Source organism: Streptomyces sp. FXJ1.172, from assembly GCF_001636945.3.
Classification (GTDB): domain Bacteria; phylum Actinomycetota; class Actinomycetes; order Streptomycetales; family Streptomycetaceae; genus Streptomyces.
In genome coordinates, this window is the sequence record NZ_CP119133.2 from 9,107,311 (window position 1) to 9,163,078 (window position 55,768).

55 protein-coding genes and 7 pseudogenes (1 of these 62 cut by a window edge) are annotated in these 55,768 nt (G+C 68.4%); 31 read left to right on the top strand and 31 right to left on the bottom strand.

Annotated features, from left to right (window positions below; translation table 11 throughout):
* The first annotated feature begins 502 nt into the window (after positions 1-502).
* Positions 503-739, top strand: a complete 237-nt coding sequence (locus A6P39_RS41045; RefSeq protein ID WP_234378894.1) for a response regulator transcription factor — start codon at positions 503-505, stop codon at positions 737-739.
* 51 nt (positions 740-790) lie between these two features.
* Here the strand turns inward: A6P39_RS41045 and A6P39_RS41050 are convergent, their stop codons facing one another.
* The 5 genes from A6P39_RS41050 to A6P39_RS41070 form a co-directional block, all read right to left on the bottom strand.
* Positions 791-1,366, bottom strand: a complete 576-nt coding sequence (locus A6P39_RS41050) for a YdeI/OmpD-associated family protein (protein WP_443053034.1) — start codon at positions 1,364-1,366, stop codon at positions 791-793.
* Positions 1,367-1,433: 67 nt separating this feature from the next.
* A complete protein-coding gene (locus A6P39_RS41055; RefSeq protein ID WP_067045691.1) occupies positions 1,434-2,003 on the bottom strand; it encodes a DinB family protein in 570 nt (189 codons plus the stop codon).
* Positions 2,004-2,124: 121 nt separating this feature from the next.
* On the bottom strand, positions 2,125-3,018 hold the full coding sequence (locus A6P39_RS41060; protein ID WP_067045689.1) for a dihydrodipicolinate synthase family protein: 894 nt from the start codon (positions 3,016-3,018) through the stop codon (positions 2,125-2,127).
* Positions 3,019-3,053: 35 nt separating this feature from the next.
* The gene (locus tag A6P39_RS41065) at positions 3,054-4,370 is read right to left on the bottom strand and encodes an aminotransferase class I/II-fold pyridoxal phosphate-dependent enzyme (RefSeq protein ID WP_067045687.1); all 1,317 of its coding nucleotides are present in this window, start codon (positions 4,368-4,370) and stop codon (positions 3,054-3,056) included.
* Positions 4,371-4,463: 93 nt separating this feature from the next.
* A complete protein-coding gene (locus A6P39_RS41070; protein ID WP_159396045.1) occupies positions 4,464-4,613 on the bottom strand; it encodes a hypothetical protein in 150 nt (49 codons plus the stop codon).
* A gap of 626 nt (positions 4,614-5,239) precedes the next feature.
* Here A6P39_RS41070 and A6P39_RS41075 point away from each other — a divergent pair.
* From A6P39_RS41075 to A6P39_RS41085, 3 genes and pseudogenes are all read left to right on the top strand, one after another.
* Entirely contained in the window at positions 5,240-6,433 is a 1,194-nt protein-coding gene (locus tag A6P39_RS41075) for a S53 family peptidase (protein ID WP_079133371.1), read from the top strand.
* Between the two features lie 60 nt (positions 6,434-6,493).
* A pseudogene (locus A6P39_RS41080) lies at positions 6,494-6,688 on the top strand (galactose oxidase); the annotation flags it as partial.
* A gap of 41 nt (positions 6,689-6,729) precedes the next feature.
* Positions 6,730-7,023, top strand: coding sequence for a hypothetical protein (locus tag A6P39_RS41085; protein ID WP_067045683.1), 294 nt, complete (start codon positions 6,730-6,732; stop codon positions 7,021-7,023).
* Between the two features lie 306 nt (positions 7,024-7,329).
* Here A6P39_RS41085 and A6P39_RS41090 read toward each other — a convergent pair whose 3' ends face one another.
* Positions 7,330-7,971 carry a CGNR zinc finger domain-containing protein gene (locus tag A6P39_RS41090; protein ID WP_234378893.1) on the bottom strand — a complete coding sequence of 214 codons (642 nt, stop codon included), beginning with the start codon at positions 7,969-7,971 and terminating at the stop codon, positions 7,330-7,332.
* A gap of 42 nt (positions 7,972-8,013) precedes the next feature.
* Between A6P39_RS41090 and A6P39_RS41095 the strand changes: the two genes are divergently transcribed.
* Entirely contained in the window at positions 8,014-9,207 is a 1,194-nt protein-coding gene (locus tag A6P39_RS41095; RefSeq protein ID WP_079133370.1) for an MFS transporter, read from the top strand.
* A 109-nt stretch (positions 9,208-9,316) separates the two neighbouring features.
* Here A6P39_RS41095 and A6P39_RS41100 read toward each other — a convergent pair whose 3' ends face one another.
* Complete coding sequence (locus tag A6P39_RS41100; protein ID WP_067045752.1) at positions 9,317-11,263, bottom strand: AfsR/SARP family transcriptional regulator; 1,947 nt, start codon at positions 11,261-11,263, stop codon at positions 9,317-9,319.
* A 133-nt stretch (positions 11,264-11,396) separates the two neighbouring features.
* Here A6P39_RS41100 and A6P39_RS41105 point away from each other — a divergent pair, with 133 nt between their 5' ends.
* Together A6P39_RS41105 and A6P39_RS41110 are read left to right on the top strand one after the other, a co-directional pair.
* On the top strand, positions 11,397-12,275 hold the full coding sequence (locus tag A6P39_RS41105; protein ID WP_067045679.1) for an alpha/beta fold hydrolase: 879 nt from the start codon (positions 11,397-11,399) through the stop codon (positions 12,273-12,275).
* A 124-nt stretch (positions 12,276-12,399) separates the two neighbouring features.
* Entirely contained in the window at positions 12,400-12,594 is a 195-nt protein-coding gene (locus A6P39_RS41110; protein WP_067045676.1) for a hypothetical protein, read from the top strand.
* Here the strand turns inward: A6P39_RS41110 and A6P39_RS41115 are convergent.
* Positions 12,576-12,716 (bottom strand): annotated as a pseudogene (locus A6P39_RS41115) (GntR family transcriptional regulator); the annotation flags it as partial. The gene A6P39_RS41110 and the pseudogene A6P39_RS41115 sit on opposite strands and share 19 nt — an antisense overlap.
* Here A6P39_RS41115 and A6P39_RS41120 point away from each other — a divergent pair.
* A pseudogene (locus A6P39_RS41120) lies at positions 12,710-12,883 on the top strand (DUF6624 domain-containing protein); the annotation flags it as partial. The pseudogenes A6P39_RS41115 and A6P39_RS41120 sit on opposite strands and share 7 nt — an antisense overlap.
* 258 nt (positions 12,884-13,141) lie before the next feature.
* Here the strand turns inward: A6P39_RS41120 and A6P39_RS41125 are convergent.
* A pseudogene (locus A6P39_RS41125) lies at positions 13,142-13,246 on the bottom strand (IS5/IS1182 family transposase); the annotation flags it as partial.
* Between the two features lie 185 nt (positions 13,247-13,431).
* Entirely contained in the window at positions 13,432-14,250 is an 819-nt protein-coding gene (locus A6P39_RS41130) for an FkbM family methyltransferase (protein ID WP_067045673.1), read from the bottom strand.
* A gap of 301 nt (positions 14,251-14,551) precedes the next feature.
* Here A6P39_RS41130 and A6P39_RS41135 point away from each other — a divergent pair, with 301 nt between their 5' ends.
* Positions 14,552-14,824, top strand: coding sequence for a hypothetical protein (locus A6P39_RS41135; protein ID WP_159396044.1), 273 nt, complete (start codon positions 14,552-14,554; stop codon positions 14,822-14,824).
* Between the two features lie 81 nt (positions 14,825-14,905).
* Here the strand turns inward: A6P39_RS41135 and A6P39_RS41140 are convergent, their stop codons facing one another.
* Positions 14,906-15,328 (bottom strand): hypothetical protein, encoded by a 423-nt coding sequence (locus A6P39_RS41140; protein ID WP_067045671.1) that lies wholly within the window; start codon positions 15,326-15,328, stop codon positions 14,906-14,908.
* Positions 15,329-15,530: 202 nt separating this feature from the next.
* On the opposite strand from A6P39_RS41140, the gene A6P39_RS41145 reads away from it, so the two are divergent.
* Positions 15,531-16,019 carry a GNAT family N-acetyltransferase gene (locus A6P39_RS41145; RefSeq protein WP_067045669.1) on the top strand — a complete coding sequence of 163 codons (489 nt, stop codon included), beginning with the start codon at positions 15,531-15,533 and terminating at the stop codon, positions 16,017-16,019.
* A 733-nt stretch (positions 16,020-16,752) separates the two neighbouring features.
* On the opposite strand, the gene A6P39_RS41150 is transcribed toward A6P39_RS41145, so the two are convergent.
* Entirely contained in the window at positions 16,753-17,319 is a 567-nt protein-coding gene (locus A6P39_RS41150; RefSeq protein ID WP_067045667.1) for a TetR/AcrR family transcriptional regulator, read from the bottom strand.
* A 148-nt stretch (positions 17,320-17,467) separates the two neighbouring features.
* On the opposite strand from A6P39_RS41150, the gene A6P39_RS41155 reads away from it, so the two are divergent.
* On the top strand, positions 17,468-18,937 hold the full coding sequence (locus tag A6P39_RS41155) for an MFS transporter (RefSeq protein ID WP_067045665.1): 1,470 nt from the start codon (positions 17,468-17,470) through the stop codon (positions 18,935-18,937).
* A 527-nt stretch (positions 18,938-19,464) separates the two neighbouring features.
* Positions 19,465-19,956, top strand: a complete 492-nt coding sequence (locus A6P39_RS41160) for a hypothetical protein (protein ID WP_067045750.1) — start codon at positions 19,465-19,467, stop codon at positions 19,954-19,956.
* On the opposite strand, the gene A6P39_RS41165 is transcribed toward A6P39_RS41160, so the two are convergent.
* The 4 genes from A6P39_RS41165 to A6P39_RS41180 form a co-directional block, all read right to left on the bottom strand.
* Positions 19,923-20,402: an ISL3 family transposase gene (locus tag A6P39_RS41165; protein ID WP_067045663.1), complete on the bottom strand. Its 480-nt coding sequence runs from the start codon at positions 20,400-20,402 to the stop codon at positions 19,923-19,925. The two genes, A6P39_RS41160 and A6P39_RS41165, sit on opposite strands and share 34 nt — an antisense overlap.
* Before the next feature lie 516 nt (positions 20,403-20,918).
* On the bottom strand, positions 20,919-21,470 hold the full coding sequence (locus A6P39_RS41170) for an RICIN domain-containing protein (protein ID WP_107304343.1): 552 nt from the start codon (positions 21,468-21,470) through the stop codon (positions 20,919-20,921).
* Positions 21,471-21,539: 69 nt separating this feature from the next.
* On the bottom strand, positions 21,540-22,085 hold the full coding sequence (locus tag A6P39_RS41175; protein ID WP_159396043.1) for an RICIN domain-containing protein: 546 nt from the start codon (positions 22,083-22,085) through the stop codon (positions 21,540-21,542).
* A gap of 652 nt (positions 22,086-22,737) precedes the next feature.
* Entirely contained in the window at positions 22,738-23,277 is a 540-nt protein-coding gene (locus A6P39_RS41180; RefSeq protein WP_159396042.1) for a hypothetical protein, read from the bottom strand.
* Between the two features lie 189 nt (positions 23,278-23,466).
* Between A6P39_RS41180 and A6P39_RS41185 the strand changes: the two genes are divergently transcribed.
* Entirely contained in the window at positions 23,467-23,781 is a 315-nt protein-coding gene (locus A6P39_RS41185) for a hypothetical protein (protein ID WP_275883962.1), read from the top strand.
* Positions 23,778-24,575, top strand: coding sequence for a transposase family protein (locus A6P39_RS45695; protein ID WP_067045656.1), 798 nt, complete (start codon positions 23,778-23,780; stop codon positions 24,573-24,575). The genes A6P39_RS41185 and A6P39_RS45695 overlap by 4 nt, the downstream gene beginning before the upstream one ends.
* Positions 24,576-24,622: 47 nt before the next feature.
* On the opposite strand, the gene A6P39_RS41200 is transcribed toward A6P39_RS45695, so the two are convergent.
* Entirely contained in the window at positions 24,623-24,991 is a 369-nt protein-coding gene (locus tag A6P39_RS41200) for a VOC family protein (RefSeq protein WP_067045654.1), read from the bottom strand.
* 219 nt (positions 24,992-25,210) lie between these two features.
* A pseudogene (locus A6P39_RS41205) lies at positions 25,211-25,303 on the bottom strand (diadenosine tetraphosphate hydrolase); the annotation flags it as partial.
* Positions 25,304-25,685: 382 nt separating this feature from the next.
* On the opposite strand from A6P39_RS41205, the gene A6P39_RS41210 reads away from it, so the two are divergent.
* Both A6P39_RS41210 and A6P39_RS41215 read left to right on the top strand, forming a co-directional pair.
* Positions 25,686-26,765, top strand: coding sequence for a tyrosine-type recombinase/integrase (locus A6P39_RS41210; RefSeq protein ID WP_067045652.1), 1,080 nt, complete (start codon positions 25,686-25,688; stop codon positions 26,763-26,765).
* The gene (locus A6P39_RS41215) at positions 26,762-27,091 is read left to right on the top strand and encodes a helix-turn-helix domain-containing protein (RefSeq protein WP_067045650.1); all 330 of its coding nucleotides are present in this window, start codon (positions 26,762-26,764) and stop codon (positions 27,089-27,091) included. The genes A6P39_RS41210 and A6P39_RS41215 overlap by 4 nt, the downstream gene beginning before the upstream one ends.
* A gap of 387 nt (positions 27,092-27,478) precedes the next feature.
* On the opposite strand, the gene A6P39_RS41220 is transcribed toward A6P39_RS41215, so the two are convergent.
* Positions 27,479-27,940 carry a hypothetical protein gene (locus tag A6P39_RS41220; RefSeq protein ID WP_234378892.1) on the bottom strand — a complete coding sequence of 154 codons (462 nt, stop codon included), beginning with the start codon at positions 27,938-27,940 and terminating at the stop codon, positions 27,479-27,481.
* A 73-nt stretch (positions 27,941-28,013) separates the two neighbouring features.
* On the opposite strand from A6P39_RS41220, the gene A6P39_RS41225 reads away from it, so the two are divergent.
* Positions 28,014-28,691 carry a hypothetical protein gene (locus A6P39_RS41225; protein ID WP_234378891.1) on the top strand — a complete coding sequence of 226 codons (678 nt, stop codon included), beginning with the start codon at positions 28,014-28,016 and terminating at the stop codon, positions 28,689-28,691.
* Between the two features lie 113 nt (positions 28,692-28,804).
* Here A6P39_RS41225 and A6P39_RS41230 read toward each other — a convergent pair whose 3' ends face one another.
* Complete coding sequence (locus A6P39_RS41230; protein WP_234378890.1) at positions 28,805-29,383, bottom strand: winged helix-turn-helix transcriptional regulator; 579 nt, start codon at positions 29,381-29,383, stop codon at positions 28,805-28,807.
* Between the two features lie 98 nt (positions 29,384-29,481).
* On the opposite strand from A6P39_RS41230, the gene A6P39_RS41235 reads away from it, so the two are divergent.
* On the top strand, positions 29,482-30,267 hold the full coding sequence (locus A6P39_RS41235) for an SDR family oxidoreductase (protein ID WP_067045648.1): 786 nt from the start codon (positions 29,482-29,484) through the stop codon (positions 30,265-30,267).
* Between the two features lie 25 nt (positions 30,268-30,292).
* A complete protein-coding gene (locus A6P39_RS41240) occupies positions 30,293-30,652 on the top strand; it encodes a nuclear transport factor 2 family protein (RefSeq protein ID WP_067045646.1) in 360 nt (119 codons plus the stop codon).
* 405 nt (positions 30,653-31,057) lie between these two features.
* Here A6P39_RS41240 and A6P39_RS41245 read toward each other — a convergent pair whose 3' ends face one another.
* Positions 31,058-31,918, bottom strand: a complete 861-nt coding sequence (locus tag A6P39_RS41245; RefSeq protein ID WP_234378889.1) for a recombinase family protein — start codon at positions 31,916-31,918, stop codon at positions 31,058-31,060.
* A 202-nt stretch (positions 31,919-32,120) separates the two neighbouring features.
* Complete coding sequence (locus A6P39_RS41250; RefSeq protein WP_067045644.1) at positions 32,121-32,837, bottom strand: TetR/AcrR family transcriptional regulator; 717 nt, start codon at positions 32,835-32,837, stop codon at positions 32,121-32,123.
* Between the two features lie 177 nt (positions 32,838-33,014).
* Between A6P39_RS41250 and A6P39_RS41255 the strand changes: the two genes are divergently transcribed.
* Positions 33,015-34,643: a CocE/NonD family hydrolase gene (locus tag A6P39_RS41255; RefSeq protein ID WP_067045642.1), complete on the top strand. Its 1,629-nt coding sequence runs from the start codon at positions 33,015-33,017 to the stop codon at positions 34,641-34,643.
* 19 nt (positions 34,644-34,662) lie between these two features.
* Here the strand turns inward: A6P39_RS41255 and A6P39_RS45700 are convergent.
* Positions 34,663-36,329 (bottom strand): annotated as a pseudogene (locus A6P39_RS45700) (DUF4158 domain-containing protein).
* A gap of 370 nt (positions 36,330-36,699) precedes the next feature.
* Here A6P39_RS45700 and A6P39_RS41270 point away from each other — a divergent pair.
* The 3 genes from A6P39_RS41270 (at position 36,700) to A6P39_RS41280 (ending at position 39,614) form a co-directional block, all read left to right on the top strand.
* Positions 36,700-37,818 (top strand): tyrosine-type recombinase/integrase, encoded by a 1,119-nt coding sequence (locus A6P39_RS41270; protein WP_067045638.1) that lies wholly within the window; start codon positions 36,700-36,702, stop codon positions 37,816-37,818.
* Positions 37,818-38,144, top strand: a complete 327-nt coding sequence (locus A6P39_RS41275) for a helix-turn-helix domain-containing protein (RefSeq protein WP_067045636.1) — start codon at positions 37,818-37,820, stop codon at positions 38,142-38,144. Before A6P39_RS41270 ends, A6P39_RS41275 begins: the two co-directional genes overlap by 1 nt.
* Positions 38,145-38,267: 123 nt before the next feature.
* Positions 38,268-39,614: a hypothetical protein gene (locus tag A6P39_RS41280; RefSeq protein ID WP_275883963.1), complete on the top strand. Its 1,347-nt coding sequence runs from the start codon at positions 38,268-38,270 to the stop codon at positions 39,612-39,614.
* A gap of 60 nt (positions 39,615-39,674) precedes the next feature.
* On the opposite strand, the gene A6P39_RS41285 is transcribed toward A6P39_RS41280, so the two are convergent.
* The 4 genes and pseudogenes from A6P39_RS41285 to A6P39_RS41300 all read right to left on the bottom strand — a co-directional run bounded on the left by A6P39_RS41285 (position 39,675) and on the right by A6P39_RS41300 (position 44,077).
* Entirely contained in the window at positions 39,675-40,631 is a 957-nt protein-coding gene (locus tag A6P39_RS41285) for a S66 peptidase family protein (protein ID WP_067045631.1), read from the bottom strand.
* 128 nt (positions 40,632-40,759) lie between these two features.
* Positions 40,760-41,112 (bottom strand): annotated as a pseudogene (locus tag A6P39_RS41290) (helix-turn-helix domain-containing protein); the annotation flags it as partial.
* 76 nt (positions 41,113-41,188) lie between these two features.
* Entirely contained in the window at positions 41,189-41,920 is a 732-nt protein-coding gene (locus tag A6P39_RS41295) for a dienelactone hydrolase family protein (protein ID WP_067045629.1), read from the bottom strand.
* 432 nt (positions 41,921-42,352) lie between these two features.
* On the bottom strand, positions 42,353-44,077 hold the full coding sequence (locus A6P39_RS41300; protein WP_067045627.1) for a hydrogenase maturation protein: 1,725 nt from the start codon (positions 44,075-44,077) through the stop codon (positions 42,353-42,355).
* 1,368 nt (positions 44,078-45,445) lie between these two features.
* On the opposite strand from A6P39_RS41300, the gene A6P39_RS41305 reads away from it, so the two are divergent.
* The 6 genes from A6P39_RS41305 to A6P39_RS41330 all read left to right on the top strand — a co-directional run bounded on the left by A6P39_RS41305 (position 45,446) and on the right by A6P39_RS41330 (position 51,118).
* Positions 45,446-46,192: a polysaccharide deacetylase family protein gene (locus A6P39_RS41305; RefSeq protein WP_067045623.1), complete on the top strand. Its 747-nt coding sequence runs from the start codon at positions 45,446-45,448 to the stop codon at positions 46,190-46,192.
* An 853-nt stretch (positions 46,193-47,045) separates the two neighbouring features.
* A complete protein-coding gene (locus tag A6P39_RS41310) occupies positions 47,046-48,197 on the top strand; it encodes an LPXTG cell wall anchor domain-containing protein (RefSeq protein WP_107304341.1) in 1,152 nt (383 codons plus the stop codon).
* Positions 48,198-48,454: 257 nt separating this feature from the next.
* On the top strand, positions 48,455-48,661 hold the full coding sequence (locus tag A6P39_RS41315) for a hypothetical protein (protein ID WP_234378887.1): 207 nt from the start codon (positions 48,455-48,457) through the stop codon (positions 48,659-48,661).
* Between the two features lie 25 nt (positions 48,662-48,686).
* Positions 48,687-49,196: a GNAT family N-acetyltransferase gene (locus A6P39_RS41320; protein ID WP_067045619.1), complete on the top strand. Its 510-nt coding sequence runs from the start codon at positions 48,687-48,689 to the stop codon at positions 49,194-49,196.
* Positions 49,197-49,789: 593 nt separating this feature from the next.
* Complete coding sequence (locus tag A6P39_RS41325; RefSeq protein WP_067045617.1) at positions 49,790-50,158, top strand: hypothetical protein; 369 nt, start codon at positions 49,790-49,792, stop codon at positions 50,156-50,158.
* A 477-nt stretch (positions 50,159-50,635) separates the two neighbouring features.
* Positions 50,636-51,118: a hypothetical protein gene (locus tag A6P39_RS41330; protein ID WP_159396040.1), complete on the top strand. Its 483-nt coding sequence runs from the start codon at positions 50,636-50,638 to the stop codon at positions 51,116-51,118.
* 196 nt (positions 51,119-51,314) lie between these two features.
* Here A6P39_RS41330 and A6P39_RS41335 read toward each other — a convergent pair whose 3' ends face one another.
* A complete protein-coding gene (locus tag A6P39_RS41335) occupies positions 51,315-51,539 on the bottom strand; it encodes a helicase associated domain-containing protein (protein WP_079133376.1) in 225 nt (74 codons plus the stop codon).
* A gap of 93 nt (positions 51,540-51,632) precedes the next feature.
* Here A6P39_RS41335 and A6P39_RS41340 point away from each other — a divergent pair, with 93 nt between their 5' ends.
* Positions 51,633-51,860, top strand: coding sequence for a hypothetical protein (locus A6P39_RS41340; protein WP_234378886.1), 228 nt, complete (start codon positions 51,633-51,635; stop codon positions 51,858-51,860).
* 927 nt (positions 51,861-52,787) lie between these two features.
* On the opposite strand, the gene A6P39_RS41345 is transcribed toward A6P39_RS41340, so the two are convergent.
* Entirely contained in the window at positions 52,788-54,005 is a 1,218-nt protein-coding gene (locus tag A6P39_RS41345; RefSeq protein WP_234378885.1) for a glycosyltransferase 87 family protein, read from the bottom strand.
* A 262-nt stretch (positions 54,006-54,267) separates the two neighbouring features.
* On the opposite strand from A6P39_RS41345, the gene A6P39_RS41350 reads away from it, so the two are divergent.
* Complete coding sequence (locus A6P39_RS41350) at positions 54,268-54,495, top strand: DUF5133 domain-containing protein (protein ID WP_067045612.1); 228 nt, start codon at positions 54,268-54,270, stop codon at positions 54,493-54,495.
* Between the two features lie 522 nt (positions 54,496-55,017).
* On the opposite strand, the gene A6P39_RS41355 is transcribed toward A6P39_RS41350, so the two are convergent.
* Both A6P39_RS41355 and A6P39_RS41360 read right to left on the bottom strand, forming a co-directional pair.
* Positions 55,018-55,227, bottom strand: coding sequence for a hypothetical protein (locus tag A6P39_RS41355; RefSeq protein WP_159396039.1), 210 nt, complete (start codon positions 55,225-55,227; stop codon positions 55,018-55,020).
* 85 nt (positions 55,228-55,312) lie between these two features.
* On the bottom strand, positions 55,313-55,768 hold the end of the coding sequence (locus A6P39_RS41360) for a glycoside hydrolase family 15 protein (RefSeq protein WP_067045607.1). The gene runs 1,308 nt beyond the window's last position; the window shows 456 of its 1,764 coding nt (coding positions 1,309-1,764); its start codon lies off the right edge, out of view; the stop codon is at positions 55,313-55,315.

Sequence of the window (55,768 nt, forward strand, 5' to 3'; positions counted from 1 at the left end):
TTCCGCGCGCAGGGCTGCCTCGACGCGGCTCTCGAATGCCGGGTCAAGTTCGCCATCGCGCACGCCTACGGAGGTGAGGTCGCCGAGGCCGACGAGGCGTGCGGCGAGGTCGAGGCGGCCGCCCGCGCGCACGACGAGTCATGGCTGCACGGCATGGCCCTGCTCGCCCGCGCCCTGCTTGCCCGGCGCGCGGACGCGCCCGCCGACGCGATCGCGCACGCCAGGGCGGCCATCGACCGGCTGCGCCCGTTCCAGGACTGGTGGGACGTGGCCATGTGTGTGGAGGTCATCGCATGGAGCACCCAGGACGCCCCGCGGCGCGCGGCCCGGCTGCTGGGCGTTCTGCACCTGTTGTGGGAGTCTTTGGGCGGGCGGCTCGGCTCGGCACCGTTCATGCGCGCGCAGCATCTGCGCTTCGAGGCCGCGGTACGGGAGGCGCTGCCCGCCGCCGCCTTTCGACCGGGAGTTTCGCCGCGGGGCGCGCGCCACCGTGGACGAGGCGATGGCCTACGTACTGGACGACGGGGCCGGGGTGCCAGGGCTGACGCGGCGCGAGAGCCAGGTCGCGCAGCTGGTCGCCGAGGGCCTCACCAACAAGGACATCGCGGCGCGCCTGACGATCGCCCAGCGCACCGCAGAGAACCACGTCGAGCGCATCCTGGACAAGCTGGGGTTCACCTCACGCACGCAGCTGGCGGTGTGGACGTACGAGCAGCGCGACCAGCCTGCAGGGAGCTGACGGCGGTCAGGGCCCACAGCACGACTTCCGAGCGGTGGGCCCTCTCCACGGCTACGGGTGCAGCTTCTCGCCCTTCGCCAGCATCGCTACATACTTTTCGATCCGGCGCGCCCGGGTCTCGGCCTTCTTGGCGTCCTGGATCCGGTACAGGATCGCGAAGCGGTTCTGCCGGTCCAGCGTCTCGAAGAACGCCGCAGCGGCCGGGTCGGCGGCCAGGGCCGCCGCGAGGTCGTCCGGCACCGTGGCGGTCTTCGCGCCGTCGTAGGCCGCCTCCCAGCGGCCGTCCGCCTTGGCGCGGTCGACCTCGGCCTGCCCCGGTGGACGCATCCGGCCCTGCTCGATCAGGGCGGCCACCTTGTCCCGGTTGACCTTGGACCACTTGCTGCGCGGCCCCCGCCGGGTGAACCGCTGGAGCCACCACTGGTCGTCGAACTTGGCCTTCTGGCCATCGATCCAGCCGTAGCAGAGTGCCACGTCGAGCGCCTGGGCGTAGTCCAGCGCGACGATTCCGGAGCCCTTCTTACGAAGCTTGAGCCAGATGCCGGGGGAGTCGGCGTGGTTCTCGCCGAGCCATGCCTCGAATGCTTCGGCGGATTCGAATGCGACGATCTCTAAGTCCTGAGTCACTCCAGCAGCGAACCACACCCGGCCGATTGTCACGAGGCATTCGGACTTGGCCCCGGATGCAGGAAAGTCACATTCGGCGCGGTACGGCTCCGTCCTGCCAGCGGTAGAGGTCGCGCAGCAGGGAAATCTCGGCGCCGTGATGGATCAGCTCCCTGTTGACGTGCAGGACCCTGTTCTCCATGGGAAACCGCTCGGGACCCACCGTGGGCGGATTCTCCAGGTCAGCGTCCGAGAGTTCGCGGACCCCCGCGTTCCATCTCCCATACATCTCATCGAGCTGTTTCAGCGCCTCGTCAGCGGTCCCCGCGTAGGCGAATGTCTGGGAGTCGACGTCCTGGCCGCCGAAGTACCATCCGACCCGATAGCCCAGGCAGGAGACGATGATGTGCGCCAGCCGCCAGGCAATCGTGGTCACCGGCGCCGGCGCCGGCACCGGGTCAGGGGACGCGAAGTCCATCGTCCACTCCCGCGAACCTGCCGAAATCGGTGCGGCCGACGTGCCACGTGGCCGGATGCTCCAGCAGCCGCGCACCGGCTCCCAGAAGTACTCCTCATCGGTAAGACCGTCCAGCCGCGGCCGCAGATTCTTGTGCCAGTACCAGTCCAGCTGCTCTGCGAGCCGTTCGCTTCTTGTCATGTCCGCACGCTACATAACAACGGAGATCTGGCTGCGACCCTCGCGGTCGCCGTTGCCGGCCGCGGGCCGCGTCAGCGTGCCGCACCGAGAGATGGACGCCGCTGGTTCACGGCGGCTGTGCTCAGCGGGTGAGGCCGAGGCTGTCCAGCGCTTCGGTGACGTCCTGACCTGCGGCCTCGTCCAGCCCGCGCAGCGGGCGCGGCAGGTTCGGCTCGCCCGTCAGCCCGAGGTGAGAGGCGGCGGCGGACATGACCCGCAGGCTGCCGTGGCGGCGGAACAGTGCCCACAGCGGCTCAAGGGCGTCGGACAGCTCCGTGGCGGAGGCGGCGTCACCGGCCTGAGCGGCGCGGGTCAGGGCGAGCGCGGTCAGGGGGAAGGTGCCGCCGATCACCGAGTACCAGACATCGCACCCGGCGTTGAGGCCACGGGCGGCCGTCCAGTCGCCGCTGACACCGATGGTGACCGTGTCGGGGATCAGCGCTCGCAGCGCGTCGATCCGGGCCTTGGACTGTGCCGGATCGTCGGGCACACCCGGGATCTTGATCGAGGCGACGTTCGGCAACTGAGCGATCCGGCCGTGCAGTTCGTCGCTGAACTGCACACCTGTCGTGCCCGGGTTGTCGTACACGCACAACGGCACCGACAGCTCGCGGGTGACGTCCTCGTAAAGGCCGAACACCTCGTCCTCGGTGAGCGGCTGGTACGTCATCGGGGCGAGCAGCACCGCGGAGGCTCCGGCCTTCTGGGCGTCCTCGGCCAGGGCGAGGACGTGCGAGGTGCGAAGCGCGCCGATGCCCGCCATGACGGGAGTCCCCTCGGCGGCCTCGACCGCGATCTTCAGGGCGTGGGCCCGCTCCTCGCGGGTGAGGTAGGCGTAGCCGCCGGTGGAGCCGAGAGCGCCGACGGAGTCGACGCCGGCGGCGGCGAGGCGGGCGACGAGCGCGCCGTACGCCGTGGTGTCGATGCCGTCCTCGTCGGTGGGTGTGAGCGGGAAGGCGCTGAGGCCGTGGAACATGGTGACTCCGTGAAGGTGGGGTGCGCGTCGGGCTGTCAGGGCGCTGTGCGCAAGTCGGCGATGACCGCGGCGAGTTCGGTGGCGAATGCCTCGGCCTGCGGCTCGGTGATGGTGGAGCTGGTGATCCGGATCGCGCCTTGGCGGGCGGACGGGTCGCGGACGAAGAGGTGGCCGGGGCGTACGGCCCAGCCCCGCTCGGCCAGGGCTTGGACCACTGATCGGCTGTCGACGTCGAGTTCGGCCCATACGTTCAGTCCGTCGGGCCGGTGGGGCACCTCGATGCCGTGGGCGTGCAGCCGCTGGATGAGAAGGCTGCTGCGGTGCGCGTAGGCTGCGCGGGCTTTTTCGTGGAGTTCCTGCACGCCGGGATCGACGAGCAGTTCGTGGGCGGTGTGTTGCAGGAGGCGGCTGACCCATGTGGTGCCGGCGCTCAGCCGCGCCTCCAGGCGCACGGTGGTCTCCGGGTCGGCGGCGACAAGGGCGAGACGCAGGTCCGGGCCGAGGAACTTGGAGACGGACCGCACGAGCGCCCAGCGCGCCGTGGTCGCAGGGGTGATCCGGTGGTACGGCCGTGCGGAGACGGCCGAGAAGTGGTCGTCCTCGATCACCAGGACCTGGGGGTGGTCGGAGAGGATCGCGCGCAGATCGGCGGCCCGCTCCTCGGTCAGACTCGCACCTGTCGGGTTGTGGGCGCGCGGCGTGCAGACGACCGCTCGGGCGCCGTCTTCGAGTGCGGCCCGCAGGGCGTCCGGACGCATGCCGGCGCCGTCGACCTGGACCGGTGCGGACTGGTAGCCATTCAGCCGCAGCGTGCCGATGCTCGCCAGGAAGCAGGGGTCCTCGACCGCCACCATGTCGCCGCGGGCGAGGTGGGCGTTCAGGAGCCGTTCGGTGGCGTCGACCGCTCCGTGCGCTACCAGCGTCCGGAACGGCTGCTCGATGTCCTCGGCGAAATCACCGACGGCCCATTCGGCCAGTGACTCGTCGACGGCGGGCGTGCCGTACAGGGGCTGGGAGTAGTGCCCGCTGCGGGCCGCGGCCAGGATGTCCGGCAGTAGCACCGGGTCGGGGTTTCCGCTGGCCAGGTCGACGCAATCGCCGCTGACGCCGACGCCCTCGCGGGCGAGCTGCGGCACCGCGGAGATCACCGTGCCACCGCGGCCGCGCGTCTCGGCCACCCCGGCCTCGACGAGCCGCCGGTACGCCAAGGCGACCGTGTTCCGGTTCACTCCCAGCTCGGCGGCGAGCGCCCGCACCGGCGGCAGCATCGCCCGTGGCGTGAGCGCGCCCGACGCGACCTGGTCTCGCACACTGCCGGCGATCTCCGCCGCGGTCGTACCTGTGATCGGCACGTGAACACCTCCGCAACCGACTCTAGCACTTTGTCCTATGTCAAACCCGAGATCGCTGCGAAGGCGAGTCCGGCACCTTCCCCGGTGCCGGACTCACCGGTGGGTTCGGGTGACGACGGGGGCGACTCCGGTCAACGGCGTCATCTCGGCAGGCTGGAAGCCTTGGCCGGTCAGGCCGGGATGGATCAGGTCGGGGGCATCGATGTCCTCGGTGGCCGGGCGCGTGACGACCTGCACGATCACGTTCGCACCGGTGCACCACTTGGGCGAGCAGGCGCGGCGCCCATCCGACGAACTGACGGGGCAGCGGGCGAGTGGTATTCGGGCCGTTCCTGGTGGCGGACGCGCTGCTGCCGTGAGGCGGAACACTCCCGAAAGCCTTTGATCCCAAGACCGTTGTAGGGGCAACCACAGGACCGTACACTCTGCCCGTCCGCACAGCTGTTTCACATACCCCCCTCCTGCCTGGGCGGACGTACCAACGGACCGCTGCGTGCTGACCCACGCGCGGTCCGGGTCAGGGCATGTCCCCTTCGGTACCCCCAGGAGGACTCTCGATGGCTCCACCCGCAAGAACATGGCTGCTCATCGCAGCGAGCAGCCTCGCGCTCGCGGTGACAGGCACCTTGTCCGCTCCTAGCAGCGCTTCGTCGGCCACCTACCCTCGTATGCATCCGACCGTTGCCGACTATCTTCAGTTGACGTCCGATCAGATACCGCCGACGCAGGCGCAGTGCGCCTCTGCGGGGCGGCGGTGTTTCAGCCCCCAGGCAATACGCGCGGCTTACAACGTCACTCCGCTCCATGCGGCCGGTTATGACGGCCGAGGTCAGACGATCGCGATCGTCGACTCGTACGGCAGTGACACCATGGCCCACGACCTGCACGTCTTCGACCAGGCCTTCGGGGTGGCCGCGATGTGCGGCGAGGAGGGCGTGCCCTGCCAGGCCGGCATGCCGAAGTTCGACGAACTGCACCTTCAGGGTGCTCCGGCCACCGTGGCACCGCCACCGACCAGCAAGGGCACAGGCCAGGAGGACAAGAGTGCCTGGGCGCTCGAAGTCGCCCTCGATGTCGAGACCGCGCACGCGATGGCGCCGGGCGCCAACATCCTGCTCGTCACCACACCGACCGCCGAGACCCTCGGCGTCCAGGGTTTCCCGCAGATGATGGCCGCCGAGCAGTACGTGATCAACCACCACATGGCCACGGTCATATCGCAGTCCTTCGCCTCCGCCGAGGGAGCCTTCGGCAGCAGCCAGTCGCTGGAGAGCCTGCGGTACGCCTTCAAGTCGGCTGCACAGAACGGCGTCACGGTCCTGGGGTCCTCGGGTGACAACGGGACAGCGGATTCCACCAAGACCCCGGTCAAGTCGGGCGGCACCCTGATCCCGTACCCGTCTGTCGAGTGGCCCGCTTCCGACCCGCTGGTCACCGGTGTCGGCGGCACGTACCTGTGCACCGACCCCGGCGCGACCGGCGCACGGGTCACCGACAGCGCCGACAAACCAGCTGTATGCGGTACCGACACCGGTCAGTCGGAGGTGGGCTGGACCTTCTCCGGAGGCGGTTACAGTCGGATATTCGACCGGCCGGACTACCAGGCGGGCGCCCTTCCCGATGGCAGCACCGCAATCGGGGCCGAACGCGGTGTTCCGGACGTGAGTCTGCAGGCCGCCCCCAGCACCGGCGCACTGGTCTACGTATCGCTGCCGCCCGACGGCAACAGCGGTCTCAAGTGCGGAAGTTCACCGTGCAGCACCGGCTGGTACGACATCGGGGGCACCTCGCTGTCGTGCCCGCAGTGGGCGGGCCTGGTATCCATCGCCGATCAGATCAACGGCGGCGGCCTCGGCCTGATCAACCCCGCGCTGTACCGGATCGGAGCCAACCCGGCCCAGTACGCCGTCGACTTCAACGATACGACGAGCGGCAACAACACCGCCGACCCCACCGTTCCCGGCTACCCGGCGACCAAGGGCTGGGACCCGGTCACCGGCCTCGGCACCCCGAACGCGGCAAAGCTCCTGCCTGACCTGGTGAGCGCCGCACACCGCGGCTGACCCACGCACGGGTCCAGGGGCCCGCGCAGCAGCATGGCAAAGCTGCGCGGGCCCCGGCCGTCTACGGTCCACCAGGCGCGCATCCATGACGCCGGAACCGGGACGACGCGCCGGGTCGCCGACCCCGAGGTCGGCCGCAACTGCCGCTCCGGCTCGATCCTCCTGCCGGACGGCCGCGTCCTCACCTTCGGCGGCGACTCGCTCTTCGCGGACAAGGCCAAGACCAGGCCCGGCGTGTTCGAGCAGCGCCTTGAGGGCGGCGGGCATCCAGGTCACGGTCCCCGACAACCGCAACCATGGGCGACCTGGACGTGGGTGAACACGTGTGGGTCAGCCTGGTGGTTCCGACGACGTCGTACGCCTATTCACCGGCAGTTGAGCCGGGTCTGTCCGCGCCGTCGATGCCGGACTGCTACGTGTGCCGGGTCGACTGGCTGGTCGCAGCAACCATCACGCTCGCTCATACCGCGAGTGCGGAACGGGATGCCGACCGCATGTCTGACGCGGCTGCCGAGGATGCGCTCCGGGTGAGTCTGCTTCGCCTGTTCGGTGCGACCGGAACGGTGGATTTCTCAGCGGAGACGAGGTGAGCACGCAGCACACCTCGACGAGCCGCTCGCACGGTGACGCCGTTACCTCGAGTGTGTACGGTTCCGCGTCCTGAGGCGGAAGACGGCCGGCCCGGCAGTGCCGAACGCCCCTGCCCAGGCCGGGCCGAGCGCGAGGTGGCTCCACAGGACGGTGTGGCTGAAGCCGTACAAGGGCCGGAGCCGTAGTGTGCCAGGTGCTGACATGATGCTCCTCGAGCAGCACAATTCGTTCGTCTGACGACAGAAGCGGCAGGTGGCAGCCGGAACGAGGAATGCCGACAGCCCGGCACCGGAGCCGAAAGGCACTCAGCTCCGCGCCGCTTTACGGGCCCTGAAGGCCGCTGCCTTGACTCGGCTTCGGCAGGCCGTGGAGCAGAAGTGGCGGACCGTGTTACGGGAAGCGTCCACGTACACGCGGTCGCAGTGCGGGGCTGTGCAGACGCCGAGGCGTCCGGCGAGGTTGCTGCCGATCGCCAGGGCGAGAGCGGTGGCGCATCCGGCACTCCAGCCCACGGAGAGACTGTCGTCGGAGCCATGGAAGTGAACTTGCCAGGGCTCGCCGGCAACGCAGTCGAGTTGCGGGCGGGCGCCGGTGGTGCGCAGCAGGGCGTTTACCAGCTGGGCCGCCTGATCAATGTGTCCCCTGTCGACGGCCTCGAACACTGCCCGCATCTGCTGGGCGGTGCGCGCGAGATAGGCGGCGTGGTCCGGGACGATCGTGGAGCGATCCGACGAGAGCGGCAGCGCCTCGTGAATTGCTTGCGGGAGCCGGTCCCCGTGGGGAGCGGTGTAGGGGCGGCCCTGCCGGGTGCCGTCGGTCAGCGTATTCACGAGGGAGACGGTCGCATCGAGCAACGTCGTCACGTGACCATCGAACATCACTTGACCGGTCACTCCTAAGGTCTCTAGCGTGCATGTGTAACCGACGATAGTGATTTCGCCGGTCACGCGCGAGGGGGATTCGTGAGGTCTGCGCAGAGCCGGAGACACTTGCCGCGCACGGTGCGGTTGCTGATTGCGGCGCGGGCGGTGAACCGGCTGGGGGCGTTCTCGCTGTCGTTCCTCACCGTGCTGATCACGACAAGCTTCGGTGCCAGTACCGCTGTCGCCGGATACATCAGCGCCGCTTTCGGGCTCGCCACGATCCCCTCGCGCCTGGTCGGCGGTCGCCTGGCCGACCGTATCGGTCGGCGCCGCACGATCGTGGTCGGGCTGACCGGGTGCGCGGTGGCGCAACTGGGCGTCGCCTCGGCCAGTGGCCTGGTGCCGGCGGCCTGCTTCGCGGTGCTGATGGGGTTGGCCTTCGAGATCTACGAACCGCCCAGCCAGGCGATGATCGCGGATGTCGTGGCGCCAGACGAACAGGTCCGCGCCTATGGCCTGTTGAACATGGCCCTGGCAGTGGCCGGCATGGGCGCGGGTCTTTTGGCGGCCGGGCTGGGGCGCTGGGACCTGCGATGGCTGTTCGTGGCCGATGCCCTCACCTGCCTGCTGTGTGCGCTGACCGTGCACCTGGTGCTGCCCGCGGACCACCGCGCCCCGACAGCGGCAACCCGGCAAGCGGCCACGGTCGCCCCCTGGCGAGATCGTTCGTTGCTCGTGATGCTCGCGGCAGGGACGCTGTTCGCGGTGGTCTATCTCCAGATCATGATTGCGCTGCCGCTGTCCCTGGAACTCCGCGGACTGCAACCCGCCGACGCAGGACTCCTGTTCACCACGTCCGCCCTCGTCATCACCGCCGGGCAGCCGCTACTGAGGCTCAAGCGAATCGCCACACTCCCGACACCCGCCGCCTTCGCCAGTGGCTACCTCATGATGGCCCTCGGCCTTGCCGGATACGCGCTTGCTCACAGCCTGCTCGTCTACATCGCGGCAACCGTCACGTGGAGCCTGGGCGACCTGCTCCTCGTGGGCCGCGCGTACGCACTCGTCGCAAGCTTGGCCCCCGCCGCCGGAAGGGCGCGATACCTGGCGGTGTACGGCACAAGCTGGGGCATCGGCGGGATCGCCGCCCCGCTCGTCGGCACACAGTTGCTCGAGCATGCCGGAACTGTCAGCTTGTGGTGCTCCATGTCCTTCGCGTGTCTGATCCTCGCGGCCCTGCACCCTGTCTGGATCTGCACCGCCGACGACGGCCGCGAACGGAACACGACTCTCGCTCGGGATCAAGCTGCCTGTCCGTAGCCGTCGGCCCAGGGTGAGTTGTCGCCGCGCAGCGGGCTGAAGCCGACGTCCAGGTGCAGGTCGTACGGTCCGGGCTGGACTGCAGAGGTGCCGGTTCGAGGAGTGGGCGTTATCGCCGACCGAGATGCTGATCGAGGGTGGCGAGGATGTCGTTGACAGGGCCGAAAGTGATCATGGCGGTTGTTCCGCCCGCGATCTCGCCACGCAGAGGGGACAGGGCGTCGTGCGCTTGTGTGGCGAGTGATTCGTCGTGGAGCAGGATCGCTGTATGTGCGTTGACGGCCCAGAGTGAGTCATAAAGATGGTCAGCAGGGGGTGTGGGCAGGATGGCGGCGGCCTGGCGGGCCGCTGCGAGGTTGCCGTGAGCGAGGTCGAGGAGGGGTTGGACCCAGGGCCGGTAGGGGCCCCAGTCGAGCGCGGGGTCCGTCGGCGCGGGACGTTGGTGGCGCATGCGGAGTGAGAGGAGCGCGAGCGGGAACATACCGGCTTCTACCCCGGGCATGCCAGCGCCGGCGAGACCGGTGGCCATGGTGCGATAGGCGTGAACGACCTCGGCGGGGTCGTTCGATCGTTCTGCCAGCTGCATTGTCCGGAAAGCGGTGGTGAGAACGTGAACGAGTGGGGTCTCGTGGACGGTGGCGAGCCGCTCGGCCGCCACGACGTGCCGTTGTGCGGTCTCGGTGTCGCCGCGGGCCGCGCAGACCTGGGTCTTGATCAGATGGCCAAGGATCTCGAACATCGGGAGATCATGCCGTCTGGAGAGATCGATGAGTTCCCTGGCGATCACGTCGCGCTCGCCGGTGCGCCCGGGGCGCTGGAAGGACTGCACGAATCGGGCGTTGAGCGCGAGTACCAGCACGTTGGGGTCGTGCAGCTCTCGGGCGAGTTGTTCGGCTTCGGTCGCCGCCTCGGCGGCCCAGCGGTCGCGGGTTCCGCGATGCTCGAGCCCGATGGTGGCGAGGAGACGTGCTCGAAGCGCGGGTGGAGCCTCTGGCCCAAGTCGGTGCAGAGTGCGGCGAGTGGTCGCGACCAGGGCCTTGGACCGTGCGGGATCGTCGGCACGCGTCCAGATGGTGGGGACGTCGTACGCCGCGATCACGCGGGCAGTGAGGCTGGGGTCTTCGGTCCGTTCTGCTTCCGCGGCTGCCGCGGCGCGTTGCTCTTGGGCAAGTACCAGATTGCTGCCGCCCGTGACCGCGGCGGCCCTGGCCACGGTGCTCATCGAGCGCAGCCGGGTGTAGGTCCCCGTCGCTTCCGTGCGCGTGAGCAGGCGCAGCCGGTCCTCGTCCCGGGGCGCGGGCGTGAGGTGCGGAGCATGCCGGAGAATGTCACGTTCGAGACAGTCGAGACTGTCCACCGATTCCAGTCCGAACCGATCCAGCAGCCTGGCTCGCGCGTCACGCAGCGAGGCCAGCGCCTCGACCTGGCGGCCGGCTTGGTAGTAGGCATGGGCAAGCAGAACCCAGGCATGCTCCCGCCACGGGTGTGCGGTGGCGAACGCCTCCAGCTCCGGGACGAGAGGCGCACCACGCCCGAGGTCGAGCACCGCCCGGGCACGCAGCTCGACGGCTTGACGGTGAAGTTCTGTCAGGCGGACGCGCTCTGCCGTCAGCCAGGGCGAGGCGCCGAGGTCTGCGTACGGCTCACCCCGCCACCACGAGAGCGCTTCGCTCAGCGCACCGGCAGCCTGGCCGCTGAGTGCGTCGCGCATGGCCCGAAGGGTGTCCTCGAATCGGTGGGCGTCGACGTCTGCCCGTGGAACCCGCAAGGCGTATCCGGTACCGACGGTCTCGATGGTGTGCGACCGGGTTCGCGGAAGGCGATCGGGTTCGAGGGCGCGGCGCAGCTCGGCGACGAAGGTGCGCACCGTCCCGGCCGCTGTGGGCGGGGGGTCCTCCCAGAGATCATCGACCAGCACTGGCAGCGGGACGGCCCAGCCGCCGGCCGCGACCAGCCGTCCCAGAAGCTCCCGGCGACGCTGGCTGCCCACCAGTACAGGACGGCCCTCGGCATCCGTGACCTCGATCGGTCCGAGCACCTTGACGAGGATCTCCATGTCCTCATTGTCGTCGGTACAGGTCTGCTGCTGATCCACTGCTAACCCGGCTCTCCGATCTTCCTCTCGTTCATTCATTCACGTGTGAGCAGCAGTGACTCACCAGTCTGGGCGAAGGAGACGAACGACAACGATGGGCATCAGCATTCCGGGGTTCGAGACCAGGTCGATCGGTGTGGCTGACGGTGTGGAGCTGAACGCGGCGGTCGGCGGCGAAGGACCGGCCATCGTGCTGCTCCACGGCTTTCCCGAGACCCACCTGATGTGGCGGCACGTCGCTCCTACCCTGGCCGAGCACCACACCGTGGTCTGCCCCGATCTCCGCGGTTATGGCGCCAGCAGCAAGCCGGAAGCGGTCGCCGAGGACACCTACTCGAAGCGGACGATGGCCGCGGACATCGTCGGCCTGGCCGACGTATTCGAGTTCGACCGGTTCGCGCTGGTCGGGCACGACCGCGGCGCGCATGTTGCTTTCCGGGCCGGCCTGGATCACCCGAATCGGATCAGCCACCTGGGCATCCTGGACATCGTTCCCACCCTTGACACCTGGAACGTCCTCCACGGGGTCACCGCGGCGGTGGCCTTCCACCTGTACCTGATGGCCCAGCCGCCCGGTCTGCCCGAGCAGATGATCGCCAGAAGCGCCGACGCGTTCTTCGGTCACTTCCTCGAGGTCTGGTCCACGAGTTCCCGGACGATCCCCGCGGAAGTGCGCGCCGAGTACCTTCGAGCATGCCGGGACGCCGTTGCGTCGATCGTCGCCGACTACCGCGCCACCGCGACCGTCGACATCGAACATGACCAGGCCGACCTCGACGCCGGCAACCGGCTCACCATGCCGGTGACGGTCGTGCAGCAGGACTGGGGGCGGCAGTTGGGGTTCGACGCCGCCGCGACCTGGCGGCCGTGGACCACCGACCTTCAGCACTTCACCACCCAGGCGGGCCACTTCATGGCCGAGGAGGCTCCGGAGGACATCACCACGCTGATACTGAGCCTGGTGAAGCGGTGATCGCCCCTGACGGGCCGATACCGGCCGCACTCACGGAAGGCTCTGCCGCTCCGCGCGATGGGGCCGCACCGGCGATCCTCACTCGGGCGAAAGTCTGGTCTGCCGCCCACGGCACCACTGTGTCGTGACCGACAACGGCGCCTGCTACCGGTCCGGTGACTTCGCCCGCATCGTCGGCAACCGGACTCGTCACCAGAAGACCAAGCACTACAACTCTCACCGACCCGACCGCACAGCGGAGGAGGGCGGCCAGCCACCCGCACGACGGCTTCGGAGCGGCGTCATCAACGTGCAGCTCTCCTACACCCAGGTGGCCTGACCCGAATCGTCGGTCAGAGCAGCCGCGGTCAGGGTGAGGTGCTGAATCAGGACCGCGGCTGCGGTGTCGGCGTCGCGGTCCAGCGCTGCCTCCTCCAGCCTGCGGTGTTCCTTGGCGCCGTCTGGTCAGTGAGGGCCGCAAGCAGGTCTACGGCACTCAGATCGCCGGCGTGAAGGGCGGGTCACCGGTTCCGTGGCCCTGTGAGGAGCCCGAGCGTATGGACGAACTCCGTGCGGAAGTCGGTATCGAGCCCTTCGACGAGTACGTCGCCAAGTTCTCCATGGCGTAACGCCCCCGTCCCCGTCGCGTCCGGTGGATCACCGCCCGGGCTCTTCTGCCGCGGGCGATGATCCGCCGGACAGACCCTGCTCCACTGCTGGCGACACCCTTCGCCGAACCGGCGCCCGAGCAGCGCCTGGAGCGGGCCGCCACGGCGCTGACCGCACAAGGCTTCATCGTGGAAATCCTCGATGACGCCGCCGCCGCGCGTACTCGCGTCAAAGATCTGCGCTCGGGCAGGTCAGAGCCCGTGAATGGGATTGTGTGCTCACGCCACGAGGGCGAGGTTGTGCATGTGTGCGACGGCCTTGACCGCGTGATCAGGGCCGTCGCCGCGCCGGCGGCAATCGCGGAGGATCTTGTAGTTCTTCTTCGCCCTGGCTGCGTGGACTTCGTCGAACACGCCGGGATCCGTACAGCACGAACGACCTCAGCGGCAGCCCAGAGCCTGAGCCCCGACGACGGGAAATCGCGGCATCTGGCCCTGCGGGACGGCGCCTCACCCGACGACGACCGGCCCGAGACCACCTGGCTGGAACACGTCACCGATGAGCAGTACTACAGCCCCCGCAGCCTTGGGGGCCTGACCGCGAACACCATGCCGATGTCGCCGGCCTGCTGCACCGGGTCCTGCTCGATGCTGACCGTGAAGCCGTGCGTGAGGAGGACCTCGCAGACTGTGTCGCGGTTCTGCTGCCAGCGCTCCACCTCGACGACGGCCTGGCGGACCAGCGGCCAGTGCCGTTCCTCGATGCCTCTGAGTACATCGAGTTCGGCGCCTTCCACGTCGACCTTGAGCAGGTCGATGCAGTCGATGCCGTGCTCGTCAAGCGCTGATGACAGGGGCTTGACCTTCACCCGGTGAGTCTCAAGCCGCCGCATCACCCGCAGCTTGTGGCTGACGAGAAGAGTGAGGATGGGCGTGGGTACGCGGCGCAGGGCCGGTCCCAGGCCGCCCTGGCGGATCATTTCGACAACGCTGGCGGTGACCCGACGCCGCTCAGCCTCGATGTTCCCCTGGTCCCGCGAGGAGGACGAGAAGATCGTGGCGGCCGGAACGTAGCTGAAATCGAACTCGTCGTCACGGGACGCCAGGCCGTAGGGGAGCGCGGTCAGACGTCCGTTGAAGAACTCACGAGCGTTGCGTTCGAGTGTCGCGTGGAGTGGCGGCACCGGCTCGAAGGCGTAGATCTGCACGTCCCCGTCGAGCCGCTCGTAGACGGCCGCCGAGAACACTCCGATGTTGGCGCCCACGTCGAGCACCGTCGCGCCCGGCGTGCACTCGATGCCGTGGGTGAAGTAGCCGCCCACCTCCTCGCGCAGGAAGGACGCCTCCCAACGATTGATACTGTGCAGTTCAATCGCTTTCATGACCATGACAAGAGTGTCTATCAAGGTTGGAGTCAACAATCCAGCCCGCAGGCTTCACTTCGGCCGCGTCCCTGATTCGCACGGTGTGCCATCGACCCATTCTCCGGCAGTCAGGCCCAGCCCTACCTGGATGCTGCACGCCAACTGGTCCAAGGACGAGCTGCACGCCAACTGGTCCAAGCCGGAAGGGTCGTCGGCTCGAGCGTCACGCTGACTTGCTGCATTGCGCAATAATGAAACCAGCGCGGGGCGGCCCCGGTATCGGGGGGAAGGAAGGACGTGTATGCCGGGCGGGGATATTCGGCGAGTGCGTGCTGCGAACCTGCGGCTGGGGGCTGCCCTGGCCGAGGTCGAGGGACTCTATTCGGCGCTGTTGACCGCCGGGGGTTCCGAACGGCGTCGGCGTCTGCAGGCGGAACTGGCGCGCTCCGCCGGTCGCCTCGCCGCCCTGGCGGCCCTCCCTCCGGAAACCCGCTCCCTCCCCGTCGCCCCGCGAAGATCACGGCGGGGCCGTAGACGGGCCATGGCCGAGCGCGGCGCCGCGTGGATCACGGCGAAGTTCGGGCGGGACGTGCGCTGATCTTCTCAATCGCCCTGTGTCGGCGGTTCCATGAGATGCCTCACCCAGGCATTGCGACGGGGCCCGTGACGTCAAAATATTTCAACTGGCAGACGAGCGCCTGAGCTGGAAGGTCTGAGTGTGTGCGCTGGCGGGGCGGCTGGTGCCCGCACGCTGGCGGCGGACGATGTGAATGACCGCGCCGACCGCGACGGCCAACACTGAGAAGATCACCAGGGTGATCTCTGGCACGACGGCAAGCACGGCATCGGCCCGGGCGGCACTGACCTGCCAGGCGAATTCCGGATCGATCAGCCCCCCGGGGTCCCGCACCACCAGGACGTGTTCGCCGACCCGGTCTTCTGCGCCGCATGAGACGGTACCGGTGGCTGGCGTGGCAGAACCGTTGTAGCGGACCGTGCAGTCGTTCGTGGTCGACTTCCCGTGGTGGACCCCGATCCAGGTGATGACGGCCGACCGGGATGCGCCCCGTGCCTGCAGGACCAGAGCCTGGGACGCCTGCATGGCGCACAGCGGCGGCGTCGGGCGTGTTCGGCCACGATGATCCGCGCGTAGGTGGGCGTGTACCGGGGGGCACGCGCTGACGAGTTCGTGAAGGTGGGTGGCGGTCAGTCTTCGTGCGCCTGCTCACGGGCGGCGGTGAGCACCTCGCCGAGTCGGCGGACCCGCCGCACGAAGGCACTCCCCGGTGCGAAATACTTCCCTGATGGGTTCACGCACTTCTCCGATCAGCCAGCCGATCACGATACGGAGGGCCGTCGCGCGGGATGCCAAACGGCTCACGCGGCTCGTGCGTGGCTCAAGCGCCTACGAGGGCAAGTACGCATCCGCAGTCGCGGGCTACCGGGTCGGTCCTGATTACATCGAGGCCCACCGCGCCTTTGTCGCCGTCGGCGCCGACGAGCACGGAGGCCGGGTCCTCGGGTTCTACTCGCTCGTTCTCTCTCCACCGGAACTCGACCTGCTGTTCGTCGCCGACGAAGTGCAGGGACGGGGTATTGGACGGCTCCTCGTCGCGCACATGCAGTCCGAGGCCCGTGCTGCCGGGATCGACCGCCTCAAGGTTGTGTCGCACCTTCCCGCCGAGGACTTCTACCACCGCGTCGGTGCGGTGCGGACCGGGACCGCGTTCGCGAACCCGCCCGCCGTGCCGTGGGACCGTCCCGAGTTCGAGTTTCGCATTCCTTCGGGATGACGCGGTGTGCCGGTTGGCGGGGCACCGGCTTCGCCTGCATGGTGGCCGGCTTGCAGGAGCCGCTGGACGCCGCGCGCTCCGTGTGTGGCGTCGCCTCTGCCTCGGCGTGGTGATCGCCTGCGCCAGCAGCCTGCCCGCCGGGCGAATTCCTCACCTCCGGCACTCTCAGAGCCATCGCAATCGGCACGCATGCGCTGCCCACCTGTCGGGCCATGGCGCTGGTGAGCCGCCTTCTGATCGACGAGGGGGCCCGTTACTCGGGAGCGAAGCCCCGGACGCTCCGGCAACAGGACGCCCTGCGCGGCTGTTCCAGGACCCGGTCTCCACACCATCCGCCCTGGTCAGCGAGCGGAGCGGAAGCTGCTCGAGCGGCTCGGCGCTGTCGTTGCGTCGGTGCCCACCGGCTGGCAGGACGCCCTGCGCATCGTCGCCTCACGCAGCGGCTCGATTCGACCGCCCCTCGCGCGGCGTCATCGGCCAGGCCACGGGGTGCGTCATGCAACAGCAGCACTGAGACAGGAGGCATTCAATCGGCTGTGGCAACTGTCCCAGCTGCCGAAAGGCAGTCGTGCGGTGAGGCTCATGAAGAGTCCTTGACGGTGTGTGGATGACGAGCCAGGCAGCGTGAGCCGGTCAAGGGTCGGACGCCTGGGCCGGCCGGGCGCGTGTCGGTGGGCACCTCACGGCGTCCTGGCGCCGCGTCCGAGGGCTGATCCCGGGGTCCGGGTTGAGGTCACAGCAATCGGTCGACCAGATCGTCGATGTAGTCCGGGGTGAGCGGGACCATGCCGAACAGGACGCGGATGTACATCGGGGCCAGGATGTGGTCCAGTACGTCGAACGCGTTGAGTGCGTGCTCGCCGCGGTCGCGGGCGCGATCGAGCATGGCCTGCAGTTGCCGGGCGCGTTCGGCGCGGAGGTCGGCGCCGGCCTGCAGGCCCTGCTGACCGCTGCTCGACAGGGCGACGGCAAGGTGCAGCACCGCCGGTCCGTCGGGTCCGGTGATCTCACGGGCCACTTGGGCCGCGTACGTGCGCAGGTCGCCGGCCAGGCTCCCGGTGTCGGGCATCGGCGACTGCGCGTTGAGGCGGGTGAGTACCACGTCGGTGAGCAGGGTTTCCAGGTTGCCCCACCGGCGGTAGATGCTGCTGTCGGCTACGCCTGCGCGGGCTGCGACCTCGCCGACGGTGAAGTTGCCGTAGCCGCGCTCGCTGATCAGGTCGGTGACGGCCTGGTGTACTTGCGCGCCGACGCGGGCGCTGCGCCCGCCGGGCCGCCGGGCTCGCTGTTTCTCGTTCACACCCCCACATTAACGCAGTCAGGACTTGCGTTTACGACGCAAGCCCTCTTACAGTCACCTAACGCAGTCGCTGACTGCTTTAGCGCGCCTGGTGTATCGCCACCTGCGTCGGCCGTGACCGGGCGCAACCAACGATTGAGGGGGACCCATGGCTGCATCGCATGCGACCGTAGGCAGTCGATCAAGCCGGACCGTGCTGCTCACGGTGACCTGCCTGGGCCAGTTCATGGTCCTGCTCGACAACACGATTGTTGGCGCGGCGCTGCCCGATATGCAGCACCGGCTGCACACTCAGTTGACCGGTCTGCAGTGGATCGTCGACGCGTACGTACTGCTGGTTGCCATGCTGCTGCTGTCCGGCGGTGTCTTCGCCGACCGGTTCGGCCGCAAGCGGGTGTACCTGACCGGCGTGGCGGTGTTCACCGCCGCGTCGCTGCTGTGCAGCCTCGCGCCCTCGCTCGGCTGGCTGGTCGCCGGCCGGGTGCTGCAGGGCATAGGGGCCGCGGCGCTGAGCCCTGCCTCGCTCGCCCTGCTCGCCGCCGCCTGTCCCGTGCCGCAAGAACGAATCAAGGCGATCGGGATGTGGGCCGGATTCAGCGGAATCGGTCTGGCCGCAGGCCCCGTGGCCGGCGGCGTGCTGACAGAAGCCTTCGGCTGGCCCGCCATCTTCCTGGTCAATCTGCCCATCGGCGTGGTCCTGCTGCTGGTCGGCCTGCGCCACCTCGGCGAGTCCCGTAATCCGGGCGCCCCCGCGATCGACATCCCGGGCACGGTGCTGTCCGTTCTGGCGGTGGGGGCACTGACCTACGGGCTGATCGAGGGCGGTGCCCGCGGCTGGACCTCACCGGTCATCCTGGGCAGCTTCGCCGCCGCAGCGCTGTTCCTCGCCGCCTTCGTCACCGTCGAAGCGCGTCGCTCCGCACCGATGCTGCCGTTGCGGCTGTTTGGGCAGCGCCTGTTCACCGTGTCCAACACCGCCATGGTCGTGGTGGGGTTCGCGCTCATGGGTTCGTCGTTCTTCTTCTCCCAGTTCTTCGTGTACGTCCAGGGCAGCTCGATCCTGCGCGCCGGCCTGCAGACCCTGCCGGTATCCCTCGCCATGGTGATCGTCAGCCCGTACGCGGGCCGGCTCGCCGCCCGCTACGGCTTCCGCATCGTGGTCACCACCGGCCTGGTCCTGGCCGGTCTGGGACTGCTGGCACTTGGCATGGTGCACGCCGACACCGGCTACGGGAACGTATGGTGGCGGCTGGGACTCGCCGGCATCGGCTTCGCCCTGGCCATGTCCCCACTGACGGGCGCCGCCATCCAAGCAGTCAGTCCGCACGAAGGCGGCCTCGCATCAGGCATCAGCAGCACCACCCGGCAGATCGGCGCGGTGCTCGGCGTGGCGGTACTCGGAGCCATCGTCCGCTCCCGGCAATCCGGCGGCGCCTCCTTCGAGACCGGTCTCAACAGCGCCTTCCTCGCCGCCGGCACCGTCACTTTGGCCACCGCCGTGTTCACCGGCCTGTGGCTGGCGAGGTCCAAGCCCGCGGAAGGCCCCGCGGCGCCGCATCGTTCCACCGATCCAGATGCGGCCACCACCTCGAACGAGGCGTCCGCGAACAGCCGTTGACAACAACAACCCCCTTGGCCGGGAGGCGTCCCGCACCTCTCCCGCCCGGCCCCGAGAACACCTGAAGCCCCACCGGGCCAGGGTGATACGGCCCTGGCAGGCGACGCCCCGCCAGGGCCGTGTGCTACGCCATGCCCAGCCGCGGCGGCCTTGGCCGCCAGCGGGGCGGGCAGCAGCGCGGGCTGGTGCCGCGGCTGACGAAGCTGCCGTGGATCCCAGCGAACAGCAGTGGCTGGGAATCCTGCAGGTCGCGCGGGTGGAGCCGGTCCGCAACCGGGTGATGCCGGCTCTGGCCTACGATTCCGCGCTGCGGCGAGAGGAGCTGTGCAGGCCAGGCAGCCCTGGACCGGCTACTCGACCGCCGCGCCGACACACCCACTCCGGCCGGCCCGACACCACGCGAACTGGACATGCCAGCGACAGCCCGCCTTCTGCCGCTCGTCGACGTCCAACAAGGGCGCGACAGGCTCCGCACCGCGCTGATATCGGAGTGCGCACAGGCCCGAGAGGGTGTCACAGTCACTGCCGTGACCTTGATGAACGTGCTCGTCGACTTCGCCCGAACCGGCCGGATCGGGCCCCTGAACTGCGGAATGTCCCTGGCCGAGGCTGAGGACCTTCTCGGCCCGGGGCGCCCGCATCCTGCCCACATCATGAAGGGGCCCGATATCGACGGCTACCCCTACTCCTGGAACGGGCTGCAGCTTGTGGTCACGCAGCGCGCCGTCAGCGGAATCTGGATCAACCTCTGGCCCGGTTCGACGGCCAAACTCCCGCCACTCGTCCTGCCTGATTCCGAGTCATTCGAGGCCACCGTGCTCCGCGAGGAACTGATCACTGCCCTCGACAGAGCAGGCTGCCACCACGAGGTCAACCCTGTCCTGACCTTCGGCGAGCAGTCGAGCATCATCACCCAGCCGGCCGAGGTCTGCGCTGTCTTCAGCCTGCCTGGCCGGGACCACCACGTTCCGCACCGCGATCGGCACTACCTCGACGTGATGCACAAGCACACGGCTTGACATCGCTGATTCCACATAATGATGCGCTTGACGTGGCCCTCGACGACGCCGGAGTTCCACAGCAGCGTGAGGCCGGCGGTGACAGTGGCGAGATCCCGCTCGAGGCCGTTGACGAAGGTGTGGAGGCTGGGCAGCTCGTCGGCGCAGACCGCCTTGATCCACTGCGGGAGTTGGTCGCCCTGGAGCTGAGTGAGCATCTTTCCGAACGCGGGGACGTGCCCGGTGAGGGCCTCCAGTTCGGGGCAGCCGGCGAGGACGGTTTTGAGCTTCAGGCGCTCGCTCTCCGGCAGGGTGCCGGGGTGAGTCAGGATCCAGCCGGTGACCGTGCGCGGGGACGGCGGACGGGCTGTTGGCGCAGTCGAGGCTGTGCGATACGGCTGGAGGTAGGCGGGGACGGTTCCGTAGCCGCCGGTGTAGCCGCGTGTCTTGATCTCTTCCCAACCCATTGCTCATTCAGGTACGCCTTGAAGTCGTCGAGCTTGGTCCTGCGGTTCGGCCACTGCCCCTGGAACAGCTCTTCCGGCCCCGCAGCGTCCGCCAGCTGCTGGACGGTTCGGTAAGTCATGCCGAGTTGACGCTGGATTGAGCGTCGGCTGTGGCCGGCGGCCAGCAGTGCGTGTACGGCGGCGTGCTTGGCGCGGGTCCAGTTGGCGGACCGGTGTCCGGTGGCCCATGGCGAATCAAGCCACGGGGAAGGCGCTGGCTCTCGAACCGGCGGCTCGGCGGAGATCGCGCGAAGGCGGGCGCGGTGGCGGGAGACGCACCGCTCGGCCGCTTCACCGAGGTTGCGTCACAGTGGGAAGCGGTCGGCGACCTGCACAGCCCCTCGATCGTCCGAATGTTCGGCTGACGCCTCACACGCGCCGGAATCGAAATACCTGAGGTTGAAGATCCTGCGGCTCCTTCTTGGGGAGCCGCAGGATGCGTAAAAGTTACCGCCTCATCTGCGGCCCGCTGTAGTGCTAGGGCACGCTGATGACAGACCAATACTGGTCCGCGTAGGGGCCGTAGGGATATATGTTGATGGGTTCGACGTCGGTTCGGGCTCCGGGTACGGACATGGACCAGCCTTGCACGGTAGCCAGTTCTCCGCTGTTGTAGTCGTAGTGCCAGAGCTGTGTGTTCGTATTTCCGTTTGCCGCGTTCACGCCGCAGTACTGGAGCGTAATCTCAGCGGTGCTCCCGGGCACGTAGGTCGCGCACAGGGTGTTGTTCTGCTGAGGCTGAAAGTAGAACCAGCCGGAGTGGCTGCTAGAGGGTTCCTCATACCAATACTGGTCCGGGAAGAGACTGTCGTATTCGCACGTGTACTGGTTGATCGGCGCTCCAGCGTAGATCTTGTCACCAGGCACGGACATGCAGAAGTTGGAGTTGTTGTTCTCGACTATGAAGCGCCCACCGGTGGACGCGGAAGCGGTGGCCGTACTTATGCAGGGCGCAATGAACGTCAGGAGAACGACCACAAGGGCGTACCGCTTGCGGCTTCTCAGCCATGCAGCGAGTGTTGATGACATACGAATCCCTTAAGAGAGAGGACCGTCGGATAGATCGACGTCAGACTGTTGGCCCTGTCGGCGACTGGCTCACCCCTGAAGGAGTACGACATACCAACTCTGATCCGGGTAGTCGCCATACGGGTATATATTGATCGGCGCGACCCCCTTGTTGGCTCCCGGGACAGACATGGACCAGCCCTGGAAGGTAGACATTTCAAGGGTGGTTCGGTTGAAATTCCAGAGTTGCGTGTTCGTGTTTCCGTCCGCCGCGTTCAGGCCGCACCACTGAAGTGAAAGCTGAGCAGTGCTATTGGGCGTGTACGTCACACACAGGGTGCTGTCCTGGCGAGGCAGAGTGTAGTACCAGCCAGGATGACTGTCCGACTGCACCGTAAACCAATACTGGTCCGGGTACCATCCGCATGTGTATTGGTTGACCAGCGCCCCTTCATAGATGTTGTCGCCAGGCACTGACATGCAGAGGCGGGAGTTGGCGTTCTCAAGCGCGAAATAGGACCCGGGGGTGGCGGAAGCGGTGGCCGTGGCTGCGCAGAGCGCAACAGAAGCCAGGAAGCTCACCACAAGGGCGTACCACCTGCGGTTTCTCGCCCGCGGAGCAAGTGCCATCGACATACTCATTCCTTCAGAGAGAGGGGATTGTTGTAGCCGGGCCGCCTTTCACGACGACCGTCGCACCCCAGGCGGCCAGTCGCTTCTTCGTGATCCGCACCGGCCGCCCCCGGCCACAGATCATCAGCGCTGTGACCTGGGCGTACATCCCATCATGGGCGTGGTCCTCGCCGCGCCCGGCTTGTGGAGCGCTACCGCACGGCCGTCGCCGCCTATCAGGACCAGCTCGCCGGGAAGCGCCGGCGCCGCGGGGACACCAAGCGCCGCCAGAACCTCAAAGCCGTGTCCTGACCCGGCCATCTGCTCGACATGACGGCGCTGCGCCCACGGTGCGGCGCCGTTCGCGTGTGAAACAGGACGTACACCGTTCCCCTCCAGGGGAAAGCCGCATTTCAGCGGCGCACGGCACTGACGGGCGGTAGCACCCGGCAAACCGGCCCCTTCGGCGGCACCGCCACCACCGCGGCCTCAGCCAAGGCACTCGGACGCGTCGACATCAGCGCCGACATGTCACCGGCGTATACCCGACTGGCAGCCTGTCGCGGCGAAACCCTCCCGGAGACCGCCCGACGCCGCGCCACCACCCGCCCGCTGAGCGACACCAACCTCATGCGACAGCACGACCAGAGCCTGAGTGGAACACGATCACCGGATATTACGGAGTGTTGCTGCACTGCCGCGCTTGGCCACTGTCGAGCGTCCAGATGTTGCCGCCGTTGGAGAAGTCGTGGCTCCATCCAATGCCCTCGCACCAGTGGGACTGGTCGTAGACGATGTCCACCACCGGGGCCGCGGCGTAGTAGATGTCCTGCTTGTTGTTCTGGTCGATCGGGACGAAGGCGCTGTCCGCCCATCCGCCGTTTGTGGATACGTCGAAGGTGGTGTTGTAACCGACCGTCTTCCCGGTGACGGTGTTCTCGATGTACACCTCTGCGTGGGCGACCGCCCTGGCGTTGGCGCCGCTGGTGAGGTGCAGCTCAGCGTAGGCCGAGCGGCAGGAGGAGAAGTAGCCCAGATACAGGTACCCTATGCCGCTGCCGTCCGGGGCCTTGAGGTCCAGGGCTGGTGTCACGCCCACCGGATTCACGCAGCTCGCGGCCTGCGCAGTGCCCGAGAGCCCGACGTTGAGCGTCGCCGATCCCACGATCAACGCCGACGCGACGGCGACTCGTTGGATGATGCTTTTCCTCTTCACGTGCGTCCCCCTCAGCTCAATGGCTTGACGGCGTGTCAGGGCCACTCGCGCCAAACTTGCGCCGCAGGCCAGGGGTTGAGCCCCCGTCACCACAGTCAGCAGGAATGGCTCGACCAGCTCTCCCACCCACCGCCCGTCGGATCGCAACGTACCAACGACTGACGGTATTGCAGGGTGCATTTCTGCACTGTGAAGCGATCGTTCCGGTGCCGGATCGCACAGCGAGCGACAGCGAGGCGGGTGCTGCGCCGCTGGGACCGGCACGGAAACGGTGTCGGGCTCTTCACCGGCGAGGCGTGCGCTCTGGCCGAAGTCGCCCGGCACGTGCCAGGAAGCTGGGCGAACCTCCTGGGCGACGACGACGTCCCCCACGAGCCGCCCGCCGACGACCGCACGGCCGTGGACGTCTACCACGGCCCCGATCGCGGCAACCGCCCGGACGAGGGCGGACCGCACCCATGGCCGGCACCACCCCCACGCCCACGGAGGAATCTCGCCCCGTGACTCCGGCACCCACCGGTGAGCCCGCCACACCCGCCGTCCCCACGGACGCCCGGCAGGGTTCTCATCTGCGCCCGCTGTGGCCCGAGTGGCAGGGCGCCGGCGCGGACGTGGTCGCCGAACTCGCCCCTGAGTTCCCGCTCGACGTCGCCCGCCGCGCTTACACCGTCGGCACGGCGTCCTGCAAGCCGTACTACCACCACACGACGGCCCCGTCGCCACCGTCCCGGTCCCGCTGGACGACCCCGCGGAGCCGGTCCGCGACGGCATCGAATCCAAGACGGTGCTCACCCGGCAGCTCGCCGATGAAGATCATCGGCGAGCACGATCCGTCCCGCATCACCACCCTCGGCGGCACCTGCACCGTCAGCGTCGCCCCCTTCACCTCCCTCGCCGCCCGCTACGAAGACGACCTCGCCGTCGTATGGATCGACTCCCATCCCGACAGCGACACCGGCGGCACCAGCTACAACGGCTACCGCGCCATGGCCGTCTCCATGATCACAGGCCATGGCGACCCCGAGATGTCGCAGCTCCTCCCCGCCACCGTCCCGCCCTCCCGCACCGCCCTCGTGGTCGTCACCGGCTTCAGGGCCACCCGCGCCCGCAAGCTCACCCCCGCCGAGAAGGACGCCAACCGCACCTTCGCCGCCGGACGCGCTCCGGTCGAGCACGGATTCGCCCACCTGAAGAACTGGCGGATCCTCACCAAGCTCCGCACCGAACCCACCCGCGCCACCCATCTCCTGTGCGCCCTACTGGTGCTGACGACCCTCGAAGCCACTACCGACAATTGATCTCTACCGCAGGTAGCCAACGACCAGCACAGCACCGCGGAACAGCGTCACCGGGCCGGGATCGGCTGGGTGAGGTTCACCGGGTTGCCGTCGGGGTCCTGGATGTGGGCGACGCGCTGTCCCCACGGCATGTCGTTGGGGCCGCCGCGGACCGAGCCGCCCAGCGCCTCCACCCGGCCGAGTGTCTCGGCGACGTCGTCGACACCGATGCTGAGCAGGATCCGCGGCGCTGCGCCGGTCTCCGGGTTCGCCTTGGCCACCAGCCCGAGGTCTGTGTCGCCGATACGCAAGCCGAGGTAGAAGGCCGGGCCTTCCTCCGGCACCCGGAAGATCTCCTCGGCTCCGAACAGTTTCGTATAGAAGCCGAGCAGGACGTCGTGGTTGGCAGTCAGGATCACTGGCTGGATGGCGGACATGGGACTCCTGTCGAGAACGGTCGTATCGCTGGATAGACCGTTCGAGGACGGTGAACTCATCGGTAAAACCGCCCCGTCAGACGATCCACAACGCAGACTGTCGCCCACGACCGGCACGAGCACCCGGGAACGAAGACACGCCACCTCCCTGACCAGCTACTTCAAGATGGCAGCCCTGTTTGAGGAGCAGCGTCGCGGGGGTGTGTCGGATGTCGTGAAACCGGACACCGCGAAGCCGGACTCAAGTGGCCGCAACACGGTCGGGGTCTCGCCCCGCAGAGCAGCCCCGATCCGGTCCGTCCGCCGCTTCAAGCACCAACCGAGTGAGGCGACGAGCGGCCCCGGGCGACTTCAAGGCCCTGGTCGCAGTTCCGTGAATGATCTCGTGAGGTGAAGCGGTGGATCATGTGCCGCGCGTGCACCACTGGGGCAGATCATGCGGGTGTCTGTGGATCTACGCGTCCCAGCACGTCGGCGAGAGAAATCCCGGTTCGTGCTGCTGTGATTCGGCGCGCTCGCAACTGTGCGACATCCCGCGAGTTCACCTGAGCCCCGCTGAGTCCCTGCGCCCGTGGCCAGGGGGTTGTTCCTCCTTCGGGTGCTTTGCGGACTTGTGACGTAACTTCGGGATTCTTGAAGCGTTCTCACCTCGTCCGACCGATCCACAGTCGGGCCGAAGGTGAGGGGGCTTGGGTTGGCGGCGCTGGCAGTCGTACGGGACCTGCGCGAGCACTGGGCGCCCGCGTCGGCGGAGGAACTGAAGCAGTTCGAGACCGACGCGCTATCCGGGTTCGTCCTCGCACGCGCCTCGGCAGGACTGGCTGACGGCACGATCCGCGGGGATGTCGGGCATCTGGACCAGATCAGGTCCTGGCTCAGGCGACCGCTGTGGGACATGGAGCCGGCCGACGCCGACGCGTACTTCGGGAAGGTGCTGCGTGGCTCGCCGAGCGGCACCCGGCTGGCCCGATCACAGGCGCTGACCACGTACTTCATGTTCCTGGAGCTGCGGCACAAGGTCGAGCTGCACAGGATGACCGGCCGGGTCATCGAGTGCCCGATCGACGAGATGAACCGGCCGCGCGGCTCGAAGGACGCCCAGCTGCGGATCCCGCCGAGTGAGCCAGAGGTCGGAACGCTCTTCGCCGGCTGGGGTGGTGAGCTGGCCACGTGCCGAAAGTTCGCTCCTACCGCGCGGAACTACACCGCCTCGAAGCTGCTGTCCCAGGTCGCCCTGCGGGTGAGCGAGGCATGCGCGCTCGACCTGGACGACATCAAGTGGGACCTGGGCCGCTTCGGCAAGCTCCACGTCCGCCACGGCAAGGGCGCCCGCGGATCGGGCCCGCGTGAGCGCATGGTGCCGCTGATCAACGGCGCCGACCGGACCCTTCGGTGGTTCATCGAGGACGTCTGGGGCCAGTTTGACGACGACCACACCCGCCCCGGCGCCCCCCTGTTTCCCTCCGAGCGGAAGAACGCCGACGGCTCCTCGCGTCGGGTTGGCGACGACGCCCTGCGAGGTGGACTCAAGGACGCGGCCAAAGCGCACCTGCCCGCTTGGGGCGAGAAGCTGACCCCACATGTCCTGCGGCATTTCTGCGCGTCCCAACTCTACGGAAACGGGCTGGACTTGCTCGCGATCCAGGAGGTTTTGGGGCATTCATGGATCGCCACGACGATGCGATACATCCACGTTCAGCAGACCCGGGTCGAGGATGCCTGGGTCGCCGGGATGGAACGGGCTGCGAAGCGGCTGGAAGGACTGATCCGATGAGGTGGAACCTGCGGCTGACCGCCGCGAACAAAGGGGTCTGGAAGGCTTCTGAGCTCCAGCGGAGCCTGGCCGAGCACGGGTTGGTGATCTCGGCGGGGAAGATGTCCGGTCTGTGGTCCGGGCAGCCCGTCTCGCTCAAGTTGGAGGACCTGGACGTCATCTGTGTAGTCCTCGGCTGTGAGATCGGCGACCTGCTCATCCCCGAGCCGGAGAAGGTCAGCCGCCCGGGGCAGGCGGAGACGGAACGAGCGGCGGTCGGTGCAGGGACCGCCGCACCGGCGGTGATCCCCAAGCGCCGGGACGGCCGGTCGCTGCCACCGGAGTGAACTGGTGGCACGCTTCCCGAAGGGCTACGTCAAGCCCACCAGCTCCTGCCCAGGTTGCCTGGCCTGGGGCGACTTCCGCGGTCGGCTCTGTCACACGTGCTACATGTTCGGCCGCATCCACGAACGGCCGTCTGCATCGGCTGCCAGCGAGTCCAGCCGCTGAAGTGGGAGTACTGCCGTCTGTGCTGGTGCCAGGCCCGGCTCAACGCCAGGACCGCCACCGGCATGCCGACCGTCAGCGGCGAGGTGATGACCCCGTGGCTCCAGGCCGTCCGCCATCACCAGCTCTTCTTCGTGGGACTGCATTACCGCAGGGGATCGGCTCTCACCGTCCTGCACCACGTCAAGGCGCGAGAAGCATCCCGCAGGCCGCCGCCCGTGTCGCGCTCACGGCCGAGAACCGGTTGGAGGCAACTGCCACTGTTCGAGCAGGTTCCGCGTGACTACGGTCGGCTCGACCCGGCCGCCGCCGACCTGGCCAGTCCCTGGCTGGCCTGGGCGAAGCACCTCGCCCACCAACTCGCCGAAGCCCGGGGCTGGGGACGCGGCATCCGCTTCGCTGTCAACCGCGGCCTGGCCATCGTGCTCACCGGATACACCGAGGGCGACATCATCCGCCACAACGAGATATTCGCCCCGCTCCGTGCCCTCGACCTGCGGGTTGGCCACGTCATCACGGTCCTTGAGGAGATGGGAATCTTCCTGGATGACGAGGAACCCTTCTTCGAGCGATGGCTCGCTGAGCGACTGGAAGGCATTGCCCCCGGCATCGCTGCGGAAGCCGAACGCTGGACCCGAGTTCTGCGCGACGGCGGCCCCCCCCCGCAGCCTGCCCCGGCAGCAAGCCACGGTCCGGCTCTACCTCAACCGGGCCCGCCCAGCGCTGTTGGCGTGGTCGAACCGCTACGACCATCTGCGGGAGGTGACCCGCGAAGACGTGCTGGCCCATGCCAAGACACTGCACGGCCGCCACCGCATGGACGAGCTGGTCGCCCTGCGCTCACTGTTCGCCTGGGCCAAGCGGTCCGGCCTGATCTTTCGCAACCCGGCCAGCCGTATCAAGGTCGGCCAGATCGAGTACAGCGTGCTCCAACCGCTCGCACCCGACAAGATCGACCGCTCCGTCGCCGCGGCCACCACCCCTGCCGCCCGGCTTGTCCTCGCTCTCGCGGCGGTGCACGCGGCCCGGGTCGCCCAGATCGCCACTCTCATGCTCGGAGATGTCGACATCGGGAACCGCCGCCTGACCATCGCCGGCCGTGTCCGGCCCGTCGACGATCTCACCCTGAAACTACTGCTGGCCTGGCTGGAATACCGGCGCGAGCGCTGGCCAAACACGGCCAACCTCCACCTGCTGATCAACAACCAGACCGCTACGGGCACTGGTCGCGCCAGTGACCGCTGGATCCGTGGGCCCCTGCGCGGCCAGGAGGCGACTTTGGAACGGCTCCGCGTCGATCGACAACTCGAAGAGGCCATGGCCCAGGGCCCTGGCCCCCTCCACCTTGCTGAGGTGTTCGGGCTTCACGAGAAGACGGCCATGCGCTACGCGGAGTCCGCACGAACTCTGCTGGAGCAGGCTGCCGAGACCGACCCCTGATGGGGATTCTTGGCAACGACTGGTGTTGCCCTCGCCTCACTTGATCCAGTTCTCAACGACTGGGGAGGGCTGGCAGGTATCACGCCGGCGACAAGCCGGTGCCGCGAGGCTGATCAGGTGCAGCCCGTGCTCGCGGCCCTGCTCAAGGCTGTACGAGAATCTTCCGGGCCTACTTTCGCCTCTTCCGCGGGAATGGCCGGCCGTGCCGCGTAGCGGCTGCGCATCGCGTCGCTGGCTGCGGGGCCCGCGGTGAAGACGTAGGCGGCGCTGTCGTCGAGTCGGCGGCCGGTTTTGGCGTCGACGACCACGGGCTCGACTTCCTCGCCGCTGTGCGCGTCGACGAGGATCATGCTGCGCTCCGTCGGCGTGAGGCGGGAGTTGCCCCATGCGGCCAGGGCGACGATCACCGGGCGTAGGGAGCGCCCGAGTTCGGTCAGGACGTACTCGTGCCGGACAGGGCTGGTCTGGTAGGGCCGACGCTCCAGCAGACCGTCCGCGACCAGGGTCTTCAGCCGTGTGGTGAGCATGCTGGAGGAGATGCCCAGGCTCTCCTGGAACTGGTCGAAGCGGGTGTAGCCGTCGAAGGCGTCGTGGAGGATCAGCAGTGTCCACCACTCGCCGACGTGTTCCACCGTCGTGGACAGCGGGCACTCCCGGTCCTCCAGCCTGATCCGGCTTGCCAAGGCGACCATCCCCTCAATTACTGCTAAAGTCGAAGTTAGTAGCTTCTATTTTAGCAGTAGAGACGGGGCGGCGCCTTGAATACCCGCACCCGGGAACGGAGCACACCGTGACCACATCCATCAGCGAATCCCTCGAAGGCCGACGCGCTCTGGTCACCGGCGGTACCAAGGGCACCGGAGCCGCGATCGCCCGACGCCTGGCCCAGGCCGGTGCGACCGTGCTGGTCACCGCCCGCAGCCGCCCCGACGACGTCGAGGAGAAGACGTTCATCACCGCCGACCTCTCCACCGCCCAGGGCGCCGCCCACGTCGCCTCCGAGGTGGACGCCCGCATGGGAGGCGTCGACATCCTGGTCAACACCCTCGGCGGCTCCGAGGCACCGGCAGGAGGATTCGCCGCGCTCGGCGAGGACGACTGGGCAAGGGAGCTGAACACGAACTTGCTGGCCGCCGTCCGCCTGGACCGCGCACTCCTCCCGCACATGATCGCCACGGGCAAGGGCGCGGTCGTGCACGTCACCTCGATCCAGCGCCGCATGCCGCTGTGGAACGGCACCCTGGCCTACGCCGCCGCCAAGGCCGCCCTGACCACCTACAGCAAGGGCCTGGCCAACCAGGTCGCCCCGCACGGCGTCCGCGTCAACACCGTCTCGCCCGGCTTCGTCCAGACCTCGGCCGCGGACAACCTCGTCACCCGGATCGCCGACGACGCCGGCATCAGCCAGGAAGCGGCGCTGGGCCGGCTCATGGACTCCCTGGGAGGCATCCCGCTCGGCCGTCCCAACCGGCCCGAGGAGGTCGCCGAGCTCGTCGCCTTCCTCGTCTCCGACCGCGCCTCCGCCATCGTCGGCGCCGAACACGTCATCGACGGCGGCACCACCCCCACCGTCTGAACCCGCCACCACCATCAGGAACGTCATGCACGACAACCAGCCCCGGACCATCACCCCGGACGACCTGCCCGAGGTGGTCACCCGCTACCTCACAGCGCACCGCGCCCACGACACCGCCACCGCGCTCACGACGTTCACCGACGACGCCACAGTGACCGACGACGGCAACACCCACCAGGGCAGCGCCGCGATCGAACGGTGGCTGGACCGATCCGCCACCGAATTCACCTACACCATCCACCTCACGAACGCCCAGCAGACCGACACGGCCCACTACATCGCCACACACCACCTCGAAGGCAACTTCCCCGGCGGCACCATCGATCTCCGCTATCGGTTCACGCTGCGCGGCGACCTCATCGAACACCTCGCCATCGAACCCTGAGCCCGCTCCCACACCACCTATTCCCGGCCAGGGGAGAGGCCCCACCCACTCCAGACCGCCCCGTCCCAGCCCTCGTACCCATCCAGCCACCCGACCAAGAGCCAGCCCTCAAGTTCGGCATCCACCCGCAGATCAGCACTTGCACGCCTGAGGAATCAAGGCGAGCAACTCCGGGGCCATCCTCAGCACAGGGTGAGGAGATTCAAAGGTCTCCATCGCCCCGCGAGTTGACCCCGAACCGACGGGGCCATCCCCCAGAATTCGGGCACTGCACCCTCGGGTTCGCGCTGAAGAACCTTCAGTTTCCACGAACTCGCGGGCGTCTGCGGCCGTGGGGACCAACGGAACAGCCAGTATCGGTGAGATTGATCTTGGTCGCGTAGCAGGTCAAGCGCACGGCCGTGGTCATGTGTCCGTGCGCTGTGCGGCGGCTTCGGTGAGGGTGCGGTACAGGGTGGGCAGGCTGGGGTTCTTGCCCTTGTGCTTGCCCCGGGTAATGACGGTCTTCTGCTGGATCTCCTTCATGGGGGTGCCCTTGGCGCGCAGGGTGAGGGCGTACTCGATCTGGTCGGCGTCGAGGGAGGGCGGTCGACCGCCGGTGCGGCCGCGTTTGCGGGCGGATTCCTGGCCTTCCAGGGTCTTCTCCCGGGTGTAGGTGCGCTCGGCGCCGGACAGGGCGGCGAGGACGCCGAAGAGGATGGCGCCCTGGCCGTGCCGGTCGCCGGGGTCGTACAGGCCGGTGATGGGGCCGCTCAGGAACTCCAGGGCGATGCCGGCCTTGCGCAGGTCCTCGACGGTCACGAGGAGATCGGTGCCGCGGCCGAGACGGCGGAACTCGTGGACGGTCAGGATGACCTGGACTTCTGGATGCAGCCGTTTGAAGCGGCGGGCCATCGCGACGGCCTTCTCGTACTCGGGCCAGACCTTGACACGGGTGGAGACCTTCTCGTGGAACACCTCGAAGCAGACCGGCTCCAGCGCGTCGAGCTGGGACTGGAGTTCCTGGGTGGCCGTCGAGCAGCGCGCGTAGCCGATGCGGACCGCTGTGATGCCTGCCGCGAGCGGCGCGGGCTCGGTGGGCTCGACCCCGTCGGGTTCGGGGCCAAGCACCCAGCGTTTGCCAGGGCCTCGGTCGGGTGGGGTGAGGACGTGGAGTTCCTCGGCGACGCGGGGCGCGAGCTGGAGGCGGCGGGTGTGATACTTCGCCGCGGTCTTCCCCGCGCCGGTGCGGCACGCCGACCCGGCCGGGACCTCACAGGTCGGCACGCGTGGCGCTCGATAGCGGCGGGGGCGTCGAACTCCTCGTCAGTCATGCTCGAAAGCTACCGGTGGGAAGAGGTTTCAAGAAAGCATTTCAAGAACCCAATTGAGAACCTGGAGGCCGCATAAACCGGACACTGTCCGGGGTTGTGGCGGCGGCTTCTCATTTGGCCATTTGTGAGAACGGGCACGGTGCGGCGGAGCGGGATCAGTCGGTGTCGAGGCCGTTGATCAGGCGGTTGAGGAACCGGGTGAAGGTGGCTTCGGGCGTGAGGGGGCGTCCGGGGGCGGCGAGGGCTTCGGCGAGTTCCGGGTGACGGCCGTCCGCGGCGACAGCCGCGAGGTAGCGGGCTTCGGCTGCGGCTCGGTCGGGGGACTGCGAGGCGGCGGTCCGCGCAATCTCATGGGCGACGTGCCCGGCCACGAATGCGGTGAGTTGGGCGAAGACCTCCAGCTTCGCCGCACCGTCCAGCTTGGTGGGCCGCAGGACGGCGAGCGCGCGTTCCAGGAAGGCCAGGGTGTTGGGGCCGGGGATGCGGCGGGCGGCCAGAGCGGCGGGCAGCCAGGGGTGTCGCAGCATGTGGGTGCGCTGGAGGTGAGCGATGGCCTTCAGGCCGGCGCGCCAGTCGCCGGTGGGGGTGTTCGTGGTCGGCAGTTCGCCGCTGACGTGGTCGACCATCAGTTCCAGCAGCGTCTCCTTGTCGGGGGCGTAGCTGTAGAGCGACATGACGCCGGCTCCGACCTGTGCGGCGACTTTCCGCATGGTGACTGCTTCGAGCCCCTCCGCATCCGCCAGGGCGACAGCTGCCGCCGTGATCGCCTCTCGGCTGTAGGCGGGCTTGCGGCCCCTGCGGGGCCGGGCCGAGCTCAGCCAGAGCTGCTCAGGGTCGACGCCTGGGGCGTCGGCCCCTGCTTCACGGGGCATGGTCCGCGCTCCCTCCCTTGATCGAGGCGGCCCTTGCGGGCCTCATTCAAGCATCCCCTATTCTCGTACATCGTACGGATATCGAGGAGGGGAACGATGGCATCACGCACGCACGGTCCTGCGCCTAGGCCGACCTGGGCACCGCCTTCCGGTAAGCCGCCACTGGCCTCACGGATGATGAGGGCGACCTGGCGCGGCCTGCCGGCCAAACGGCACGATGTCGGGTGGGAGCCGGGGCTGCTGGTTCCGGCCGCCGACGGCAGCCCGCTGATCACGGACCACTACTTCCCGCGCGCCGAGGGCGACTTCCCCACCCTCTTGGTGCGCTCGCCGTACGGCAGGGGCCTGCCGTGGTCTCCCATGTACGGCGTGCTCTTCGCCGAACAGGGCTTTCACGTGGTGCTGCAGAGCTGTCGCGGCACTGGTGGCTCCGGCGGTGAGTTCGATCTGTGGCGCAACGAGGTCGCTGACGGCCAGGCCACGGTGTCCTGGCTGCGCGAGCAGAGCTGGTTCAACGGAACACTGGGGACCGTCGGCCCCAGTTACCTGGGCTACGTGCAGTGGGCTCTCGCCGTGGACCCGCCGCCGGAGCTGAAGGCGATGGTGGTGCAGGTGGGGCTGCACGATCCTCACGCCCTGTTCCACGCACAGGGTGCACTCCGCCTGGAGAACGCCCTCGCCGTCGGCGTCGGCATGACGTATCAGCACCAGGGGATGGCAGCGTTTCTGAGGGCGACGCTGCGTCTGCAGCGGCGCCTGCGTGATGTCATCACCGCGGAGCCGCTGCGCGGGGCGTACGTGTCCGCCCTCGGGGGCGATGTGCCCTGGCTGGACGACGTGATGTCGTACCCGGATGCCAAGGACGCGTACTGGCAAGGTGCGTCGTTGGCAGCGGTGGCGGAGCGGCTGAATGTGCCGACCAGTTTGATCACCGGATGGCACGATGCGCTGGGCGACCAGACTTTGGAGCAGTACCGCCGACTACGTGAGGCCGGCTGCGAGACCGCCTTGCTCGTCGGCCCCTGGACCCACACGTCCGCGCTGCAGCAGGGGTGGCCCGAGGTGTTCGCCGAGAGCCTCGCCTGGCTGCGCGCGCACCTGTACGCCGATCCCTCCGGCCTCCGTCCCACCAGGGTGCGCGTGCACGTCGGCGGCGAAGACGATTGGCGGGACATCGACGACTGGCCGCTGGCCACGGCCGTCAGCCCGTGGTTTCCCACCGCGCAGGGGCACCTCACCCAGCAGGCTCCCACGGAGTCCGCACCACTGACGTCGTTCCGCTACGACCCGGGCGACCCCACCCCCTCTCTTGGCGGTCCGCTGCTCTCCCGTACGGCCGGTCCTCGCGACAACAGAACTCTGGAGATTCGGGACGACGTACTGACGTTCACCGGCCCCCCGCTGACCGAGCCCGTGGACATCCTCGGCCCGGTCTCCGCGCGGTTGAGCATCTCCACGGACACCGGCCACGCCGACGTCTTCACCCGCCTGTGCGACGTGGACACACAAGGCCGCTCCGTTAACATCTGCGACGGGCTGGGCCGGCTTCGGACAGCCGAACAGGCGCCCTCGCACATCACCGTGCCGATGAGTTCCACCGCCCACCGCTTCGCCGTCGGTCACCGCATACGCTGGCAGATCAGCGGAGGCGCACATCCGCGCTACGCCCGCAATCCCGGCACCGGGGAGTCGCCGGTGGACGCCACCACCTTCACACCGGTGCGCATCACGCTCCATGCGGACTCAGCGCTGATGCTTGCGACGCTTGCCCGCAGTTCCGGGCTCAGCCCCACGGGGAACAGCTGACGAGCCGGACCCGACGGGCTCACTGATCGGCACCGTCTTCGTCGTCCAGGCCGACCGTGTCCGGGTCGCGCAGCGGGCGCAGGGACCCGGCGGCCGGGGTGGAGGCGGTGAAGCTGTAGCGGCCCAGCACGTTGAGATTCCTGTGCTTGAGCGGGGACAGCCGGGCCACGTCTTCGTCGCGGATCTCGTGGCCCTCAGCACGGAGCTGGGCGACCGCGGCGTCGATGTACCGCGTCGTCCAGAGGACCACGGCGTTCAAGACGAGACCCAACGAGCCCAACTGATCTTCCATCCCGTCCCGGTACGCCTGGTGGATGGTGCCCTTCTTGCCGTGGCAGATGTCGCGGGCGAGATTGTGACGGGACTCCTGGACGGTGAGCTGCTTGTACATCTGACGCCGGTAGGTGTCGTCCACGCCGAGGTCTCGCCCAGCAAGGCCAAGAACGGCTTGACGGTGTTGTAGCGCAGCGCCAGGGCGTTGCGCATGGCGATCTCCGCCGAGTCGTCATCCTCCGGGACCAGGCTCACCACCGTGGCCGCCGCACTGGACAGCACGGCCCGTGGCACGATCTCCTCCAGCGCCCGCCACAACGCGGCCCGATCTGGATCGCAGCCGGTCTCCTCCAGCAGCTCCAGATCCTCGATGACCACCTTCGAGAGCCTGGCCGTGATCCTGGCAGCCTTCTCCAGCTGCGGCAGCGTGGACAGGCGTTCCTTGTCCGTGGCCCGCTTCGAGGTGCTGATCAGCCTTGTCGCCATCAGGATCTCGAACAGGTCCAGCGCGTCGTCGATCGCCTTGGCCTCCAGGTGCCGCATCACCGCGGTGAGCATCGCCGTGCGCGTCGGCTCCGAGGTCCGCTCCAGCTTCGCCGCCTTCGTGCCCAGCCCGTACCGGGCCAAAGAGGCCAGCCGGTTCGGCGGGACCTTGTTCAGCTTCACCCGCCCCAGCCGGTACGCGGCAATCTCATCCACCCGTTGGAGCGCGTTCCTCATCGCGGTGCCCGAGGTCCGCGTCGGCGGCTGGCGCAGCTGCTCCAGGTACGAGTACCTCTTGCCCTCCGGCGTCTTCAGCAGCGCCACCAAGTCCCCCGCCAACGACAGGTCCGCCCGCCGGGCGGCCTTCGCGACCGTGGTGTGCAGCCGCCTCTCCGCGATACGGCGGACCTCCGCCACCTCCCGCGCCAGCACCGACACACCCGGCAGCAGCACCCGGTTCCGGCGCAGCCAGCCCACCGCGTGGTCGAACAGAGCCTTCGGCCCCTCCGCATGCGCCGTCCACGCCCGCCCATGCAGGAACGCCCGGAACTTCCGGCCCATCTCATGGTCCTCGTACGCATGGTAGCCGTACGCGTCACGTATCTCCCACGCGTGGTCGTACACCGTCTGCCGCCGCTCCGTGTACCGCTTCACGCACGACGCGTCCTCGATGCCCAGCTGTTCGGCCAGATGCTCGACCACCGACCACGGCACATCCAAGGGGTCCTCGCCCAGGAACAGCCCCACATACCGCACCGTGCACATCTGTAGCGCGAACCCGAGTTGGTGGTGCTTCGTACGCCGCAGCGCGATCAGGTCCCGGTCCACGTCGTCCAGGAAGAAGAACCGCTCCAATTCGGGCCGTGTCGGCTCCTCGGAGAACCTTCCGTACGCCTCGGCCTGCTCATCGGTCAGAAATTCGACTGGCATGCGGCGGACGTAACCACCCAGCACGAGCGAGCGCGGATCTTTCGGTGAACCCCCAGCGGAGGCGGGTGGCCTGTGCTAGTGGATCAACCTTCGGGGTCCATGATCAATCTCACCGATACTGGCTGTTCCGTTGGTCCTACCGACGCCAATTGCATCGGATGCGAATAGGCGACACTCGTCCTGGAAGCTGGCCGGAGACTGCACGGAAGCGGTCCGAGCAGGGTTGTTGGCCTCGGAGTCACGGTAGCGGTCTTGTTGGCTGCCATCTGCGGGCCTCACTCCATCGAGCGATTGAACTGCGAAGACGCCCCCGAGTCGCATCTGATGCGAAATTCTCGCGTCAGATGCGATAGACGGAGAGTGATGGCGGATGGGTGGGGACGGTCTCGTTCCAGGGTCTGCTCGGCTGCACCTGATCGACGGTCTGCCGTTGCTGCGGCCGGACGAGCAGGTCTTCGAGGCGATGATCAAAGGCTGGCGCAACCAGCAGCTCGCCCGGAACCTCTCGCCGGGATACGTCGATGACCAGGAACGCACGGTCCGCGCCTTCACCCGGCACGCCGATGCGATGCCGTGGCAGTGGACGCCGCAGCACGTCGATGAGTGGTCGGCCGATCTGCGGGCCGTGCACGGATGCGTCCGCTCTACCCTGCGCAACTACCAGGGCTCCGTACGGCAGTTCTGCGACTTCCTGACCAACCCGGCCTACGGCTGGAGCGACGAGTGCCTGCGGCACTTCGGTACCCACCCAGTCCAGGTGGTCTACGACTGGAACGCTGCCACGCACGCCGACGAAGCCGAGGGCGAGCCGGAACGACGGGCCTTCACCCGGCACGAGCTGGAAGCGTTCTTCGACCACGCCGACGAGGAAGTGCTGCGTGTTCGCGGCAAGGGCCGCAAGGGCTGGCTGCCGGCCTTCCGGGACGCCACCCTCTTCAAGGTCGCGTACGCCTACGGCCTGCGACGCAACGAGACCCGGATGCTCGACCTCACCGACTTCAGCCGCAACCCAGAAGGCCGGGAGTTCGGTGAGTACGGCACCCTGCTGGTCCGCTACGGCAAGGCCAAGAAGGGCTCGCCGCCCAAGCGCCGCAGCGTGCTGACCGTCTGGCGCTGGACACCCGGCACGATCGAGGAATGGATCAGCGAAGTCCGGCCTGGCATGCGGCATTCGCCAAGCCGGGCCCTCTGGCCGTCCGAGCGAGGCCCGCGAATCGGGGTCCAGCGGCTGGACTCCCGCTTCGCCGCCTACCGGGACGCCGTCGGCCTGGACCCCGCGCTGGAGTTCCACTCGCTGCGCAGGTCCTACATCACCCACCTGATCGAGGACGGCCACGACCCCCTGTTCGTCCAGCAACAGGTCGGCCACGACCACGCCTCCACCACCGCGATCTACACCTGCGTCTCCTCCGACTTCCGCACCCGCTCCCTGCGCCGCGTCCTGGACGCCACCATCGAGGCAGCTCTGCGGCCAGGAAGGACCTCCTGATGCCACGCCAGATCAGCTACCGGTGGCGCCTACGCGAGCTGATGGCCGCCCGCGGCATGTTCACCGTCGCCGAACTCATGCCGCACCTGAACGAACGCGGCATCACGCTGTCCTCCTCGCAAGTCCACCGCCTGGTCTCCGGCACCCCTGAACGCCTGTCCCTGCCCGTGCTGGCCACCCTCTGCGACATCCTCGACTGCACGCCCACCGACCTGATCACCACCACCGCCCAGAACCTCCCGGCCCGCCGCGTTGCGGGAGAGGAAGCACCAATCAACCTGGCCGCCCGACGACCCACACGGGTCCGACTGACGCCCGAGGGGTGAGCAGTGACGCCGGAGGAGTACGAGCGATGGATGATCCGTGACTGCGCACGCTGCGGCCGTCGAGCCTCGAAGTCCGCAGAGTGGTCAGACGGTCCGATCTGCCGGACCTGCTATGAACGCGCGATGCGAGTCCGCGGCCGCTGCCCCTGTTGCGACACCGACCGGCTGCTACCCGGACGGGACACCGATGGCGCACCGATCTGCCGCGACTGCACGGGCATCGTCCGCGACTTCTTCTGTGATCGCTGCGGCTTCGAGGGGCTCCTACTCGGTGGGCGTCTCTGCGAACACTGCACCCTCGCCGACACGCTCGCCCACCTCCTCGACGACGGCACTGGCCGTATCGCCCCGGAGTTCCTGCCGCTGGTCAAGATCCTGCTGGAGATGGACCGGCCCAAGAGCCGACTGATCTGGTTGCGCAACCCCAACGTCGTCCGTCTTCTCCAGGGCCTGGCCACCGGCAGCATTCCGCTCACCCACGACGGGCTGCACCAGGAAACCCCCTGGCGAACCATTACGCACCTGCGCGACCTGCTGATGGACAGCGGCGTCCTCCCGCGAGTCGACCGGCAGCTCCTCCTCTACCAGCGGTGGCTGATCGAACGGCTCGCCACCATCGAAGACCCCGAACACCGCCAGCTTCTCCGGCGCTTCGCCACCTGGCACCAGATGCGGCGCCTGCGGGCAAAGGCAGAGAAGACACCGCTAGGACGCTCTCAGACCAACCACACCAAGCAGGAAATCACCCAGGCCGGAGCCTTCCTCGCATGGCTCGCCAGCCAAGGCCGCGCCATCGGGCAGTGCCAGCAGTCCGACATCGACGCCTGGCACACCGAGAGCCTGGCCACCCGTCGCCCGTCCCAGTCATTCCTGCGTTGGTGCATGAAGACCGGCCGGATGCCCCACCTCACCCTGCCGCCCGCCGTCATCACCCAGGACCCGGAACCGCTGCATCAGCACCGACGGCTCGCAATGCTCCGCCGGGTCCTCAACGACGACTCCTTGCCCCTACGGGCCAGGGTCGCCGCCGCGCTCGTTCTCCTCTATGCACAACCCGTCAGCCGCATCATTCGCCTCACCATCGACGACATCACCGACGACGAGACCACCGTCACCGTCCAGTTGGGAGACCCGCCGTCCCCGCTGCCGGAGCCCGTCGCCGACCTGATGCGGGCATACATCCAGTCCCGCCAGCACCTGCCCTACGCCAGCAGCAGAAGTTCACAGTGGCTCTTCCCCGGTCGCCAGCCCGGACAGCCGATGAACCCAGTCAGCCTCCAAGTCCACCTGCGCGAGATCGGCGTTCCTCCACAGCGTGGCAGGGCCTCTGCGATCCGCCAGCTCGTCCTCCAAGCCCCGGCCCCCGTCATCGCGAAGGCACTCGGCTATCACGACAAGACCACCACCCGCCTGGTCACCGAGGCAGGCGGCACCTGGAGCCGATACGCCCCCGGTGACCACACACGGTGATTAACTGGCCGATCAATCACCGCCGCGTGGGCCTTCCACGCTGGGTAAGGCGGTCGACGGTCAGGCGACGGCTGGCTGAACCGTCAAGGTTCCTTCGGCTGTGTCGATCGTGGCCTGAGTGCCGAGTGGGATGGTCGGAGGATGCAGGCCGTGTCCGGCAGGGAGTCCGCCGAGAACGGGAACACCCAGGCGCGTCAGCCGGTCGCGCAGTACGTCGGCGATGCCCCATCCCCCCAGGGTTTGATCATCGGCATCCTGGTCGAAGCCGAGGAATTGCCCAAGTGCGACACCGCGCAGTCCCTCCAGGGCCCCAGTGCGGGTCAGCTGGGTCAGTGCGCGGTCGACCTCTCCCAGCCCTGTGCCTCTTTGGTGTTCGAGAAAGAGGATCGCCCCCTTAAGGCTCGGCAGACCGGCTCCGGCTTCGGTGCGGATCGCGTCAAGGTTGCCGCCGACCAAGACACCGGTTGCGGTGCCCTCGACGGTGACCGCCGCGCTGGCTTGGCTGGTGTCCCGGTGGATGATCACAGGGTCGGTGGTCACCAGCGCGCGGCGAAGGGCTTCGGCTGACGCCGGCTCGGACCATTCGTCGCTCCAGTTGGCGAACGGGCCATGCAGCGAGGCCAGACCGCATCGCGCCCATAGGGCAAGGTGGAGGTGGGTGATGTCGCTGAAGCCGACCAAGGGTTTTGGGTCGCGCCGCAGGGCATCGATATCCAGGTCGTCGACGATGCGGTATGCGCCTTTGCCGCCCCGCGTGGCAATCACTGCGCGGACTCCAGGGTCACCGAACGCAGAGTTCAGGTCGAAGACGCGATCCTCATCTCGGCCAGCCATATACCCCCATTGGTCGAAGACGTGCTTGCCCAACTCGACCCGCAGCCCCCATGACGTCAGTAGCTCGACGCCACGGGCGACTCCCTCACTGCTGGGTGGACTGGCTGGAGAGACGATCCGCACTCGATCCCCGGGCCGCAACCGCGGCGACTGCACGGTCTGATGACTGTCGCAGGTGTCCATACCGGGATCTTCCTACACCCGCCGAGCCGATGGTGAGCCGTCTAATCGATCACTCACCGTCAATGCAGCCAGGCTGCTGTCAGCGAATACGCGATACCTGAACATGCGAACTCACCAGTCCCACGGCCGAGCTTGGTCAGGCTCCAGGTGGAGAACGGCAGTTCGTGCTCGGTCGGCTTCGACTTCGCGATCTTCTTGATCTCGCGCCGCTCGGGCAGCGTGAAGGTCTTCGGCCGCCCTTGTACTTCGGGTACAACGAGTCGAAGCCGTCCGTGTTGAAGTTGTGGATCACATCCCTCACCCGGTCCGCACTCGTGAACGACACCTCGGCGATCTTCGCCACCGGCATGCCCTGCGCGGACAGCAGGACAATCTGGGCCCGCCGCCATGTCACCACTGACCCGGTGCCTCTGCGGATGATCCGCAGCAGGCGCTGTCCCTCGTCATCGTCGATGTGTCGAACCTGAACTCTGTCGGCCACGCCGACCAGTTTCAGTGAATGCGCCGATCGGGATCCGGGTCCCCGATCGGCGCGTCGCGGACTGCAGGCGGCGGTATCAGCCGAGGTGTCGGGCGAAGAACCTCAGCGTGTTCTCCAGCTCGAATGCCGGGATCTCTCCGTGCTTGCCGGGGTTGGCGTGCAACGTTTTCTCGGCCGAGGCCAAGGCGTCGAACAGCGCCAAGCTCTGAACCCTCGGCACCCGCTCATCGTCCCACTGCACCAAGAACTCCACTGGGACGGTGATCCGCGCGGCGGCCTCTGCCGACGCCAGCACCCCGCCCAAGCCCAGTACCGCCGCGCGGACCCGCGGTTCGGCAGCGACGAACGGAACACCGAGTCCGCATCCCAGCGAAACCCCCCAGTAACCCACCGGGCCGGTGCCAACGTGCTCGAGTTGCTGAACCGCGTCCAGGACCGCCCGCCATTCCGGCACGGTCTGGCGGGCCACGAGCGCCTGGAAGCCGGCGATCAGCGGGGCCAACTCTTCACCGGCTTCCACGCGAGCTTGGTTCTCAGTCGCGATCCGGTCGTACTCCTCAACCTTCGGCCGGTCGCCGTGGGCGGGAACGTCGACCGCCACGACCGCGAAACCGCATTCGGTCACGAAGCTGTGTGCACGAGCCAGGACGTCTGGGGCCTTCTTGTGCTGACCGCCACCGTGTCCCATCAAGACGAGTGGACGAGTGGCGACGGCACCTTCTGGCGTCCACAACACGCCAGGAATGTCGCCGAGGGTGAAGAGCTGTTCGCGGACGCCGTCGGACGACGTCTCAGATATGAAGCGCATAGCGTTTCATGCCTTTCGGGATGCCTCTGCGGGCGCTCCCTAGGCGATGCGAGGGAGGGAGGCCCGACCTGTCAAAGCGTTGATCGGTCTCACCTCCTCAGTTCGCAGCAGTGCACGGCGGCAGAAACGTATCACGAAGGACTCTGCCCTGGCCCGGGCGGGGATGCGGACAGGGCGAACGTTGTCTGATGTCGGCACTAGCATGCAAGCACCGGTCACCGCCTGCTGCGGTTGTCCTTGCTTCCCACCTGGCGCTACTTCCTCTGGAACCTCATGCCCCAGTCTCCAGGTGCCCACGACGTTGACGCGGACGTCCTGGCCCTGGACTGGGGGCTCTCATGTGCCAGGCCGTCTTTGCTGAACCTGTATGGTCCGCGCTGCCGGGTGCGGTGTTGGCGTCGCCGGCGACGGGCAGCCGGTTGTTCCGGGACCTCAAGGGAGGGCTCTTGCTGCCGGCGCCAGGGGGCGGACGCAAGCGGGGGGCTCCTTGCGTACGAAGGCCGAGCGCAGGGCGTGGTAGGGGGCCTCGGGGTCGAAGAAGGCGGCGTGCATGCGGGCGAGTTCCTCGCTCCGGTAGGTCGCCAGCGGCCGGATCTCTTCGTCCGTGCGGCGTGCCGCGGCCTTGGTGGCGATGCGGTGGTGTAGGTCGGGTGCGGCGGCGAGAGCGGTGGCCAGATGCTCGACCTGGGTTGCGAACTCGCCGGGTGTGGTGGGCAGGAGGCGGTCCACTAGTTTGAGTCGTTCGGCCGAGGCGGCGCTCAGGGGCAGGGCCTGCTGTGTGAGCCGACGGGCTGTGTCGGCTCCGGCGCGGCGCGGGAGCGTGTACGTCCAGAATTCGGAGCCGTACATGCCCATCCGCCGGTAGTGCGGATTGAGCACGGCGCCTGTACGGCACCACACCTGGTCGGCGGCGAGAGCGAGCATGGCGCCTCCGGCGGCGGCGTTACCGGCGAGCGCAGCGATCACCAGCCGGTCGGTGGTGCGCAGCACCGCCTCGACGAGGTCGTCCATGGCGTTGAGGTTTCGCCAGGACTCCTCAGCGGGGTCGGTGGCCGCCTCGATGACGTTCAGGTGGATGCCGTTGGAGAAGAAGTCACGGTCGCAGCCGAGCACCAGCACGGAGGTGGGGCGGGCTCGTGCGTGTTCGTATGCGGTGAGGAGTCTGCGGCACTGGTCCGTGCTCATCGCACCGCCCGGGAAGGAGAAGCTGAGGAAGCCGGCCTCGCCGCGCTCCCGGTATCGGATGTCGGTCCAGGTGCGGCGGTGCGCGGGCAGTTCGTACGGGACGGCGTCTTCCGCGAGATTGAGCTTGTGCGGTCCGGCGAAGGAGGCCAGGACGCAGGCGGCGGGTCGCCGGAAGGGTGCCGGGTCGCCGGAGTTCTTGCGCGGGCGCAGTTCCGGGATCCACACGGCGCCGTCGCGGGTGGCGCGGCAGACCGCGCCCGCCCGGGTCGCGAGCAGGTCGCCGGGGTGGCCGCGCAGCCGGTCCTCGGGGTGACCGCCGTGCAGGAACACCTCGTGGCCCAGGAGTTCGTCCAGGACGCCCGGCTGTGAGTCGGCGCCGCGTAGCTTGCGCAGCACGGTCTCGGTGCTGTCGTTCGACCAGTTGATGCGGCGTTGCTCCTGCCGGAAGAAGCTGCGCCGGACGATCTGCAGAGGGGGGCCGGAGTCGTGGGTCTGAGGGCGGGGTTTGTACCCGCCGGCGGCGTAGCGGTGCACGGCCAGCAGGACGGCGGACACGGCGGCGTCGCAGACCTCGTTTCGGTACAGGTCGCTCTTGCCGACGGGCGCCATGGTGAACGGCTCCGCCGCCCAGATGTCCCCGGCGTCCATGGCCGCCTCGGCCTGGAGCACCGTGACACCCCACCGCGGGGCCCGCTCGGCGATCGCCCAGTCGAGCGGGGAGGGACCGCGGTCGCCGGGCGGTCCGGGATGCACGACGAGGCAGGTGTGCTTGCGCCACACGTCCTCGGGCAGAGCCGTCCTCAGCATTGGAGCGATGATCAGCTCCGGGCGCCGTTCGCGCACGGCGGCCCGGACCGGGTCGTCGCCGCGCGTGGCGAGGACGACGTCCATCCGGTGGCCCCGGTCCGAGAGTTCCGCGTACACCCGCTGGGAGAGGCTGTTGAACGTGCTCACAACGAGCAGGATTTCCATGGTGCAGCATGTTCGCGCTTCTCGGGTGTGCCGTGAAGAACCACTACGGCGTTTCCCCCGCCCGGGGGCGGGGCCGCTGCCGCCGGCCGGATCTGCGCGGGGCCTCGGGCGGGCGCTGAACGCCTCGTACGAGCCGCAGATGCGGGGGCCGGGTCGGCGGGCCCGCTCCCGCGGCTCCTGCGTACGGTCACTGAAGCGGTACGCACGCGCTGACGTCGGCGCAGCCGCCCGGCGCGCCTTCTTCCACGCCCTGGCCGTCCGCCGACGGGGGGCCGGCTTCGCGCCTTCGCGAGGCGGCCCGTCCGAGGCCTGATCGAATGGGCGAGGACCGGCGCTGAGCGTCCTGCTGGAGACGCGGCACCGCCGGCGGGCCCGTGCCGGGGGCCCCGTCCGCGCCGCCGCGCCGCTGGCCGTGCAGCCCGGCCCTGCACCACCCGGCGTACACCAGATCCGGCTGGAGATCGTCCACAGTGTCCTCGGCCTGCTGGCCCGGATGCCCCCTGCTCGCCCTCACCGGCATCGCCCGGTTCCGGGAACCCTGCCGCGTGCGGCTGCGGCCCTGCTCCGCAGCGCCATCGCCACCGGGCGGCGCCGCATCCGCCGCCTTGCCGGACACCGGTCATGGCCCCGCGCGATCACCGTGGCCCGTGAGCAGCTCGAAGGCCTGCCGATCGCGAGCAGCTCGAAGGCCTGCCGGATCCGGGCCGGCCGGCAGCGATCCCGGCGTGCGGTGCGCCTCGTCCACGACGATGAGGTCCCAGCCGGGACGGACGGACGGGTGCGCGTTGCGGGGCGCCGGGTCCGAGCGAGGCGCAGGTGGCCCGGCAACACCGTGGACGGCCTCGTGCTGGCGGGGACGGAGAACCTGCTTCGGCGCGCTGCCGCACTCCGACGGCCGCGCCGTCGGCTGCATGGTGTCCGCAGGCTCCCTGGAAGGCGGGCAGGGGGACGGCCCCGGGGCCGGGAGGGGAGTGGCCGCGAGCCGGCCAAGGTGCGGTGATCGGGGGTTTCGGCTGCTGGTGAGGGGTTAGGCGTGTCATTGTGGGGCTGTCCGGCCCGCCGCTTTCCCCCGTAGCGGCGGGCCGGACCTTTGCCCGGACCCGCTCCGGGTGCCTCCGGGGTCCACGTCCGGACGACGGTCGGACGGCGCGGGTGATCGCTGCGTGGCCGTCCCGGCCGCCTGCGTGGTCCCCGGCCGGCCATCGCCGACCCGAAGAATTTATGAGTTAGCTCACAAATGAGCGTGATTTGTGATAAAGCGCGCAAATGTTCGTGATTGCTTTATATCGGTCGGCCGTTCGGTCATCGTCGTGGGGACCCGACATCGCCATCCCAAAATGGCCGACGATGCCCAGGAGTAGAAACGGCATGCCGAACCCGAACTCTGACCGTCCCCTGTGGCGCCGCGCGGCCGTCGGCTGCACGGTTGTCCTCTCGCTCGCCCTGGCCGGCATCGCTACGAGCGCAAGCGCCGCATCTGGCACCGGCGCGCAGGCCGCCCGGGCTCACGCCCCGAGTTCCTCGATCGTCTACCGCTCCGCGACCGGCGGCCGTACCGTGGCACTCACCTTCGACGACGGCCCGGGCCCGGCCACCGGTCAGATCCTGGACCTGCTTGCGCAGTACCACGTCAAGGCGACCTTCTGCCAGATCGGTACACAGGCCGCCGCAAACCCTGCCCTGGTCAAGCGCATCATCGCCGGCGGCCACCGGCTCTGTGACCACACGGTGCACCACCCCCAGCCGATGCGCACCCTCCCGCACGCGAAGCAGGTCTACGAGATCACCGCAGCCAAGAACATGATCACGAAGGCTGGGGGGCCAAACACCCAGGTCACATGGTTTCGCGCCCCCGGCGGCGACTTCAGCCCCGAAAACCGCACGATAGCCGTGCACGCCGGTCTGCGCCCGCTCGGCTGGACTGTCGACACCCGGGACTGGGCGCGCCCCGGTACCGCCTCGATCCTCGCCACCGCGAAACAGGAACTGCGTTCCGGCGGCATCATCCTCATGCACGACGGCGGCGGCGACCGCAGCCAAACCGTCGCCGCCCTGCGCCAGTTGCTTCCATGGCTGAGCCGGCAGGGCTACAAATTCACTTTCCCTGCGAGCTGACGGGGCGGCACTGACGGACCGCCGCTGACGGTCCGCCGTTGTTCAGGCCGTCCGGGCCGGAGCGCATGTTCAGGCGAAGTCCGCTGTGACGCACGGCGGTTGCCGGACCGAGTGATCAAGTTCGAGGCACCGTTCGGCGCCGACCGTTAAAGATCAAGCCGGTGACCCCGCTGTGAGACGACGGAGTCATGTTCCCGGGGGTCGACGCCCTCACCGAGTACCTTCGCCGACTCGGGGAAGCTCTTTTCGAGCACGGTGGCGTCGCTGGCGGTGCCGTCGGCGAACTCCCGGAGAACCCGTCGGCGGTGGTCGGCTCGGTGGTCGCCGCGCAGCCGGCCGGCCCGGATGGTCTTCGGACACAGTCCGGGGTCGGTGGCGTGCAGCCGGGACGGCGAGGAGACCGACGGCGAACGCTTCGGCCCTCTTTCACGACCTGGTGGAAGACGAGCGTGTGTCTGAAGCCTTCCTCAGCCGGGGCCTTCCTCGGCCGGGGCCTTGTGACGCACGCACTTACCCGCTCGTAGCCCAGCAACCCATCCATCACTCGTACGCGCTCGTGGCGGCGGCGAGGCGGCCGGGCTGGGCGCAATGATCGTGGGCGACTGCATTCCACAGTTGGTGCCGGCCGTGATCGCCGAGGAGATCGGCGCCACCTCGGCCCGCGCGGTCAACCTGGTGACTGACCGCCCGGTTCGCGGTATCCGTCGTGGCCCGCCGCCTCACCAAGGCGGCGGGCCACGGACTGTGCGCCTGCTGTGCCCGGCGGACAACCAACTGTCCCGTTTCACCCGTCTACATGTTCGACGGGCCGCCGGCGGGGAGCGGGAGCCGTCATGACGAGTGGGGGAGCGCGATGGGGTGGTCCAGGCGGGTGGCCGCGCTGGTGTCGGGGATCCTGCTGAGTGGCGGTGTCTCGACGGGGACCGCGTTCGCCGCCTCCGGTCCGAAGCTCGACGTGGAGATGTTCGGCAGCGACTGGGCCCGCCCCGGGCAACTCGTGGACCTGTCCCTGGAGGGGGTGCCGCGGGGATCGAAGGCCGTGACCGCCGCCTCGTCGGCGTTCTCCGGCCCGGTCGCCTTGAAGTGGTCCGACGACGAGGGTCGCTTCGACGCGGTGGCCACGCTGGCCATGTCCGACAGGCCGGGTGTGTATCCGCTCGTCGCGAAGATCGGTGACCGTGCCGTGGCCCGGAACAAGATCCGGGTCCTGCCGTCCCAGCGTCCGTCGTTCGAGGTGCAGGCTCTCTACGGCACAGCCGCCCGGCCGGGGGAGCAGATCGACACGGAGTTCGACGACCTGTACCCGGGAGAGACCGGTACCGGCTTCACCGTGCGTTCCACCGCACTGGCCGATCCGGTCCGGCTCGTCCACGACAACCAGTACGACCACTACACCCCCCGCCTGTTCACCGGCCAGCCGTACCTCCGCCCGGACGTGAAGGACGGTACGTACGCCTTCGACCTGTACGGACCGGATGGCCGCCGGGTCGCCGAGAAGTCCCTCACGGTACGGGCGGCACGGCCGGGTGACAGCGACTACCTGGGCAAGGCCCGCGGTCCGCTCTTCTCCCCGACGTTCGACCTCGACACCGCCCGCGAGCACGGCTACCGGGTTCGCGCCGGAGGAAGGGTCTACGTGCTGTGGAAGGACACGTACCCGGACCCCGGCGAGGAGAACCGGCTCTCCGCCACCTCCCCGGCGTTCACCCAACCGGTCAGCCTCAGGCGCGACGCCACCAAGGCCGCGGACGGCGACGACCCGCGCTACTACGCCATGGCCACCGTTCGCACCGGTCTCACGTCCGGCACGTACCCGGTCACCGTGGTCGCGCACCACGGCCGGGTGAAGAGGACCGGCCAGCTGATCGTCACTGGCCGTCCGGTCGCCGAGCGCAGCGACACCACAGGCCACGGCACCGGCTGGCTCGGCGCGTCCGGTGGCCTACTGGTCCTCACCGCGCTCGGTGTGTACGTCGTCCGCAGGCGCCGTCACACCACGGCGTAGCGGCCACCACCCGACGTCCGCCGACCGCCGCACCGGACCGTGACCGGCAGCCCCTGGCCGACCGGGCACGTCGGCCGCGCCCCGGCCTTCGGACCTGGAGCCGGGGGAGTGGGAGATACCCCGTGTCCCGTTGCAGTACGAGCGGGCCATCCTCGCCGACGCACGCGGTTCGCCGCAGCCATGCCGTCCTCGGCCGGACAGAGTCACCCTGGCTCTTCCCCGGCGGCCGGCCCGGCCGTCCGATCAGTGCCTGGGCCATGGGCGAACGACTCCGCAAACTCGGCATCCGGCTCGCGCAAGCCCGCTCGACCGCGCTGTTCCAGCCCGCCACCGAGCTGCCCGCCGCAGTCCTCGCCCGCACCCTCGGCATCGACATCACCGTCGCCGTCACATGGCAGCGAGCCGCCGCCGGGGACGGGGGCGCCTATGCGGCCGAGGTCAGCCGCCGCCACCATGACGTCTGAATCCAAAGGCAAGGGAGCAACACAGATGCTGCTACGTGATGTTGAGGACGGCGACGTCGACGCCTACGTCCGGATGCGATGCGACCCGGTCATGATGGCCGAGCTGGGCGGGCCGCTGCCTCGCGAGGGCATGGAGGCGAAGGTCCAACGTGATGTTCAACGGGTGGCAGCGGACACCGACCGGACAAAGATGATCGTGCCCGATGAGGCCGAGCGGGACGTGGTCGCGGGAACCGTGACCTTGTGGGCCCATGACGCAGACGGCGAGCGCATCTGCGAAATCGGCTGGATGGTGCTGCCGGAGTACCAGGGACGGGGACTCGGGAAGCAGGGCGTCCGCACGCTGCTTGAGCTGGCCCGCGACGACGGCCGGTGGGGGCTGGTACACGCATTCCCCGCAACAACCAACGCTCCGTCCAACGGCATCTGTCGCACCCTGGGCTTCCGATTCCTGGGCAAGCAAGACGTGTCCTTCGCCGGTCGAGTCCTGCACACCAACCACTGGGCCATCGACCCTCGCACCGACCTGACCTGATACAGGTCCGCAGCATGCCGGGGACCCAAACGGAGTCCCGGCGGCGGGGCATTCAGAGAGTTCCAATACCCGACTCCACCGTTAGCCGTCTACCCAGAGGAAGCCATCAACGGGCACCGCGCGTTCATCGCCCGCCGCCGGGACCTGCGGCCCAGCGAGGAATACCGAAGCCCCACCGAGCAGGAGTGGGAGGAGTTCCTCGGCCACTTCGAACGCCGCAAGGTCGCCCGCGGCGAGGGCTCAAGATCAGCCTCGCTGCGGCGATCGAAGCCGAACGCGAAGGCTGGGCCGGCGAGGCCGAGACTGCGGACGAGCCTACGGACGTCACCCACCACCGAACGCGCTCCGGGAGAGCCCGATGGCTCACAGCAGACCACGACAAACCAATGAAACTTTCCGTCGCACGGCCAGCGCGACAGACCGCGAGGCAGATCAGAACGGCTCGAAGCTCGGGGTGACCGGACCGATCTCACCGAGCGCCGCCAGTTCGTCGAGATCCTCCTGCTCAAGGAACTCCACGGCATCCGGATCGATGCCGTGATGCGGATCCACGTCGCGCAGGCGCTTGACGAACGTGAGAACGTCCCGTAGATGTGACCGCGCTTGAGAGCGAAGTCGTCGACCCCCAGCACCCTTGGGCTCTGCTCCGGTGGCTCGGCCGGCAGGGCTCGGACGCGGCTGAGCAGGGTATTCGGACTGACCTGGCAGTGCAGCATGGCCGCGAGCCGGGCCCCGGCACGCCCGGCCAGGAACCGGCCGATCACCGCCAACATCGCCTGCTGGAGCTGGCTGCGGCGCCCGTACCGGACGGTAAGTCCCTCGATCTGCTCGGCGAAGGTCCGGCGTGGACACGACGGCACCTCGCACCGGAACCGGCGGCCCGTCAGGTAATTCGTCAGCGGACGCCCGCCGACGGCGACATCAGCGAGCCTTCGCCGGTAACGGTCGTGGACACGGCGTGATTCGCCGCGCAGCCCGGGCAAGGGGCGGTCACCGCAATCGTCGCGGCGGTGACCGTCAGTGTCGTACCGACGAGCCGGGGGTCCGCCACAGCCACGGACGCCAGATGCGGCAACAGCAGGTCGAGTATCTGATCACGTAACACCTGCCCCGTGATCGATCTGAAGCACGGTCACGCTCGGTCATCCCGAAATGTTGATCAGAGCCGCTTGGCATGGCCGCCGTCACTTCGCCCGGAGCACCTCGACGGAATGCTGGCGAGCCGACAGGACAAGGTGCTCGGCGCTGGTGTCCAAGTCCATGAGAGACGATCGGGCGGGCCCCAGCACGACCTGTGGTTGACCTTCAGCTTGGGGGAGGCCACAGCATCACGGGGTTCCACGAACGGCGGCTGCAAGTGGATCGTCTCCAACCATGGGATCGCCAAGCTTCCGGCGCTCTCGCCCTACATCGCCCACTCGTGAGTTGAGGACGATCTGATGAAGCCTTCCCTGCTGGCCATAGGCCTGTCGGCCCTGGTGCTTGTGTCCGCCTGTTCCGGTGGCGCGACCGCCACCCACGCGACGACACCTCCGGCGAAAGCGACGACGGGGACCGGCGGGATACCCTCTGCGGTGCAGACCCCGACGAAACCGGACCGCCTTCCCAATCCGCTCCAGTCTCCGCTTCCTGTCGGGTCGAAGACGCTGTACACGGGATCGGGTCACGGTGCGCGCGGTTTCACGCTTCCCGCGTCAGCGGGGAAGGCCTCATCCATCACGGTGAGGTGGACATGTGCTGGCCCCTCCAGGTTCAACATCATCGCCGCCGGACATACCCTTGCCGGATCTGAGTGCGGTGACGGGACCGGCGCATTTGGCGCCAAGATCCCGCACGCCAATATCCACGAACTCGTGTGGAAGTTCTCAGCTGACAATTCGGTGGTTTGGCGGATCGTCGTGACCCAACCACCTGAGAGCTGACCTCGGTGTTGCGATGGTCCGTCAGCTGCTGACGGACCCGTGACCTGCTGGGGTCTCCGGCGACCACGCTTGGCGGCGGCGTGGTTCAGCGCGTACCTGTCGGACTGCGTGCGGCGCATAGGGGGCTGTTCGTCCTCTTCCTGCGGGACGGATCGATGTGGCAGGGCTCCCCCCCCCGCTGCTCGTCCGTACGCGGTTACGTCCAGCGCATTCCGATGGCGGACAGCTGTTCTACGCGCTCCGGCGTCAGCGTCCCAGCCCTGCTGCGTTGGTTGCTGATCCATGCGCCGAGCCGGGGTTGCCGTTCGTCCTGGTCCTCGCCGACGATCCGTTCGACGTGCTTCCTCGGCGCGCGTAGTGGCCCTTCGCGCTCGTAGTACTGCTTGGCGGCCGCGTAGTCGAGCGGCTGTTGCAGATCCAGGTGGACGCCTCACGGCGCCAAGCCGTCAAGGGGACGTCTGAGAACCTCCTGTAGCTTTGCTGGCTGTTCGATTACGGGCGCAAGGGGGCCTTGGTGGACGTGGTGCGGGTCATGGAGTCGTTGGCCGAGCAGGGGGTCACGGTTCTGTTCAAGGCTGATGCCGAGCGCATGCGCGACGGGACGAAGCCGTGGACATTCGTCGCGAGCGGGGCCCCGTTCCACGAGGACCTGCTGGTGCGCACGGACGCCATCTCTGTGGAGGCTTGTCTCGACGTCTGTCTGCCCCGGCTGCGTGAGTTCGGTCTGACCATCCCGGAGTGAGAGCTCTGGTCTTCTCGGCTATGCCACGGCTGCCTCAAGTCCTTCCGACGGCGGCGGGAAGGCCAGTGTTTCGTCGTAGCGTTCGCCGTGCTGCAGGCAGTAATAGATCTGGCCGACCAGGCGGTTGAACAAGTGACGTTGTCCAGCCAGTCATCGGATGGGCTTGCAGCGTCGACCGCCCGAGCAGGCGGTGACCGCCCCGCAACCGGCCGATGTCGTTGTGCTCGGTCGGTGTCGCCGCCAGTGTGGAAGCGGCCGAAGGCCCTGCCGTCGTCACGCCGCACTGCCACGTGCAGGCCGGGCCCACTCACGGCCGAACACCCTCGAGCTGCCCTGATCGTGGACTTCGGCGAGGCCTCTTCGCCCGCGCAGCTTCGCCAACTGCGCGCTCACCGTGTCGACGTCGCGGTGAGCGGTATCGGACCGGGCCTGCCCGCCTACGATGTCGAGGGGCTACGCCGCGACCTGCTCCTGGACGGGCCGTCCCGCCGAAGTGCTCGCCAGTCGTCGCTTTGCAGTGAAATCGGCTAGAGGACTGGCCGCCGATGCTGTTGCGGTGGTCCGCAGGGCGCCCAACGCCCCGTTTCCACTGGGCATTTCCCTCTGTACCACAAGTGATCAAGAAAGTTTGCGCGCAAACACCGCCCGACTCCCGCCCGCAGTCGTGGCAGCCGGTGGATTCGGGGGAGGACTCACCTGGGCATGGCACGCAAGGCTGCCGGATTTGCCGCAACCATCGCGCTCAGCTGACGTTCCCGCGAACTGCGCGCACCCGGCCGGCGTCGGTGTGCAGGTGTGGAAGAAGCACGGTGCGAACGACCACAGCCCGACCCTCGAGGCCGTCCGGCTCGTCAAACAGAGCGACGGCGGCTGGTCGGTCGAGCACGAGACCGAAAACCCCGCCCCCGAGGCGCGGGGCGCAGCACCCTACGCGGCCTGCGGGTGCCTCGTGATGCGGCCGCTCTCGCGGCCACGACCGTGCGCGGGGTTGGTGGCGACGGCGAGAAGACTCAGCAGGGCGCACACGGCGTAGGCCGTGCCGGGCCAGGCCAGCAGTACCGGGTACGGCCCGCTGCGGGGCAGGTTGTCCTCCCAACGGATCAGCAGGGGTACAAGACGCGTGGACGTCGTGAGGATCCACGCCGCGAGCGAGACACCGCTGAGCAGCTGACGCCGTCCGTGGGCGAGCCAGATCATAGTGGGCAGGCACCAGATCCAGTGATGGCTCCATGAAATAGGGCATACCAGCAGTCCGTACAGCTCAGCGGCGATCAGGATGCCAAGGAGATCGTGGCGCCCCAGGGCACGGAACAGGGCGCCGGCCGCAAGCACGGTGACGAGCGCGAGGACGGGCCACCACACCGGGGAATGGACGGCGTCATGGCTGAGCAGCCTGCTGAGCGCTCCGCGCAGGGACTGGTTGCGTACGGAGCGCACGGGGCCGATCCGTTGCGTGTCGGCCATCAGCGTGGTCCAGTACCGCACAGACTCGCGCGGGGCGACCTGCCAGGCCATCGCCGTGGCCGCGCCGGCGGCGGCAAGTATCCATGCTGCCGCGCGCCATTGCCGGGTCGCGAGGAAATACAGTCCGCCGACGCCCGGCGTGAGTTTGACCGCGGCCGCCAGCCCGACGGCCGTTCCCCGGCCCGCGGCCGTACGGAGCACGGCTAGGGCTCCTAGCACCACGGCGCCCAACAGCAGGTTGACCTGGCCCTGGTCGAGCGTGTGGCGGACAGGCTCGAGCCACAGACCGGCGGCGGTCCAGAGTATGGCCCGGGACAGGGTGTGGCGTGGAGTACTGGCGGACAGCAGACGCGTGGTGCTGGCGCTGATGGTGAACAAGGCGGCCACGGAGGCCGCCTGCCACAGCCAGACCAACGCTTTCCACCGAAGTTGTGCCAACGGCAGGAACGTAAGTGCCGCGAACGGCGGATAGGTGAACTCAAGCAACGGAATGGGCGGGGCCGTGTGCAGGCGGTAGTCGTACAGACCGCCGGACAGGACGAGTGGGGAGGCGTCGCGATAGACGCGCAGATCGAGGGGTGCGGGAGGAGAGACGCTGATGGCCAGGATGTGCAGGGCGATCGAGACGACCAGGCACCACCCGGCGTGGCCCATCACCCAAGCCGCGGTCCTGCGCCCCACGGTTGCGGCGCTCCGCCGCCCGCGATGGATCCGTTCGAACCGCCACTCACGCGATCTGTGCACCCAGAGGTCTCCTGACACGACGACCCGACGACCGTGATCAACGCGTGTCAGCGTGACCGGATGAACAACCCGCACCGCCCCATTGCGCCATCAGCGGCATGTCCCGGCGTTCTACAGAAAGGCGTAGGCGTGGCAGCGCGTGCGCCGGGTACACGGCCCCGTACGTGACCTGTGTTCCCGGAGAGGGGAGAGAGCCCAGATGCTTCTGGCGCATCCTGCGGTTCTGCAGAACCTGATCGAGCAGTACCAGGCGTTGCGCATCCTGCACGCCGAGGACAGCGGGCCTCTGGGCCGTCAGCGCATGAATGACGTGGCTTACACACTGTGCGTGTCCACAGGCACCGGCGACATCGATGCCGCTCTCGTCGCCGCCCTACACCGGCTTCCCGGCGCCCGCCCGGAGGACGACTCCATCCTCAACACCTGAACCAGAGGGGCCGGGGCTCCGCCCGCCGCTGGCACTCTCGTCCCGTTCACCGCCCTCGGCCCCCTTGGCTCATGCGCCGCGGGTGGGCCCGGAGCGCTTCCAACGACTCCGCGAGGCCGTCGTACGCCCGGCTGGTGAGCATCGCCGTGGACGACGGCAGCCCGGAACATGTTCGTCCGTTACTCCGCGTTTCAGGGCGGCGGTTGGTGCGTCCCCTTTTGACCCCACCTCGCAAGCCCTCGAGGCCAGTCTTGGAGGCGGTCGGGCGGGGGCACCGCCGTTGCCGCGGAGAAGATCACCGGTCAGGTGATCGCCCCCTGGCGAAGGGGATGGTGAGCCGCAACGAGCAGATCGCCGAGGTCGACAAAGCTCATTGCGGCTCGGTTGCGCAAGCACGAACTCGCCGAAGCGATCGGGCGAGTGCGGACGGCGTGGACGGTCGATGAGCGGCCCCGCCTTACCTGGATCGGTCGTGCCGTTCCGGGGAAGGCGGTCGATCGGCGTGCAGTGCTGTTGTGCGGGTTAGCGAACGACGTGGACGGTCACCGGAGTGGAGGTGCGGTCCGTCTTCGTGTGCTGGTGGTGCTCGTCGGTCGAGTACAGCACGGAACGGAACCGGAGTTCGCCAGTGTGTGTGGCCTTGACGTTCGCGCGCGCATCGCCGTTGAAGCTCCGTGCGACGGCGTGCCAGTGGCCCCAGCGGCCGGGTTTGCCGGACCGCTGCTGTATCACGACTGTGGTGTACCGCTGGGCGTCGTCATCACCCTGGCCGCGAACCTTCACCCCGTGGCTAAGGCTGAGACATAGGTCAGCTCCTTCAACCGCGGTGCGAATTGCCCTGGCCGGGGTTGCGGGCGAGGCGGGCGGCTGTCTCGAGAAGCAAGGCGTGTACGAAAGCTTGGGGGAGGTTGCCGCGCAGCTGGCGCTGGGCGATGTCGAATTCTTCGGCGTAGAGGCCGGCTGCTCCGCAGGCGCCGCGGTTGCGTTCGAACCAGCGGTGGGCATCGACGGCGTCACCTTCAAGGTGTTCGGCCAGCGCCACGACGAACCCGCACAGCAGGAAGGCACCCTCGGCCTGTGCCAGGGGCCGCTCGTCATGGCGGAAGCGGTAGATGAAGTGGTCTTCGGCCAGTTGCTCACGGCAGGCGTCAAGGGTGGCGCGGGTACGCGGGTCATGTGCGGGCAGGGCGCCGCGGACGGCGGGCAGTAGCAATGCTGCATCAGCCTTTGGGTCGTCAGGGGCGCGTTGCCAGTGGCCGTCGGCATGGACGCT

Excerpts from the sequence above, each read along its gene's own strand:
- A6P39_RS41100 (WP_067045752.1), bottom strand. The coding sequence starts at position 11,263 with ATGGAGATCCTCGTCAAGGTGCTCGGACCGATCGAGGTCACGGATGCC.
- A6P39_RS41075 (WP_079133371.1), top strand. The coding sequence starts at position 5,240 with ATGGCCCACGACCTGCACGTCTTCGACCAGGCCTTCGGGGTGGCCGCG.
- A6P39_RS41085 (WP_067045683.1), top strand. The coding sequence starts at position 6,730 with ATGGGCGACCTGGACGTGGGTGAACACGTGTGGGTCAGCCTGGTGGTT.
- A6P39_RS41215 (WP_067045650.1), top strand. The coding sequence starts at position 26,762 with ATGAGGTGGAACCTGCGGCTGACCGCCGCGAACAAAGGGGTCTGGAAG.
- A6P39_RS41240 (WP_067045646.1), top strand. The coding sequence starts at position 30,293 with ATGCACGACAACCAGCCCCGGACCATCACCCCGGACGACCTGCCCGAG.
- A6P39_RS41275 (WP_067045636.1), top strand. The coding sequence starts at position 37,818 with ATGCCACGCCAGATCAGCTACCGGTGGCGCCTACGCGAGCTGATGGCC.
- A6P39_RS41255 (WP_067045642.1), top strand. The coding sequence starts at position 33,015 with ATGAGGGCGACCTGGCGCGGCCTGCCGGCCAAACGGCACGATGTCGGG.
- A6P39_RS41270 (WP_067045638.1), top strand. The coding sequence starts at position 36,700 with ATGGGTGGGGACGGTCTCGTTCCAGGGTCTGCTCGGCTGCACCTGATC.
- A6P39_RS41055 (WP_067045691.1), bottom strand. The coding sequence starts at position 2,003 with ATGACAAGAAGCGAACGGCTCGCAGAGCAGCTGGACTGGTACTGGCAC.
- A6P39_RS41045 (WP_234378894.1), top strand. The coding sequence starts at position 503 with ATGGCCTACGTACTGGACGACGGGGCCGGGGTGCCAGGGCTGACGCGG.
- A6P39_RS41320 (WP_067045619.1), top strand. The coding sequence starts at position 48,687 with ATGCTGCTACGTGATGTTGAGGACGGCGACGTCGACGCCTACGTCCGG.
- A6P39_RS41250 (WP_067045644.1), bottom strand. The coding sequence starts at position 32,837 with ATGCCCCGTGAAGCAGGGGCCGACGCCCCAGGCGTCGACCCTGAGCAG.
- A6P39_RS41285 (WP_067045631.1), bottom strand. The coding sequence starts at position 40,631 with ATGGACACCTGCGACAGTCATCAGACCGTGCAGTCGCCGCGGTTGCGG.
- A6P39_RS41145 (WP_067045669.1), top strand. The coding sequence starts at position 15,531 with ATGGGTTCACGCACTTCTCCGATCAGCCAGCCGATCACGATACGGAGG.
- A6P39_RS41305 (WP_067045623.1), top strand. The coding sequence starts at position 45,446 with ATGCCGAACCCGAACTCTGACCGTCCCCTGTGGCGCCGCGCGGCCGTC.
- A6P39_RS41130 (WP_067045673.1), bottom strand. The coding sequence starts at position 14,250 with ATGGTCATGAAAGCGATTGAACTGCACAGTATCAATCGTTGGGAGGCG.
- A6P39_RS41175 (WP_159396043.1), bottom strand. The coding sequence starts at position 22,085 with ATGTCGATGGCACTTGCTCCGCGGGCGAGAAACCGCAGGTGGTACGCC.
- A6P39_RS41170 (WP_107304343.1), bottom strand. The coding sequence starts at position 21,470 with ATGTCATCAACACTCGCTGCATGGCTGAGAAGCCGCAAGCGGTACGCC.
- A6P39_RS41230 (WP_234378890.1), bottom strand. The coding sequence starts at position 29,383 with ATGGTCGCCTTGGCAAGCCGGATCAGGCTGGAGGACCGGGAGTGCCCG.
- A6P39_RS41315 (WP_234378887.1), top strand. The coding sequence starts at position 48,455 with ATGGGCGAACGACTCCGCAAACTCGGCATCCGGCTCGCGCAAGCCCGC.
- A6P39_RS41330 (WP_159396040.1), top strand. The coding sequence starts at position 50,636 with ATGAAGCCTTCCCTGCTGGCCATAGGCCTGTCGGCCCTGGTGCTTGTG.
- A6P39_RS41060 (WP_067045689.1), bottom strand. The coding sequence starts at position 3,018 with ATGTTCCACGGCCTCAGCGCCTTCCCGCTCACACCCACCGACGAGGAC.
- A6P39_RS41295 (WP_067045629.1), bottom strand. The coding sequence starts at position 41,920 with ATGCGCTTCATATCTGAGACGTCGTCCGACGGCGTCCGCGAACAGCTC.
- A6P39_RS41105 (WP_067045679.1), top strand. The coding sequence starts at position 11,397 with ATGGGCATCAGCATTCCGGGGTTCGAGACCAGGTCGATCGGTGTGGCT.
- A6P39_RS41350 (WP_067045612.1), top strand. The coding sequence starts at position 54,268 with ATGCTTCTGGCGCATCCTGCGGTTCTGCAGAACCTGATCGAGCAGTAC.
- A6P39_RS41300 (WP_067045627.1), bottom strand. The coding sequence starts at position 44,077 with ATGGAAATCCTGCTCGTTGTGAGCACGTTCAACAGCCTCTCCCAGCGG.
- A6P39_RS41165 (WP_067045663.1), bottom strand. The coding sequence starts at position 20,402 with ATGGGTTGGGAAGAGATCAAGACACGCGGCTACACCGGCGGCTACGGA.
- A6P39_RS41155 (WP_067045665.1), top strand. The coding sequence starts at position 17,468 with ATGGCTGCATCGCATGCGACCGTAGGCAGTCGATCAAGCCGGACCGTG.
- A6P39_RS41140 (WP_067045671.1), bottom strand. The coding sequence starts at position 15,328 with ATGCAGGCGTCCCAGGCTCTGGTCCTGCAGGCACGGGGCGCATCCCGG.
- A6P39_RS41200 (WP_067045654.1), bottom strand. The coding sequence starts at position 24,991 with ATGTCCGCCATCCAGCCAGTGATCCTGACTGCCAACCACGACGTCCTG.
- A6P39_RS41280 (WP_275883963.1), top strand. The coding sequence starts at position 38,268 with ATGCGAGTCCGCGGCCGCTGCCCCTGTTGCGACACCGACCGGCTGCTA.
- A6P39_RS41310 (WP_107304341.1), top strand. The coding sequence starts at position 47,046 with ATGGGGTGGTCCAGGCGGGTGGCCGCGCTGGTGTCGGGGATCCTGCTG.